Origin of the sequence: Tsukamurella tyrosinosolvens (assembly GCF_900104775.1) — a bacterium.
GTDB lineage: Bacteria > Actinomycetota > Actinomycetes > Mycobacteriales > Mycobacteriaceae > Tsukamurella > Tsukamurella tyrosinosolvens.
In genome coordinates this window covers 1-53,480 of record NZ_FNSA01000001.1, presented here as the reverse complement: position 1 = coordinate 53,480, position 53,480 = coordinate 1, and the positions used below count along the sequence as shown (strand labels likewise).

Sequence of the window (53,480 nt, the reverse complement as noted above, 5' to 3'; positions counted from 1 at the left end):
TCCAGGTAGTGGTACAGCGGGTTCAGCTTCACCAGCTGGGCGCGCTCGCTGTTGCCGCCGGGCACCGTGTCCAGGGTCCACACGACGGGGGTGATGTAGAAGAGCAGCTGCGTCAGGGCGGTGAGCAGCGGCGCGATGTCGCGGAACCGGGTGGCGAGGATGCCGAAGAACATCGAGACCCACACACCGGTGATCGCCAGCATGGCGAACGCGGGGATCACGCTGAGCTGCGTCCACGACCACTGCTTCGGCGGGAAGATCGCCAGCACGATCACCACGATGATCATGTTGTGGGCCAGGAAGAGCATGTGCCGCCACACCAGCCGGTAGACGTGCACCGAGAGCGGCGCGGGCAGCTGTTTGATCAGGCCCTCGTTGGCGATGAAGACCTCGGCGCCGTCGATGATCGAGCTCTGGATGAAGGCCCACAGCACGAAGCCGACGGTGAGCTGCGGCAGCAGCGTCTTCACGTCGGCGCCGAGCAGGACCGACCACAGCAGCGCGAGCGCGCTGGCGGTGACGCCGGTGGCGATCGTGATCCAGAACGGGCCGATCACCGACCGGCGGTAGCGCTGCTTGATGTCCTGCCAGCCCAGCTCGAGCCAGAGCTCGCGATGCACGGTGGCGCCGTCGACCAGGTCGCGGATCGCGCGCGAGAAGGTGCGCGAGTCCGAGACGAGGGGCGCCGGTTGGGCGGCGTGGGGGCTATCGACGGGCACGGTAGGCCAGGGTACCCGTCCCGACGGTCCGCCCGGCGCACGTCGAGCGGGGACGCCGCGGGCGCCTCTCGACGGTGCCCGCGTCCGCCGACCGCGCCGTCACAGGTACTGCCCGTGGCCCGTCTGCGACTCCGGGCCCGGGGTCATGGCCGGGGGAAGGGCGCCCTGTCGCATCTGCTCGAGCTGGGCCCGTGCCGCCATCTGCTGGGCGAAGAGGGCGGTCTGGATGCCGTGGAACAGGCCCTCCAGCCAGCCGACGAGCTGCGCCTGGGCGATCCGCAGCTCCGCGTCCGACGGGGTCGAGTCGTCGGTGAAGGGCAGCGCGAGGCGTTCGAGCTCGGCCTGCAGGTCGGGGGAGAGCCCGTCCTCCAGCTCCTTGATCGACGTCCGGTGGATGTCCTTGAGCCGGGCGCGGCTGGCCTCGTCGAGCGGCGCGGCGCGCACCTCCTCGAGGAGCTGCTTGATCATCGTGCCGATGCGCATCACCTTCGCGGGCTGCTCGACCATGCCGTGCAACTCCTCCGCGGCGTTGTCCGGTTCGTCCGCACCTCCGGCCGCGCCGGTGTCCGCTCCTGCAGGAATGATCTCCACCTCGTTGCGATCGCTCATACCACCATTCTGGCAGCTCCCCGCGGGCGGACCACCGTGTAGTCAGGGCGGCGGTGTAACCTGCGTCCCAGTGAACACGTTCTCAGAAGGCCAGGGTGCACCCGGCCGGGCATCGACTGCGGTTGCGGTATCCGCATTCGACGTTGCCCGCGTCCGGGGGCTTTACCCTGCCCTGGGAGATGGGTGGATCCACTTCGATCCCCAGGCCGGTGCGCAGATCCCGGGAGCGGTCTCCTCGGCGGTCGCGAACGCCTTCCGCGGATTCGTGAGCAATCCCTACGGCATCTACGCCGCGGCCGCCCACACCCGCTCGATCGTGCAGGCCGCCCGCGTCGCCGTGGCGGACCTGGTGGGCGGCAAGCCCGAGGGCGTGGTGCTCGGGCCCAGCCGGGAGCAGTTGCTCAACTCACTCGCGGAATCGCTGAGCGCGCGCCTCGGGCTCGGCTCGGAGATCGTGCTGTGCCGCCTGGACGACGACGCGAACCAGTCGCCCTGGCTCCGCGTCGCGGACCGTGGCGGCGGGCGGGTGCGCTGGGTCGAGGCCGACATCGAGACCGGCGAGGTCCCGGCATGGCAGTTCGAGGAGCTCGCCGGGCCCAGCACCTCGGTGATCGCGGTCCCGTACGCCTCGTCGACCATCGGCACCGTCATCGACGTGGCCGCGGCCGCGCAGGCGGCGCACCGGGTGGGCGCGCTGCTCGTGGTGGACGCGACGAGCGCCGCGCCGTACGAGCTGCTCGACATCGAACGGCTCGGCGCCGACGTGCTGCTCGTCAGCGCGAACCGCTGGGGCGGCCCGCAGGTGGCCGCGATGGCCTTCCGTGATCCGTCGCTGTTCGGCCGGCTGCGCGCCGTGAACCCCGACCGCACCCTCACCGGCCCGGAGCGGTTCGAGCTGGGCGAGCACCAGTACGCCATGCTCGCGGGGCTCATCGCCTCGATCGATCACCTCGCGGGCCTCGACGAGTCCTCCGTCGGTACCCGGCGCGATCGGCTGGAGCACTCGATGTTCGGCCTGCGCCAGTACCAGCAGCGGCTCCTGTTCTACTTGCTCAACTCCCTGGCCTCCGCGCCGCAGGTGGCGATCATCGGCCGCGCCGAGCGCCGGGTGCCCACCGTCTCCTTCACGATGCCGGGCGTGCCGGCGGCCAAGGCCGCCAAGCGCCTCGCGGACAACGGCGTGTGCGCCCTGTCGAACGTGCCCAGCCGGTACTTCGCCGGCCTGGGCGTGCCCGAGTACGGGGGTGCCGTCACCGTCGGCCTCGCGCCCTATTCGACCCCGTACGACGTGGATCAGCTGGTCCGCGCCCTCGCCTCCCTGGGTTAGCCGGTGGAACCGGCGGCGCTGGCCGCTGCCTTCGGCGCGGGGATCCTCGCGGGCCTCGGGGTGGTCCTCCCGCTCGGTGCCGTCGGTGTGATGCTGCTCCACGAGGGCGCGTCCCGAGGCTGGCGGCGCGCCGTCCCCGCCGCCGCGGGTGTCGGTACCGCCGACTTGATCTTCGCCGTGCTCGCGCTCGCCGCCGGCTCGGTCCTGGCGCCGCTGGTCGCGCAGTGGGGGCGGTGGCCCGCCGCCGTCGGCGGCGTCCTCCTGCTCGTGGTCGCTGCGCTCATGGTGCGCACGGCCTTCCGGCCCGTCGCCGAGGAGTCCGACGGTGCCGAACCCGCCGGCGCGGGTTCCGGGTGGGCGCGGTACGCGATGTTCTTCGGGCTGACGGCGGTCAATCCCTTCCCGCTCGTGTACTTCGGCGCCATCGCCGTCGGCCTGGGGGAGGGGCTGCACCGGCCGCCGGTGGCGACGGCGTTCGCGATCGGCGTCGGGATCGCTTCGCTCGGCTGGAATCTGGTGCTCATCGGCCTGGGCGCGGTGCTGCGGGCGCGGTCGACCGCGCGGATGCGGCGGATCGCCACGGCCGTGGGCGGGGCGATCGTCGCGGTGTGCGCGGTGGTGATCCTGGTGGCCGCGTTCGTGTAGATCCGGTCAGCCGCCGATCGCCGCGCGGTACTCCTCGGACTCGAAGAACGGAGTGAGGCGGCGGCGCAGCAGGTCCTCGATGACGCCGCGCTCGTCGAGCGTCGCGATGACGGGCGGGCCGAAGCGCAGCGCCTCCTCGATCATGTCCTCGCGGCCCACGCCCAGCTCGGCGAGCAGCTCGTACAGCGACGTGTCGCCGTACTTGTCGAAGACGTGGTCGATGCCCTCGTCGAGGAGCGCGCGGAAGTAGTCGGTGTCGCGGAAGGTGCGCCAGAACTCGAAGATCAGCACCACCACGTCCTCGACGTCGCCGTCCGTGAGCACCCCGCGGTACTCGGCGACGGCGCTCTCGCGGTGCTGGCGCCAGAAGTCGCGGACGGCCTCGGCGAGGGTCTCGTCGCCCTCGGCGGCGACCCGGCGCAGGGCGAAACGCACGCCGTGCCGGGCGGCGGCGTCGGCGCGCTGGCCGAGCGTCGGGAGCGCCGGCCGGAGGGCGCGGGCCGCGGCGCCGGCGACGGTGCGGGTCACCGCGTTCCGGGCGAGGACGCGGTTCGCGTCGTAGGCCGCGGAGGACGCCGCGGCGTGCAGGACCGAGGCCACCGCGTCCTCGGTGACGGGGCTCTCCGAGAGGGCCTGCAGGACCCGCCCGGTGAGGTCCATCTCCGTGACGGTGCTCAGCAGCTTCTCGAAGCTGCGGCTGTCGATGACCTCGTCGAGGCGGGTGGTGTCGTTGACGGTGTGCCGGTACAGGCGGCCGGCGATCTCCCCGACGAGCTCGGGAATCGCGCCCTCGACCGGTACCTGCACGGTGTACTTCGCGGCGACGGCCTTGATCATGTCGGGCGTCACCGCCTCCGCGAGGGTCAGCTCGGACGCGACGGCGAGCGCATGGTCCACCTCGTCGATGACCAGCGAGTGGTAGGCCGTGTCCCGGAGTTGCTTGCGCGCGAAGGCGATCTGTGCCTCGAGGAGGCGGGAGGCGAGGTCGTCGATCATGGGGTCAGGAGCACCTTTCCGACGGACTCGGGGGAGTTCAGGAGGTCGTGGGCGGCGGCCGCGTCGGCGAGCGGGAGGCGCGCGGAGACGACGGGGCGCACGGCACCGTCGGCGAGGAGGGGCCAGACCTGCGCGCGGACCGCGGCCACCACCTCGGCCTTGCTGTGCGGTCCGGTCGCGGGGCGGCCCCGCAGGTTCGTGGCGCTGACCCGGCCCCGCTTCGCCAGCAGCGCACCGATGTTCAGCGTTCCCTCGACGCCGCCCTGCATGCCGATGATCACGAGCCGGCCGTGCGGGGCGAGGGCATCGATGTTGCGGGGCAGGTACTTCGCGCCCATGATGTCGAGGATCACGTCGGCCCGGTCCCGCAGGATCTCCGCGAAATCCTCGTCGTGGTAGTCGATCACGATGTCGGCACCCAGCTCGCGGCAGCGCTGCGCCTTGTACTCCGAGCCGACGGTGACGGCCACGGTCGCGCCGAGGGCCTTGCCGAGCTGGATGGCGTGGGTGCCGATGCCGCTGCCGCCGCCGTGGATCAGGAGCGTCTCGCCGGCGCGCAGGCCGGCCTCGGTGACGACGTTGGAGTGGACGGTGCAGGCGACCTCGGGGAGCGCCGCCGCGTCGACGAGGGCGACCCCGACGGGGACGGGCAGGCACTGGGTGGCGGGCGCGATCGCGTACTCGGCGTAGCCGCCGCCGGACAGGAGCGCGCCCACCTCGTCGCCCACGGCGAGCCCCTCGACCTCCGGTCCGGCGGCGTCGACGGTGCCCGAGACCTCGAGGCCCAGGATCGGGCTCGCGCCGGGCGGCGGCGGATAGAGCCCGCGGCGCTGCATGAGGTCGGCGCGGTTGACCGCCGTCGCCGCGACCGCGATCCGTACCTCGCCCGGGCCGGGATCGGGAACCGGGAGGTCGATGAGCCGCAGGTCCTGCGTGGTTTCGTCGACGCCGATCGCCCTCATGGTTCATGGGTAGCACACCGGGCGCGGCCGTCGCGCGGGCTGTGGTGTGGGTCCCGGCTTCGCGAGAATGCGGTCGCGGGGGCTTCCGTGTGTTAGAAGTGAATGAACATTCTGTCACTTCGATGAGTGGCGCGACGGCGAGGAGACCGTGATGGACCTGAAGAACAAGACCGCGCTCGTCACGGGCGGCGCCTCCGGCCTGGGCCTGGCGACGGTGACCCGTCTCGTCGCCGGCGGCGCCCGGGTCGTCGCGCTCGACCTGCCGAGTGCCGATACCTCGGCCCTCGCCGCGCTCGGCGACGCTGTGCGCTTCGCCCCCGCGGACGTGACCGACGAGGCGGCGGTGCAGGCGGCCGTCGACCTCGCCAACGACGAGGGCACCCTCGCGATCGTGGTGAACTGCGCCGGCATCGGTAACGCGATCAAGACCACGGGCAAGAAGGGCGCGTTCCCGCTCGACGCCTTCTCGAAGGTGATTTCCGTGAACCTGATCGGCACGTTCAACGTGATCCGGTTGGCCGCCACCGCGATCGCCGAGAACGCGCTCGACGGCGAGGAGCGCGGCGTCATCGTCAACACCGCGTCCGTCGCGGCCTTCGACGGCCAGATCGGCCAGGCCGCGTACTCGGCGTCGAAGGGCGGCGTCGTGGGCATGACGTTGCCGATTGCCCGCGATCTCGCCTCGCTGGCGATCCGCGTCGTCACCATCGCTCCCGGCCTGTTCCTCACGCCGCTGCTCGGCACGCTGCCCGAGGAGGCCCGCGCCTCCCTCGGCGCGCAGGTGCCCCACCCGGCCAGGCTCGGCGATCCGTCGGAGTACGCCGACCTCGTCGTCGCCATCGTCGGCAACCCGATGCTCAACGGCGAGACCATCCGCCTCGACGGCGCCATCCGCATGGCCCCGCGCTGAACCCCCTAGTCATCTGAGATCGAAGGAAACACTGCCATGACCGACGCCGTCATCGTCGACATCGTCCGCACCCCGTCCGGCAAGGGCAAGCCCGGCGGCGCCCTGCACCCCGTGCACCCCGTCGATCTGTTCGCGGGCGTCATCTCCGCCCTCATCGAGCGCAACGACCTCGATCCCGCCCTCGTCGAGGATGTGATCGGCGGGTGCGTGCAGCAGGTGGGGGATCAGGCGCTCAACATCGCGCGGGTCGCCGCGCTCACCGCCGGGCTCCCGATCGAGGTGCCCGGCACCACGATCGACCGCCAGTGTGGATCCTCGCAGCAGGCAGCGCATTTCGCGGCGCAGGGCGTGATCGCCGGCGCGTACGACGTGGTGATCGCCGGCGGCGTCGAGTCCATGAGCCGCGTGCCCATGGGCACCAGCCCCACCGGGGGTGCGCCCTTCGCGCCGCTGGCCGCCCGCTTCCCGAGCCTGCCGCACCAGGGCATCGGCGCCGAGTTGCTCGCCGCGCGAGGCAAGTTCGACCGCGAGGCCCTCGACGCGTTCGCCGCCGAATCGCACCGTCGGGCCGCGGCGACACAGGCCGCCGGCGGCTTCGACCGGGAGATCGTGCCCGTCGCGCTGCCGGACGGTGGAGTGCATGCCGTCGACGAGACCGTGCGCGGCTCGACGACCGCGGAGGGGCTGGGCGGTCTCAAGCCCGCGTTCGCCGATCCCCGCTTCGCGGAGCGGTACCCCGAGATCGACTGGTCGATCACGCCGGGCAACTCGTCGCCGCTCACCGACGGTGCCTCCGCCGCGCTGATCATGAGCGCCGAGAAGGCCGAGGCCCTGGGCCTGACCCCGCGGGCGCGGTTCCACGCCTTCTCGGTGGTCGGCTCCGATCCCGAGGTGATGCTCAGCGGCCCGATCCCCGCGACGCACAAGGTGCTCGCCCGCGCCGGCCTGCGCGCCGACGACATCGACGCCTTCGAGGTCAACGAGGCCTTCGCCTCGGTGCCCATGGCCTGGGCCGCCGAGTTCGACGTCGACCCCGCCCGCCTGAACCCGCGCGGCGGCGCCATCGCGCTGGGCCACCCGCTCGGTGCGTCGGGCACCCGCCTGTTGGCGACGCTGGTCAACCACCTCGAGCAGACCGGCGGCCGCTACGGCCTGCAGACGATGTGCGAGGGCAACGGCATGGCGAACGGCACCGTCATCGAGCGTCTCTGAGCGGTGAGCCCCTGGTGGGTCCGGTATCGTACGGCGCTAGGGAAGCGTGGCAGAGCGGCCGAATGCACTCGCCTTGAAAGCGAGCGTGGGTGAAACCACCGGGGGTTCAAATCCCTCCGCTTCCGCACAGTTCAGGGAAGGTTTCTCGCTAACTGAGGAACCTTCCCTGACTCGTTGATCCCCACAAATCCCCACAGCAGGAGCGCTGGAGAGGGTCAGGGGTGTGCAAGAGCTGCGGCGGCGCGACCGAGGTCCTTCGGGTCGGTGTGCCCGTAGACGCGGAGAGCCAGCACCCCACCGTCGGCGTGGCCCAGCCAGGTTGCCACGTCCATCAGCGGGACTCCCGCGCTCAAGAGCCGGGATGCGCAGGTGTGCCTCATGTCGTGGAGCCGGTAGCCGTTGATCCCCGCTGCATCCATGGCGGCGTGCCACCAGTCGTCGAGGGTGCGCGGGGACACTGCGGCTCCGTTGTCGACCGTGAGGATCGCCAGGTCCTTGTCCCCTCGCCAGCGCGCCCCGGAGCGCTTCTTGTCCTCTATCTGGACGAGCTGATGTCGACGGAGCGCCTCCGCGGCGGACGGGGGCAGTAGGAGCGTGCGTCGCGCTGCCCCCGTCTTGCCCTTCCTCTTCTCCTCGATCAGGCCGCTGGCAGCGACCCTGGTGCGGACGATGCTGAGGGTCGCGGCCTTCCCGTGAAGCCCGCTGATCGCTGACCACCTAAGCCCCGCAAGTTCAGCACGACGGAGTCCCAGGAGGGCTAGCTCCACGAACACTCCTCGCCGGAGGCGTGACCGCTCGGAGCGCACCGCGTGTCCACTTAGTTCAGAGGTGGTCGTATAGGGCGCGTGAGCCTTGACGAGCGCCGTGATCTGCTCGTCGGTGAGCCGTCGTGACTCATCAATCGCGTCACCGCTGCCGGTAGTTTCGTCAGTCGGCTCCGTTTCCTTGAGTGGCTTCACGAGCGCGACGACATTGCGCGGGAGGACGCCCTGTGCCACAAGGTCTTCCCAGCACGACGACCATTTTGACCTTGTCACGTTTGTGTACCTGGCGGAGCGGTCCTGGACGCCGTCGATCCTGCCTCCGACCAAGGCGTCGAGGAGCTGCTCGACGTGGTGTTTGGTGATTGCCTGGGCGCGAAGCTTGCCGTACTGCTTGACCACCGGCGCGAGTGCAGCCTCCCTGGCGGCGCGCGTGTTTCGCTCACCCCGTTGGCCCTTGAGCCATTGTTCGATAGCTTCGGCGACGGTCAAGGGGCTCTTGCCGACGAAGGTTCCCTCCGCCACCTTGGTTTCGAGGGAGGCCTTCCATTTCTTGGCCTCGTCGAGCGTGGCGAAGGTCTGCTCGGGTTGCCCCGCGCCGGTGTGGCGGGCGTTCGCGCGGGCTCGGTACCCGAATCCACGTTTGAATCTAGGACTTTCAACTTTCTCGATCCCCGGGTAGTCAGTCGGTTCCCCACGCTTCCGTGCCATGCGTGAAACGTAGCGAAACCGAGCGAAACAGAGCGAACAGGTTCGGTTTCGCACTGGTGTGACGTACTTCACACTTACTGATTCTGGGGTCGTGGAGGATCAGATCCGGTGACGAACGCCCAGGTGGCGATGGTGCACATTTTCGGAGTTGTGGTGTAGTAATCGCAGGTCAGGACGGGTGCGATGGTTGCACGGCCACGTTGGTTGCGATCTGCTTGAGGTGTCAAGCACATCGAACTCGGAGGCATCATGACCGACCTCGCCGCCATCGTCGCCAAGGCCGTCGCGGACGCGCTCGACGGTGTCCGACACCCCGACGACATCCTCACCGAACAGGAGACGGCCGACGCCTTGCGCATCAACGTCCTGACCCTTCGGGAACTCCGAAAGCGGGGGGAAGCGCCGAGCCCGCGACAGGTGGGGCGCTCGTTCCTCTACCGCCGCGGCGATGTCGACGCCTGGTTCGATTCCCACGCCGTCGCCAGCTAGACCCCGGAAACACCGAAGGCTCCTGCCTAGGAACAGGAGCCTTCGGTCGAACGCAACTCGATCTGCCTACCGTCAAGAAGGGGACCGACAGTGTCCAGTGTAAACGACCGTCCGGACGCTGACCAGCGTCGACGTGAGGTTGCGGAGCGCCGACGGCGTGACGCCGCCGAAACCTTGGGGACGATGACCGAATCCGAGGCGTTGGACGTCAAGAGGCGTCGCGACGATGTGGAGAAGGCCCGCAAGCGAGCCGTGCTTGATCGCGGGCACTCCGTCGAAGCTGTGATCACGGCGAATGAGATCGCGCGGATCCGGACCGAGCTGGCGGCAGAGATGGACGAGGCTCGGGCGGATGACGCCGCCGAAGCCGAGGCCGCTCGGTACGTCGCCATGTTCGGTGAGGTCTTCGACGGACCGCCCGTGCCTTTCCGGCGCCCGAACCCCATTCCCGAGTTCCCGGTGGACGCGATGCCACAGGTGGTGGCGGAGATGGTCTCGGCGGTCGCCGAAGATACCCAGACCGATCCGGCCATGGCCGGATCGGTCGCGCTCGGTGTGCTCGCTGCCGTCGCCGCCGGGTTCGCGGACATCGAGATCCGCCGAGGTTGGCGGGAGCCGATGACGCTCTTCACGATCCCCGTCGCCGGTCCGGGCGAGCGGAAGAGTGCGGTGCTGTCGGCATTCAGCTCGCCGCTGCGCGCGGCCGAGCGGGACCTGAACCAGGCTCGGGACGGTGACCGCGTGCGGGCCGAGACGGAGAGGGGGATCGCGGAGGCGGCAGCATCGAAGGCCGCGACCATCGCGGCCCAGGACCGCACGAACACAGTCGCGCTGACCGAGGCCGAGGCCGAGGCTGCGGCGACGGCGGCAGCGGCTATCGAGGTTCCCGCGGCTCTCCGGCTCGTCGCGGATGACACGACGCCGGAAGCGGCCGCGTCGCTCATGGTTGAGCAGGGAGGCCGCCTCGCGATCCTCAGCGCGGAAGGGGGGTTCTTCGATACCCTCTCCGGTCGCTACTCGCGAGGCGTCCCGAACATCGACTTCGCCCTCAAAGGCCATGCCGGAGACTCGCTTCGGGTCGACCGCCGTGGAAGGTCCGAGTCCATCGAGCGCGCCTACCTCTCGATGCTGCTCATGGTCCAGCCGGATGTCATTGACTCGCTCTCGGCGAACCGCGCCTTCCGGGGGCGAGGGCTGATCGCGCGGATGCTGTTCGCGCTTCCCGTGTCCCGGGTCGGTCGGCGGGACATCGACTCCGCCCCTGTTCCGGAGTTTGTGCAGGCTCGATACGTCCGTCGTATCAAGGACCTCGTGTGCGCCTTTGTAACCCGCGATGGATCCGCGGGTCCGCTCGTGCTCACGCTCGACGATGCCGCGGCGGCGGCGTTCCGCGCGGTGCGAGTAGAGGTTGAATCCTCTCTCGGGCAGGGGGATCTCGATTCCATCCAGGACTGGGGCTCCAAGTACCCGGGTGCGGTCGCGCGGATCGCTGGCCTCCTTCACCTCGTGGAACACGGCCCGGCTGGTCAGCATCTGCCCGTCGGAGTCGAGGCGATGACCAGCGCGATCATGATCGGGGAGTATTTCCGGGCCTGCGCGGGAGAGGTCCTCGGGGGTATGGGGCAGGATCCGTCGCGCGCCGATGCGGAGTACTTGCTCGATGTCGCTGAGCGGCTGTACTCCGAAGGCTCGCACCCCTTCAAGCGTCGGGAGCTCCAGCGAGGGGCGAAGTCGCGGTTGAAGACCGCCGCGGAACTCGACGCCGCGATCACGCTTCTCGTGGATCACGGGTTCATTGCGGCGGTCGGTGGTGGTGAGCGGACCGCGGGGCGCTCGTCGTCCCCCGAGTATGCGCTGAACCCACGCCGTCCCCGGGGACAGAAGGGACAGAAGGGACAGAAGTCCGAGGTGGCCGCTTGACCTGCACTTATGTGCTGGCCGACCCCGGGGACACAAGCGGGACAGAAGTGGGACAGAAGTTCCCGACGGCCCAACCAAGGAGGTATTGCAGATGACCAGCTATTGGCAGACGCTCGGAAGGTTCTGCCCGAAGTGCTCGCCGCGGGGCAGGCGGGCGAGGGCACGCAAGGAGCTACCGGTCCGAGCGGAGGTGCTCGCCGACAACACTGAGGTTTTCGACTACCGATGCACTCGATGCGGCCACGCCTGGACGGACTGGGGTCGTTGCCCGTGACCGGTGGCACCCTTAGTCCGCCGCGCCGAGGACGGGTAGTCCTGGGGAGGTGACACTATCGGTCCTGCGAGACCAGGCTGGTGTCCATGGAGACGGTGTGGCCGAGCCTGTTGAGGCTCAGTCCGCCTGACAGGGGAGCTTGAGACAGCCCCTGACCTCGACTTGCGAGGCGTCGCGTGTTGCCTAGGCCAAGAAACAATGAAAAATGCTGACCGACAACGGATTTCGGTTGCACAAACTTCCCGTCGATGCTATCCTGAACCTTGAGTTCAGGTCGGGATCGCCTTAAGGAGCGTTGGAAATGAAACTGGATGACATGACGATCGGTTGTGATGTCGACGTGAACGTTGTCACCGTCGGGTTCGTGATGATGTCGATCGAATACGGGGCATCGCGGACCACGACGGGAGCGCCCGGGATGCCCAACGAAGCGGCGCAGGCGTTCGTCGACCGTCTCATGAACCGTGGCGATGGGATCACCGGTCCGGTGAGTCTGGGAATGGGTGAAGTCGTGATCGCGAGCGACCTCGACGCGATTCGTATCGCCGAAGCGCTGCAGGCGTCGAGCGAAATCGACGTGCCGGTTGCGTATTGGTGACACATCCATCGGAAGCCGCCGGTCGGTGACGGCCGTCTACCAGAACTGCCCCTGACCTACAGGTCAGGGGCTGCTCTTGTTCCTGTCGGTCCCCCGGCCGGCGTGTGCATTCCTGTTCCGCCGGTGTAGAGGACGCGAGCCCGCTCGGCCCAACATGTGAAGCATGACCGACGACGAGATCGACGCCGTACTCGCACCCGTCCGTGACCTGCTGGACAAAGTCAGCGCCGAGAGGGACCGACAGGCCGCGGTGTATCTGGCGTGGCAGCTGGAGGAGCTGGGTGCGACCGCGAACCAGGTGCGCGACGAGCCGCGGTGATCAACGGGCCCGCCAGACCAACTTCGTGTCCACTGCGGCGGTGTGTCCACAGTCGCGGCAGTACAGGGTCCGCATCCTCTGGAGGTTGTCGAAGCCGAGGAGCATATGGTTCGGCCGGTAGGGCGCGTCGCAGCCCTCGCAGCGCGGCGGGAGCTTCTCGACCCATGGCATGGGCAGACAGTACGGAGGGGGACCGACATGGAGGCGGGCATTCCGTGCGAGATCGGACAGCGCCCCATAAGGTCGCAGCATGGGCGAAGAGGACAAGTTGTCGGTGCAGATCGATCGGGTCAGGTACGCGGCGAAACAGTTGGACGCCGCGGCAGAGAAGCTTGATATCGACCGAAAGATCAAGTGGAACTGGCTGGTCTTCGTGGTCGGTGGGGGTGCCGTCGCGATTGCGATCACGGCGACGATCGCGCTCATCTGTATTGGTGAAGGGCGAGCAGGCGCTCAGATTTCACTCGCGACCATCGCGGTTGTGAGCATCATCAGTGCAGCATTTCTCACATGGAGAGTCGCTCCGGTTGCCGAACTTCTGCTAGGTCACAAGCTGAGTGACGGCAGGAGACGGCAGGACGCCCAATGTGAGCCCGGGGCAGAGTAGATGAGCCCATGGACACCAATCGCAGCCGCGGTTGCGACGATATTCGTTGGCCTGGTAGCGGCCTGGCTGAACTACTCGGTCCGGCTCGACGCGAACTTCAAGCGGGTCGACGAGATGCTGACGGCCTTCCGAACGGGTGACCTTGCCGAGAGTCGGGCAGAGTGCGGGAAGTACTTCTTCCGGGATAAGACCTTCGATGGAACGAAGAAGCAAGTCGAGTACCCAAGGGATCATGTATTCAAGGTGATCTGGCACTTCGCCTCGCTCCAGGCGCTCAGGAAGAGCCTGCTGACTCGACCGAGGTGGGCGCTGCGGCCGGTGCGGAAGTACCTGGACGATGCGAGCCGCCTTGATGTCGACATGTGGCACGAGTACTTCACGCAGCGTCTGCGCCCGGAACAGCGCGAGGAGATGCGTTGGGCTGCGGAGCCGTTCCTAGACCTGAAGGAGGCGCAGGATCGTGACCTCCCGGTGCATCGCGGGTTCTGAGCTGCGCTGGACTTGTGGATCAGGAGGTGTCGACGACCTTCCATCGGATGTCGACGTACGGAGCGGTGTACTGGCCGCCGTAGATGTTCTCGTGTTGAACCTTGATGATCTCGACGGTGGCTAGCCGCCCGTGCTCGTTCATGAGCACCACGGTGTTGCCTTCGCGCGCGATGACGTTGCGTCCGGGTACCAGTTGTCCAGCCAGGTCGTGATCGTCGACGCCATCGGCGCGGAGGATCCCGACCGCCTTGATCTGGTCCTTGTACACGAAGATCGAGTCAGGTCCGTGGGAGGTTGCTTCGAATGCGAACTCGGAGTCTCCAAGACCCCATCGGTACGCGTTGCGTGGCGCGTCGGCGAATGTGAAGCGCACCTCGCCCTCCACTGACGGATTCCGCCACTGGGACGGCGCTGTCTTCAGTGCTTGGCGTTCGAGCCTTGCAGCCCGCTCGCGCAACGTGGACACAGGGGTGGCGCTGTCACGGTTCGCAGGCAGCCCCTCGATCCACCGCCAGAGGTCCTCGATCTGTTCGGAGCCGGGAAAGTTCGCAGGCGCTGCCGGGTCGTAGTTGAAGGAAATCCCCTTCGGCCGGGTGTCAGCGAGCCATGCAGGGAGTCGGTAGTGGAGATTGTCCTTGAATAGCACCGCAACCCAGGTGCCTGGTCGCTCGGCGTAGACCTCTGAGATTGAGTGGTTCTCCTTCCCTACGCCCGAGTCCGGAAGAGTGTCAGCTCGATCAACGTAGTTGTCATCTGCGATGAGCAGCACATGCCGGCACTCGACGACCCGACGCATGAATCCTGTGAGCTGATCACCGTAGTCAAGGTCGGCGTCGATCAGCACGTCGAACCCGAGTGCCTTGAGCTGGCTCGCGAGTAGCCGAACCCACTGACGGTGCTGCTCTGAGGTCCACGCATACGAAATGAACAGATCTGCGCTCATGGCTCTCCTATCGGTTGGTCGGTCCCCGCCGGCGTTCCTATTTCCATTCTGATGGTGTAGTAACCGATATGCTCCGGACATGGGGAGACTGAGGGGAATCACCAGCACGGTAGGGGTCGCGCTACTGCTGACCGGATGCTCGACGACGGTGGCCGGTACGCCTATCGGTCCATCGAGCACTGCTGCCAGGCTGGACACCGGGAACTATCCGACCAAGCCGCGCACGGTCGTGGCCAAGACAGATGCGGACGCGTGGCAGCAGGAGGGGTGGAAAGTCGCGGATGCCGTGGTGAACCCGCGGGAGATCGACCCTGAGATCTCCACGACCGCCACTGGCTCGCTGCCCGTCTTCGACACCGGGTACTTCACCACGAAGAACGGCCAGTGCATCCTGACCAGGCAGAACATCACGGACCTAGGTCCAGGCCAGGTCCTGACGGGCTTCATGGCACGAGCGACTAGCGCCGACAAGCAGAAGGGGCTGACCATCGGCTTGCTGCGCTTCCGGGACGACGCAGCGGCTCGCCGTGCGGTCCAAGTGCTTGAACCGGTGGCAACCGGCAACTGCGGAACCAAGGCTGTTCGCGTCGAGGTCTCGTTTGCAGGGGCGGGCATGGTTGCCGTCGCCGCGGCGTTCACCGAGGGCACCACGAAGCCGGACACAGCGACGCAGACGCGATTAACTGCTGCGGCGATAGAGGCTCAGGTCAAGAACCGAGTTGTGTACGCCCCAGGGCAGCTCGTGCCTGGCGCGTCGCGCCCGAGGGTCGACATGGACATCGACGGGATCGTCTCGCGCACCATCAAGACAGCGGATCCCAGCTACTTCGGCCTGTCTGACGAGACAGGGATGTTCGGCGGCTGGATGACGCCGCATACCTTCGAGCTGAGCATGGGGGCCACCGGAAGGCTCGGCGGTCTACAGCTCGTTGGGCGCACGATCTTAACGAGCGTCCTGCGCTTCAAGGACGAGGCAGCAGCCACGGCGGCGGCCAATTCGGTACTGCTCGGAGGCACCCCTCAATCGGTTCCCGGCGTACCTGACGACAACGCCAGATGTGTTCCGCGAGACGGGTTCATGGCTTGTGTTGCGCAGGTCGGCAGGCACCTCACCCTCGTCAATCAGGCCACAGACGTGCAAGCGCGGCAGGCGATCTCCGCGGCGTATCTGATCCTCAAGGCCGCGGGGGACAAGTAGCCAGGAGGGGACCGACCTGTTCCTGTTCTGATTCGCATGGGGTAGTCAAAGTTATTGGGCAACAACGTAATGTGCTTGTCGCGGTTGGGTCGGGCTGGTACTGTGGGCCCCGAGCGAGGTTAGGGTGGCTATGTCAAGTTGATCTGGCCCCGGTAGGGCGGTTTCATTCGGCCCCACCTGAGTGGGGCCCTGAGCCGCTAGAGTCCGGGGTGTGGATGGGCGGCCGCGGGTGCGCAGTGTGGTTGCGCCGACTGGTTGGGATCGCGAGTCGGTGCGTGCGTATGCCGAGTTCGTGATCGCGCGTGATGATCAGCTCGGTGATCAGGTATCGGTCCGGGTGAAGATTAAAGACGGGGAGCCACTGCCGAACCTGACGACCCGGTGGACCGTGGTTTATGTCACTCACCAGAACCGGGCCTTGCGCCGGCATCTGTCGGTAGTCAAGGACGAACGCCGCGCTTAGCCCGCGGTAGCTGCTGCTTCGGTGTGAGCCAGGCGGTAGCTGTGAGTGCCGGTTTCGATGATGGTGCCGCGGTAGGTGAGCCGGTCGACGATCGCGGCGCAGAGTCGTGGGTCGGTGAAGGTGTCTGTCCAGCCGGAGAAGGACTGGTTGGAAGCGATCGCGACGCTGTTCTTCTCTTCGCGTTCGGTGAGGACTTGGAAGAGCAGTTCGGCGCCGCGGCGATCGAGTTCCATGTAGCCGAGCTCGTCGATGATGAGCAGGTCAACGCGGCCGTAGCGGTTGATGGTCTTCGCGAGCTGCTTCTCGTCAGCGGCCTCGACCAGCTCGTTCACTAGTTTGGTGGCGAGGGTGTAGCGGACTCTAAAGCCTTGCTCGGCGGCAGCGGTTCCCAATCCGATCAGCAGATGGGATTTGCCGGTTCCGGAGTCGCCGATGAGGCAGAGCGGCAGTCCGTGGCGGATCCAGTCGCCGGTGGCGAGCTGGTGGATGGTGGCGGGTTCGATGTCGGGGTTGGCGTCGAAGTCGAAGTCCGCCAGCCACTTCTCCCGCGGGAACCCCGCGGCTTTGACGCGGCGAACAGTGGAGCGGCGGTCCCGGTCGTCGACTTCGGCGAGCAGGAGTTCGGCGAGGAACCCCTGGTAGGACAATTGCTGCTTGGCGGCGGCGGTGAGGTGCTGGTCGATCATCGACCGCACTGTCGGCAGGCGTAGGCGCCGGCAGGCCTGGTCAACGGCGGCGAGGGCGGCTTCTTCGGTGAGGCCGCCCCGGCGGCGCAACGACGGGGCCAGCGCATTCGTCTGGTTCTTATTGGCGGTTGCGGTCATAGCCGGGTGGGCCTTTCAATCGGTGGTGGGTCCAGCGACTCAATCGGTGGTGGGTCCAGCGACGCAGGTAGCGCGTCGGAGGCAGTGCGTCGCCGGTGCTGCGGGAGCAGGCGGTCGTAGGCCGTAACGCTGGGCAGCGGTCGCCGGTCGGGTGGCAGGCCGGCGATCACCGCCGCGGGGTCTGCGAGCCGTCGTTGGGTGAGGCTGACAACTCGTTGCTCGCGTCGTTCGGCATGGCGATCGAGATGACGGCCAGCGTTGGCCCCACCTGTCTGGTCGGCAGCGACCGAGGCGTGCGCGAGCAGGCGGGCTTCGGCGCGGCGAGCCTCAACGGCGACGACCTCGGCGCTCACCGCCCCGACCCGCAATGCAGCATCGATGCCGGCGATCACCGCCGCGGCGGGCAGGCTGCGGTGCAGCAGCAGGACGTCGATCAGCTCGCTGGTGCCGTCGGTGTCGCCGTTGACTCGTCGGGCGGCGGCCCAGAACGCATCATGGCTGGCGGTGAACACCCCGGCAGCGCGGGCCTGCGCCAACGCCGTTGATCCCGGCAGGGCACCGGGTTTGAACTTGAGCACCTCGAGGTAGTGGTCGAGGTCGATCTTCGCGGTGCCGCGGCCGGCGACCCGTGGATGCCGCGCGACCAGGGTCCGGCCGTCGTAGACCAGCAGCTGGGAGGCTTGTAGTGAGACGCGGACTCGGCGGCCGATCAGGTGCGCCGGCACCGAATACTTCACCATCCGAACGGTGATCATCGCCGACCGATCGACCCGTGGTGTGAGGATCAGGCCCGGGTCGAAATCCTCCACCGGCAGCGGCGCGAGCGCTGCTCGGTCGTGCTCGTAGTCCTGGCCGATGGTGCGCAGTCGTCCGTCGATCCGGCGGCCCTCGTCGCGGTCCTCCCAGGCTTTGATCTGCTCGTTGAGCTCATCGAGGGACTCGACCTGCGGCATTGGGGTCAGCCGGTTGCGGCGGAACCATCCGACCTCGCCTTCAACGCCGCCCTTCTCGTGCGCCCCGGCGATGCCGGGCTGGCAGTAGAACGGATCGAATCCGTAGTGCGAGTGAAACAACGTCCACCGCGGGTTCTCCTGTCGCCGCCGGTCTCCGCCCTGCAGGACCGCGACCACCGCCGAGGTGAGATTGTCGTAGCGGATATGCCGGGTCGGGACCCCGCCGAGCTCGCGGAACGCCTCGACGTGCCCTTCGAGGAACGCTTCCTGCCCGCCGGTCGGATAGACCCGGTGAATGGCCTTGCCCGAGTGCGAGAGCCGGTAGACGAACATGTGGCACTTGGTCTTCACCCCGCCCAGGATCACCCAGACCTCGCCGAAGTCGACCTCCGCCTCCGCGCCCGGGGCGTGGTCCTGGGCGATGAACACCTCCGTCCGGCGGCCGGCCTCCACCTCGATCTGCGCCCGCCGGACCCGCACGTAGTCCCGCACCGTCGAATACGACAACTCGACCGCATCGTGCTCGATCGCCAGGCGTTCCCGGATCCGCGTCGCGGTGTGCCGCTGCTTACGCGGAGCATCCAGATCCGACCGCAACATCTCATCAATCGCCGCCTTGAACCGGTCCAACCGCGGCGACGACCGCTCCGGCGTCTTCCGCGGCGGCGGCTCCGCCGATGACAACGCCTGCCGCACCGTCCTCCGGTGCACGCCATGCTTGCGAGCCAACGCCCGGATACTCATGCCCTCGACCCGGGCGTCCCGCCGGATCTGCGCGAACAGCTCCACCTTCGATCCCATCATTGGCCACCACCTGCTTCGGCTCGGAAACGATGTTCACGAGCAACCATCAGGTGGGGCCAGATCAAACCGTCGCAACACCACCGGCGAGTCGCAAACGGGGCCAGGTCTAGCCGTCGAGCCGGGGCCTCTTCAAGCTGTCATAGCCAGTTAGGGACCCACTCATTTCAGTATCAGTGTGCGCGTTGCATCAGCCCGGGGGTGTGTGCCCCGGGCTGATGCGTTTCCGCCCCAGGGGCGGTGGGTATGGAAAGAGGCCGTCAGCATCAACGCTGACGGCCTCTTTCGTGTGCTTGGGGACCCCGGTTCTAGATCGGGATGTCGCCGGGCTCCACCAGGGCCGCGGGCGTGATGGGCTCCGCCGGGGGACCGACCTCGATCACTCGCTCACCTTCGAGCGGGTGCACGACGGGGCAGATGGCATTCAGGTGTTGCAGCTCAGTGCCGTCGGGCTCGACGTGGATCGAATGCCTGCATCCGTCGGCGGCGGGCTCGCTGAGCCGGTCGGTCCCTGCAGAGGCGGGGACCGGCACGCCGGACTCGTGAGCCAGGCATCCAGCGGGTGCGCTGAGGCTACCCGAAGGCGGGCACACGACCACGCGGATCGTTTCGTGGGGCGTATCGAGGCCCACGCCCGCAGCGTGGGCCTGGCACAGGTCCGACGGGTTCCCCTCGCCGGGAGAGGGGCAGTAGATCGTTCGAGTGCTTGTGCTGCTGGTCGGTACCCCTACTGCGGCGGGGCGCTCGGGCGGCAGCGAGCAACTGGTGACCGCGACGACGCTGAACAGGGCCGCGCCGCAGGCCAGGCGGGTGAGATGCTTCATGGGGATCCTCCGAGATCCAAAGATCGACTGCCGTCAACTGTAGTTGACGCGGCACGGATTATCCAGTGCTACACCATATCTCAAGAAATGGGAACCTCATGATGAGCGACCATGACGCCCAAGGTGAGTACGACGAGAACCCTGAGCTGCGCGAGACCCTCCGCCGCGCCGCGGAATCCCCGACGGTTCGCCATACGTACCTGCGGCACAGTGATCTGCCGCCGGAACTTCAAGAGGTCATCGAGCGTGGCCTGTCGGTCCCCCGCGAGGGCCTGCAACCGAGGCCACCGCGCCGTCACCGGTGACCTCCTCGGTGCGGCGCTGATCATGGTGTTCTGCAGGACGTTGAGGCCAGTGCGCGATGCTACCGAGTTCTGCCCTTCGCCCTGTGCCTGGAGCGGCCGCCGGTAGCTGGGTCGACACGTTGACAGTGCCGGGTTACAGCCCCCACTTTGCGAGCATATCGCCTTCCTCGTCACGCACCCGCCGCACATCGACCGCATGCGCATCGAGACCAGACCGCAGTACCGGATCGTCGCCGTAGCGCTCGTAAGCCCAGTTTAGCCAGTGCTCCAAATCTGACGCCGACTGCTGATTTGCATAGTCAACGTCTCCTTCGGTGTGCGTCTTCCATGGAAGGCCGCGTCCGCGTAAGAAGTGGTCAACTGCCACGAGCTCGCGCAGGTCCTGCTCAACGTCAGATACGTGCACAGAATAGATTTCATCAAGCACAGGGTCTGCGAGCTCGGCTAGCAACGTCGCAGCCGGGATCGACGAGACCCCGTCGACGTCTGCAGCAACTATCGCGTCCCAGATGTCTCGTGCGATCAGAGCGTGCACCAACGGCACACCATCAAGTGAAGCCATCGACCCACTGTCGTCACTATCGCCATTCTCGGCTCGCCACGCGAGCCAGAGGGCGGTGTTCTCCGCGATCGGGGCGCAGACCTCCGCAATCGTATCTTGCCGATACCGGTAAAACTGATCCTCCAGGGACAGCCGCTCGTTATCGAGCCCATTGAAAAACGCCACTAGCGGAGCCGTGTTCGCCGAGTCCACCATGCTGTTGATGCCGCCGTACCCGTCGTAGCGGCCCTTCATTGCAAGCCCCAGCGGTCGACAGCCTTGCGGTCCCAACCACCGTAGCGGTACCCACACCGCCTCCGAATACCCGAGGCACACACTGGTGATCGCGCAATTGACGTCGAACGTCCCCATAGCGGCGATCCTACGCCGCCTGCCGGGAGCGGCGGGGTGCCGCAGTCGAACGCGGCCTGCTCGGCGCGATGATGACCAGGCCGGTGTTGTTGCCGATGGAACGCGCGGCGTCGCAGCCAGGTTGATCCATCTGGCGTCGGTCCCTGGCGGCGACATGAGCTTGTAGTGCTTGCGGCCCTTCACCAGGGTCCATCCGGCGCGCTCAGCAGCAGCGATCATCCTGTCCCGGTCCACGTCAGCGCCCCTGATCCATAGGGGACCGACTCGCCGGCCTCTGCCTGGTTCGCGTGCCGCCGAGGACCAGGCGGAGCCGCGGCCAGCGGGGAGCGAGCCAGATCAGTAGGAGCATGAAGTTGTTCCAGACCAAGAAGGGCCAGTCGATGGTCATGCTGCGCCCCGGACCGTTGGGCGCTCGGGCACAGTGACCCCGGCGCGGCGCAGCTTCGAGGCGAACCGCTTCACCGACGCGAGATTGCCAGGATCGATGGCCGCGAGCTTGATCCACGGACTGTCGGTCCCCTCCGGTGGGTCAAAGAGGAGACCGCCCCTCCGCCGAATGGTCCAGCCTGCCGCGAACGCCTCATCGAGCATGTCGAGGAACCAGATCCGGGTGGCGGGTGCACCCGAGACTCCGATGGCGCGCATCGTTTCCAGCCGCAGCGAGTGGATCGGTGGCCACCCGCTCCAGGCCCACTCCCACGGATCCGGTTCATCCGCGGAGGGCTGGGAGGCGAGGTCGGCCACGTACACCGAGCACGCGAGGAACTCACAGATCACGTCGACGATCTCCTGCGGCAGGAGGACCTCACCGGCCACCCTTAGACCGAGGAAGGCGTCCTCGTTGTTGGCGAACGTTGAGCCGACCTGTGGTCCGAACTCCTGCTCGCAGGTCCAGGCGAACGGGCTGCTCAGGTAGCTGAGCTGCAAGAGTCTGCCGACCGTGCATCGTCGGTCCCCGGACTGGTAGTCCGTGAACACGGCCATGTACCCGCTGATCACCTCCTCCACGTCACCGCGTTGGATCCGCTGGGCCAGAGGAGTGTGGAACTTGAGGGGCGGGAGGCCCATCCGCTCCGCCGCGGCCTGAAGCTCGTCGGTGAGGTCGCCGGGCATCAAAGGAACCCGTCGGCGTCCGGGGAGAGATCCTTCGGGTCGAAGGTCTTCGCCGCGAACTGGTCCTCATTGGGCGAGCGGTCCTTCGGGTCAAACTGCCCCGCCTGGGCGCTGTCGGTCCCCGGTGCCGTGGGCGCGGTCGGAGGCGTGGGTGCAGCGGGCGGCGTGGTTGGCTGACCGAAGTCGCTGTACGGGCGCGGCGGCGGAGGCGGAGGGCCGGGGGTGTCCTGGCGCTTGGAGTCCCACGAGACCGCCAGATACAGCAACACGACGAGCACGACGAAGACCAGCGGCACCCACTTCAACAAGTCGACGATGTTCATGCGGCGCTCCTTCCAGCGGCGATGGCCAGGGCCAGGACCTCGGGCGGCGGCGGGGGAGCCAGGGGTGCGGGTGCTGTGGCCTCATCCCGCCGCCCTGCGTCCCACAGCCAGTGCCTGTAAGTGACGGTCTCGTCCAGTAGCGGCATGTAGAACTGCTCTATCAGGCTGTCTGTGATGGCCGTCCGCTGCGCGTCGCTCATGCTCGCCACATCCGGGCGCGCGTGGATCTCCTCGATCCTGGGCCACACCGCGGGCATGAAGACCTCGTAGGTGATTGCGCGCGCCCGCTCGACGATCCGATCTGTCATCGTCGGGACTGGAGGCTTGAGGGCCGCGCGGCGCTTCGAGTCCCGGTCTCCCCACCAGCCACCGAAGATGAACAGGGCTACGAGCAGCGCGACGCCGATGATGATGCCGATGTCTTCCATCAGACCAGCGCACCCTGCGCCGCAGCCTGATCCCGCATCACGCCTACCGTGGCCCGGTAGTGCCGCCCGACCTCGAACATCCCCAACCGCAGGATCTGCTCGGTGACGAACGCGGAATCGTTGGCGAACCAGAGCCCCCGGACGTACTCCCTTACGTTGTCACGGGGGATCCGGTGGGCAGCGGCGGCGGCGTCCACCAGGGGGCCGTGCTCGCTCCGCACGATCCGCTCGGCGGCGGTGTGCGCCTCAACTGACTCGGTGAGGTCCAGGTGGACTCCGCAGATCTCCGAGGCCCGCTCGCTCGCAGCCTCACCGAGCCAGAACGCAGTGAGGTTGATGATGGTCGACCAGATAGAGGCGGGCTCCCAGCCGTCTTCGGTACGGAGCGCGATCCGTTCGATCCGGTCGCGCCGGGCATCCCGGTCGGGTGCTCCGGGATCCGCGATGCGCCGCAGTTCCACGTCGAGCCAGCGTGTGAGATCGGTGTCGTTCATGTATTTATCCATTTCATTTCGACAGTTTGCGTATTAGTTGTGCCAGCCGTGTTCGGCGGCGTGCGCCCTCTGGGCCGTGCGGTTCTGTCGGTCTCGCCGGGCGCGGTACCAGAATCCGAATGCAGTGACGGCGAGCAATCCGAGGATTCCGAAGACCATCGCGTTCACGGTATCGCCGAACCCTGACATGTTTTCGGTCGCAGGAGCCGCCTCGGTGGCATTGCCTGCGCCGTTCTCGGTGTCGGTCCCCTGCGTCGAACTGGGTGCCGTGGACGCGGTGCTCGCGGTGATCCGGACTGCCACCGAAGGGCAGTACCGCGCGAGTTCCGACAGGCTGCTGATCGGGCTCGACGGCTTCTGTGGGACGCACGACTCCAGCTCGCTGGTGCTGGATTTGAGCACGTCGCTGCAATTGGCTCCCGAGCCGCCCGAGGTATACACCTTCATGCAGATGACATCGGTGAATACGCGCTCGGTGAGTGGTGTGGTATTCCCGCCGCACCCGACCACCGATGAAACGAGTACACCAACGGTGGCAATGGTTGAGGCGACCTTCTTCTGGTTCACAGTTCTCCTTTCCTGGTTCCCTCTGATTTTAGTGATCGCGGAGGGCCTGGGCCGACGAGTTTTCGAGCGGTGAGGCCCTGGCCGGCGCCTATCGGTTCCTAATAGCTGAATGGGATTCTGCGGGCATCCGGAGGTCATAATTCGTACTCCACAGCCATTTCTCAAACCAGACCGAGGGGTGCAGCCCAGGACCGCTCGACACAGGGCTTCTGTGTGGTCGGGCCGGGTGCCGCGGCGGGCCCGAACAGGGCCAGATTCGGTTCCGGCTGAGCGGTTGTTTCGCGCCGAAACCAACCGCTCAGCGGGTGAGTGGCCAGCCAGATTCATGCTCCTGAACCCCCGCGGTGCCCACATGCAACCGGACCGGCCCCCGGATCGGCCTGCCCCAAGAATCATCCCGAGGATCATTGATCCACGCGACACGCGGCGCGTCCCCGCAGACGTGTGCGCACGTGCCCCCGCAGGCGCACACGCACCCACACAGGTGCACGTGCACACGCACATCAGGCGGTATCCATATCAGAATCGTTCGGGAACCAGAGTTCCCAGGAAACAGAATTTGAAAAATTTGAATTTTGGAAATTTTCAAAATTTGAATTTTCAGAATCTCCACCCCCCGTATGTGCCCTATGGGGGTCCACCCTGACGAAGTTCTCGCCCCTGGCCCGACTGATCGGGTAGGCATCCAGGCGAGGCTTCACATTCGTGTGATGCAAATGGGCGGCGCGCGCAATCGCATCAATCGTGGCACCTGCGGGGCGAGTCGCGGCGAGGAGTTCCCACTTCGCGTCCTCGGCGGCAACCAGACCCTGGTGGAGCTTATCGATCACACCGAGAACATCGTTGATCGTGGGTGCATACCCCTCACGGCACTTCTGCGTGAGGTCATAGAGGGGGCCGATTGCGGCATCAACCGTCTCGCCGAACTCGGGTACCAAATGGGTCATGAAATCGCGGGCGGCGCGATTCGCGACCGGATCCTTACGAGGCAATGTTCTGTTCCTTACTACTCGATCGATGCGTGGTTGCCGCTGGCCTTGCTGATCCCGCCCGCGTAGGCGTCGCCAGCGCTGGGGTCGTAGATTGCCCGTTCCGGAATGGGAACCCAATTTCCGTTCTCGTCCTGACGGTCCAGGTTGATCGGGCGGATCATTTCGAGGTCACCCCAGTCCATCTCCTGCCAGGGATTCTCTGCACCGGCGACACCAGTCTCGAAGGCCCACCCGATCCGCGACTGGGTCCGGGGCGTGGACTCCAGCGCGGTCTTCCATCGCTGCCAGTTGGCGAGCATCTCGGGGGTTGCCGTGTCGTACTCAACCGGCTTCGCGCCGGGACTGTAGATGTAGGGCATCTGGATCAGCTCGACCTCGCCGGTGTCCGTATCGAGGACGACTCCGCGGCCCTTCATCGACTTGGTGATCGATGCCATCGCCTCGGCTGCGGCCTCGGATCCGTCGAACAGCTTCGACAGCGCCATGTCTTCCTTCTCGCCGAGCGCGATACGGCTGCTGACCTGTGCCAACAGGGCGTTGGAGAAGCTCTTGTCCTCGACTCGCTGCGATGCGCCGATGAAATGGACGCCGAGTGATCGGCCGACCAGCGTGATCTTCTCCAGCGCGCGGAGGTAGTCCTTGAGCGCCGGGTCGTTGGCCATCGCCTTAGTGAAGAACGCCTGCTCCTCGAACAGGAGAATGAGCGGCGGAAACGTGCTCGGATCCACGCCCTGTTCGACCAGGTTGTTCCTGCGCTGAGTCTCATGGAGCACGTACGCAACTGCGCGCAGCATGCCGCCGCGGGAGGTGGCGACATGCAGGACGCCGGGCGACCGCCCCGGCTTCATCAGCTCCAGCCAGGTGTCAGCCTTCGCCGCGCAGATGACGACCTGCGCCCCCTGGACGCACAGGGCGGTGACGCCGCTCATCATGGTCCTCGTCTTGCCGCAGCCGGTGGTGCCACAGACCAACGTGTGAGGCACCGTCGCGAGGTGGTTCTCCAGTCGACGCCCTTCCGCGGTCACACCCAGCGGCCAGGCGAGATCCCGGTATGCCTTCACCACGCTCGCCTCGGTGTTTCCTCTGATGGGGCGGGTGAAGTCTTCCGGTTCCATGCTCACGAACGAGGGGAACTGGAGCGGCTTGGTGTTGAGGTTGAGGCGTGCGAAGAGACCGTCGCCCGAGGGCACGACCTTGAGGTTGGGTGTTCGCAGAACGGAAGCCAACTGCTTGATCTGGCGCTTGATGTCGTCCACTGTCTGTCCTCGCTGATGGATGGGTTCGATGTCGATCCACGGTCCGCGCAGACCGATACCGGCTCCGACGAACCGCGGGGCCGCGTGAGAGTCGTAGGTCACGGCCTTGCCGCCGATGACCTTCTGGCGACTCTCTGTCCTGCTGATTCCTGCCACCAATGCCGTGTGCCGCCACCGGTTGGGGCCCGGCGACTCGCGGTCCGCGATGGCCGCGGCGAGCACCGGCACCTCTGCTGCGATCACGTCCAACGGATCCGGCGGCTCCGGAGGCGGTGGGCGGAAGTCGAGGTTCCACGACTTCATCGCGGCAGCGAGGCGAACCTTCACGTTCCACGTCTCACCTGCGCCGTCGCGGGGATCGGGCGTCTCGACGGTCGACGGGCTTGTCGTCATGTCGGTCCCCCAGGGGTTCTGTACGGACTGAACGGATCCGGGGAAGGTGCACCGGAGAATCACCGTGTCCCAAGTGGGGACGAGCAGCACGTCGACCAGGTTCGGAAGTGCATCGCGCATGGTCCGCGACTTGCCTCCCATCGCGACTCGGGCATGCAAGCCCAGCGCGGCGGTGTGTTCGCGCCACAGCGCCGGGTTGCCGACGTAGGTCTGCCGCAGGAATTGCCGCGTGAGCTGCGCGTTCTGCTCCGGCGGCAGGTCGCGGCGGAGACTCTCACCCGCGCGGACACGCTTGTGCACCTTGGCCTTCGGCAGGTCTCGGAGGATCTGAGTAGACCGTGCGCGCATCTTCTTGAGCAGCTCGGCGTCGCTCGCGGCGTCGGGTTCGGGGGTGACCTTCTTGCTCTTACCGCGCCCCTTCGCCTTCGGCGGAGCTTCGTCGGCGTCGAACCCGTCCGGCTTGATCACCTTGCCGTGCCCGCCACTGACCTGTTCGCCCTGTTCAGAGGCGACCTTGTCGAAGGTCGGCGTCTTCTGGGGCTGCCCGGGTTCCGCGGGGACCGACTCGCCGGCCCTATCGGCTTCTGGCAGGTCCGGTTCAGGGGTTCGGGTGGGCTCGGTGGTCTTGCGCGTGATGAACGGGTTGTCCCGCTGAGGCTGAGGATCGTTGAGGCGACGCATGTTACATCCACTCGTCCAGGTCGGTCTTCAGCAGCGGTGCGTCGTCGAGCGGACGGTGCGTGTTGGTCACATGGATCGAATAGCGTTGCCCCACAGTGTGATGCCGATGAACCTCGCCCTCGATGCGCATGGTCCCGAACTCTGCGAGGCCGATGGGGACGAAGCCCTGCAACGGTGCTTCGTGCAACCCGTCGTGCGTGGGCTCCATGACGAGCACCGTGTCGCCGTCCTCGCGGAACTGCCCGCCCACGATGCAGAAGTGCGGAACAAACACGGTCCTACCTGGGGAAATCTGCCACTCCCGGTGCTTCTTAGCCGCGCTGAACCTCACCCCGCCGATGGTGATGCGGTCGAACACGCCAGGCCGCGCGTGCCAGTTTCCCCAGTTCGCGCCCGCCGCGGCCCTATTCCACGCGGCCTGCGCGGGGCCGAGGCCACCGCGCCGGTCGGTGAGGGGCGCGGCCGCGCCGTCGGGAACCACGCCGGAGGTGTCCGGCTCGCTGGTGAAATACCACAAGATGCTCGCCGCGAGCGGAATGAAGAACCCCCAGATTCCGGCAACACTCGCGCCGAATGCGCCCGCCGCGATCCCGACTGCGATCCTCCACATGGCACCCATTAGTACACCGCTGAGCGGTTATTAGCTAGCAAGGGTTGCCATTGTTTCTATTTCTATTCTTGTGGTGTAGCGATGCAGTTCAGACAAGGTGTGGTTCTGGGGTCCGCCCCATTGAAACAATGACGAAATCTGTCAGTCTGTTGCTCTAGAGTCGTGCTTGAATAGAGCAACACTTGGGCCGTGAACTCTAAGATCTCAACGCAAAATAAAGGGGTGAGAATGGCCGGACCGGGCCAACGAGTTGGCTACATCCGAGTCTCGACCGTCGATCAGCACACCGACCGGCAACTCGACGGCATCGAGTTGGACCGCACCTTCATCGACAAGGCGAGCGGCGCGACCCTGGAGCGCCCGCAGCTCACCGAGGCGCTCAAGTACGTCCGTGACGGCGACACCCTCGTCGTCCACTCCATGGACCGGCTCGCCCGCAACGTCGAGGACCTTCGTCGTATCGTCCGGCAGCTCACAGGCAAGGGCGTCCGGGTCGAGTTCCGGAAGGAGGGGCAGACCTTCACCGGCGACGACTCCCCGATGAGCAACCTGCTCCTGTCGATGCTGGGCGCGGTCGCGGAGTTCGAGCGTGCCCTGATCCGCGAGCGCCAGCGGGAGGGCATCGCGCTGGCCAAGAAGAAGGGCGTCTACAAGGGCCGCAAGCCCTGCCTCACGCGAGAGCAGGAGTCCGAGGTGAAGCGACGGTACGAGGACGGTGAGTCTGCCTCGGATCTCGCACGCGAGTACGGGTGCTCGCGCTACACGATCTACCGGGCGGCGAAGGAGACGGCAGCATGAGCTGGACTCGTTGGAAGGGCCTGCTGGCCCTCGCGGTGCTCACCTCAATCACCGGCAACGTGATGCACGCGGTGCTCGTCGCGCCGACGGTGTACGGGTGGGGCGCGGCGGTCGCGGCGAGCATCGCGCCGGTGTTCCTGTTCTGGCACACGCACAACCTGATCACTGCGCCGGTGGGCTCGCGCCGTGGTGATTGGGTGGGTGCGGCGGTGATCTCGATGATCGCGCTCGGCGCGTTCGCGGTCTCGTTCATGGGGCTGCGCGAGTTGCTGATCACCTTCGGGTTCGCTCCCGCTATCGCGGTGATCTTGCCGCTCGTGGTTGACGTGACCATCGCTGGCGCGGGCTGGGAGCTGGTCCGGGAGGACCGCGGGACTGGGGTCGCTGATCACTCTGTTGATCGGCCGGTGATCCCCACCGATCAACAGGTGATCACCGCGCCTGATCACCCGATCATCGAGCCGATCACCCTTGATCAGACCATCGATCTGCCGCTGATCGGTGCAGGTCAGGTGGGTGATCAGCAGTCGGCCGGCGAACTGCACCCGGTGATCAGTGAGACTTCGGCGGAGGTGCCGATGCACCTCGTCGAGCCCGCCGGTGATCAGCCGGATGATCACGCTGATCCCCTCGATGATCACCGGGAGCTGGCTGAGCTGATCGCAGCGACCGGGCGCACCATCCAGCCGATCAACGTGATCACCGCGGTGCTCGCTGCGCGCGCGGCGGGGAAGGGCCAGAAGGCCGCGGGGGTCGCCGCCGGGGTATCTCAGGGGACCGCGAAGAAGATCGAGGACCTGGCGACGGAGGTGGCGGCGTGAGCGAGCTGGGACCGCGAACTCCCTACCCGACCGGAGACGCGTACGAAGCCGAGCACACGCTGATGATGAAGCTCGGGGAGGCAGTGAACGCGGCGCACCACCTTGCCGCCGTCGCGCCCGAGGAGGCTCGCGCCGTCGGGCTGGACGACATCGTGGACCAGTGGGAGCAGCAGCTCGCCGTCTTCTGCTGGCGGACCGTCGGTCCCCGCGGCGAGAAGAGCCACCGATGAGCGACGACGACCTGGAACAGCTGGACGAAGGGGCCCCCTGGCTGTTTCTTCGAGCGGACCTGGTGCCGAGGTTCCTGGCCGGGCTACGCGCAGAGGTGGAGCGCGGGAACCACGAAGGCGTCTACGTGCTCATCGAGCGTTGGCGAGCGCGGGCCAACTCACGGCGGCAACAATTGCCGACCCGCAACGAGATCTTGGAAAACGCCGAGGATCTGGCGACGCGATTCGAGGACGGTGACTTCGAGGTAGTGCCGGGCAGCGCGATGATCAGCGTCGCCTACCTGCGCGCGAATCCGGATGTCCTCGTGAAGTGGTTGCGTGACATTGCGCCAGAGCGGTTGGCTCGGGACGCGATTCCGCGTCAGGATCCCAGGCTGTACGTGCGTCCGGATCGAGAGCCGTACCGGGACCAGACGGGGACCGACACTGACATCCATCGGACGGTGCCCACGGACGCGGCGGTCGACTTCGAGCGCTCCGACAACTTCTACGTTGGCACCTCGACCGTGTACCTCGTGGCTCTCCCGGTCCACCTGAACCCCGACTACGACGTGCGGATCGAGCGGGAGATCGGCTACTTTCTCGACCCGCACGAAGCGGCAACCGAGGCCCGAAAGCGCCTCCAGTTCCAGGTGGAGCACGCGCCCGTCGAGCACCAACACAACTTCGCGGTGTCGGGCGCGGCGGTGATCCCGGTGAGTCCCAACGGGTACGAGCCGGGGCTTCCGTCGAAGCCATGGTCGGTCAGGCTGGCTCGGAAGGGGGACCGACAGTGAACCAGGACATCTGGATCATCGAAGGACTCGCCATCGACTCACGCGGGGAGTGGGAAATCGCACGTGGCGCTGGATACTTCACCAACCCCGACGAGGCTGCGGCAGCGGCAGAGGAGGCCCTCGTGCAGGAGATCAGGCTCTGCGTGCGTCTCGGCCAGGAAATCATCATCCTCGGAGATGACACCGGAATCTCCGGCATCGATCAGGCTCACAAGATCGCGCGCATGGGCGCGGCGGTGGTCCACCTGCGTCCCGCTGGATCACCGCCGCCGGAACCGCCGCGACACATCGGAGTGCCCGGTGGCCCTGAGGCAGCTGTGGCCGCGGCGGTGGAGTACATGTCTGACCATGCCGGGCCAGCTGAACCTATCGTGCGCACCAGGGTCGCGGAGGTTCCGGCGGCGGTGATCGATCCGTTGGAGCTGGATGCCGCGGTGGCGGTCCTCGGTGCGGCAGTCGAGGAGGCTCACCGCAAGGCCCGGATCGTCCTCCATCACCTCGGCGGCGACGGGGGCACGCTCACCACCGCTTCGTCGATGTCGGTCCCCGAGCTGCTGACGGAGGCACGTCGCAACGTGGAGCGCGTGGCGCAGGGGCTGGCCGACGCCCACAGCTCGGTGTTCGGCGCGGCCAGGTACGTCAAGAAGCTCGAGAGTGGGGACCGACATTGAACAAGAACGTTCTCATCGGCGCGGTCGTCGTGGTCCTCCTGGTCGGCGGAATCGCGCTGTTCAGAGACGATTCCGAGCCCGCACCCCGGGCGGCAGTGTCGGTCCCCACGACGACGCCGGCCTGGACCACGAGCGCCATGCCGACGACCACGACCACGACCAGCACCATCACGCCCACGTCGACCAGCTCAGCGGCATCGAGCACCGCAGCCGAGGGCAAGGCCGAGACCAAGGAACTCTGCAACGAGATCGGTACCGCGGACGACCGTCGGATCCCGGTAACCGACCAGCTCTACGACCATCTGCACGGCACTGACGGGTGGACATGGACTTCGGTGAAGCCGCACGCCTCCGCTGCGGCTACGGCGCTCGATTCGGAGTCGTCCGCACTGCTCGACACCGTCCGGCGCAGCAATGCACCGAGCGTCATCACTAGCGTGGCTCGGGATTACGCCGATGGGCTGGGGGACTGGGCGACGTCGATCCGGAGCGACCTTGCGGCGCGAAATAGTGAGGGCTTCACCAGGACCAACGCGCTCAAACCGCACCTACGGGATCTGGCTGCGGCAGTAGTGGACCAGTGCAAGATGGACGGCAAGTGAAACGGCGCCCGACGTGCGCGAGACGAGGCCGGTCCGCGTGTTCAACATGGGCCGCGCGGCGGGCGGGGCCCAAAACCGCCCGTTCGTGGGGCGACGCCCACTGAGCCCGCCACGGGCCCGCCGGCTACTTTGGCGAGAGCGTGTAGCCGTCGGGTGTCTTCGTCACCCGAAACCACGTGGCGCCGACATCCAAATCCCTGACATCCAATTCTGCCGATGCCACCAGTTCCGCCGGAGCGACGAAGTAGGCCATCCCGGCAGGGTCCCCGTCGTAGAAGATGTTCCACCGCTCTGGCTGCCCCTGTGCGGCGGCGATCTGGTCCAAGTGGCCGAACAGTTCTGGGATGGCTTCGTCAGCAGCGGCGCTTTCGACGTCTCGGATCATCACCTCATCGCCATTCAAGACCGCGTATACCTTGCCGCCCCAAACCTTGGTCCCAGCGAATGTTAAACACGTACCCGCGTTCGTCATCGCTGCTACAGCTCCGACGACGAGCGCTTCTACCCAGTCGTTAGCCTCGTCATCAGGTGCGAAGTCCGCATCGAAGAACACGCCACGTTTGTAGTGAGCCTCGCTCCACTGGACGAACAAGGTGTGGGCTTCGATCTCGTCCATGGCGGTACCCTTCAGGACATCGGGTTCGACGAACAGGGCGCGTGTCGGCTCGACAGTTCAGCGTTCCACACAGCCGCGTTCAGCTCGATCGTGCCACCCTCGTCGATTCCGCCGCCGCGCCTGCGCCCCTGCGTGGATGATCTTGCTCTGGTGTGCGATATCCCCGAGCTTCAGTTCAGTGTCGCGTTGAGCGCCTATATGTGCACGTAGATGAAGCCGTCGTCTTGCTCATCGTCGTCTTCGGCTCCGTCGCTCACGAGGACCATGAAGTCGACGACGAGCTGGGCGGCGTTGCCGTGTGCGTCGATACCCCAGTAGACGGGATAGGTTCCGTCGCCCCAGCCGGTCGCAGCGGCTACGCCGACGCTGGTTCCGCCAGCGGGGAAGGTGTATCCCGTCGGTTGCGTGTCGTCGTCGGGACCGTTGAGCGCGGCGGCTTTCTGGCGTCCGGTCATGGCGCCGTAGTCGGCGTAGTCGACGATGCACACGAGGCCGCCGTCGATGCCGATGACATGGCCCTCGTTGTCGGGAAGTCCTGCCGGGTGCCAGGACACGGGTAGCTCGCCCGTGAAGCGGACGCGGATTGCGGCGTTACGGCCGAATGCAGTTACGCGGTCAACGGGGTAGGTGCCGGGTGGGACCAGGCGTGCGAGGGGCCGCGCCATAGTGTTCTCGTAGCCGAAGTCCGCGACCGTGATGGCGCCCGTGGTGGTGACGAGGTTGCCGATGGTCGACACTTCGGCGAGAGAGTTCGTGTCCTCCTTGACCACGGTGCGGGGCGTGAAGTTGAAGTTCTCGTCGAGTTGCGCCTCTCCGGGCGGCATGTCCAGCAGCGGTGCGTCTGCGGTGCATCCGAGCAGCTGCTCGTCGACCTTCTCGCGCGGCACCGTGCGCTCTGTCGGGTCGTCGAAGTGGGTGTTGATGGTTGCGATTCGCCACTCGGTGCGCTGCGGTCGTAGCTCGTATTCGTGGAACCTGGGATATGACCCTGTTCCGCGCGTCAGGACGTAGGCGACTCTGTTATGAATCTCGGACCGCTCGATCTCCTCAACCTCTGGCCCGTGGCTCGCTGGTGTGCTGAAAGAGCCAGCAAGTCCGGGGCGGGCTGTGTCGAGGAAATGGTTCGCGGTGGTGGGCGCCATGAGTTCGCGCCAGATTTGGAACCCGTCGTCGCGTTTCTCGCGGCGGTCCCTGTCGAAGTGCGGAGCCGCGATCTGCCATTGAGCGGCGTAGTCAGTGATGAAGTCATGTACTCGCTGTTCAGCGGCATTGCTCGGAACCGGACTCTCTGGCATGACGCAAATCTACAGGGGTTGGGTTAGCCCACATCGACGGTGGATCGGTACGTCAGCGGTGCCCACAGATACCACGCCCCCATGTCCACTGAGAGCGACATCGAGGGCCAACGTCGCGCCGAGTTCCAGCAGCTCATTGAGCGTCTGTCTGAGCCGATGCCGGAGTACACCGACGAGCAGGCCGTGTTCGACGCTGCTGGCCCACGGTTCCCGGAGGCTGAGGTGGGAGAGAAGGTCACGATGCGCCAGTTCACGCCCGCTGAGCAGGCGGCGCACGCGGTTTGGCGAGAAAGGGAGGCGGCGTGGGAGGCGCGGATCGACGAGGCGCGCCGGGACTTCGTCGGGGTCATGCGGTACCTCTGGTCCTGAGCGCCGGAATGCCGGAACGTTTCTCGTTTCCGAGTGGTGGTGTAGTGCCGGCGAATGTCGGTCCCCTCAGTTCTTCGGCGTGTCGCCCCACGGGGCTCGCCGCGCCCATAGCGTCGTGAACCATGACAAACCCCCAGTTCACACGCCCGACCGTCGCCCAGCTCCAGGCCGCATACGACGCAGTACCAGCAGGTCCGCTCGCTCGTCCCGAGGTCCGCGAGGCCCGTCGGGAGCTGGCACGGAACATCCGGTGCATCCGCACCGTGTTCCCAGCTAGCACCGTGGCCTCCCTGCTCGGCGTCACTGACGCGGAGGCAGCTCGCCTCAGCCGCGACGTGCTGTCCGAGGAGGCCGTCGAGGCTCTGGCCAGCCTCAACGAGACCGACGATCTCAAGGCGCTGGGCTCCGCGGTCGCCGCCTGCCAGGCCGCCGGGTGGTCCTTGCGGGACATCGGGGATGCTGCCGGGATCCAGCGGCGGCGGGTCATGTACGCCCACTCGAAGCGCGCCGACCAGCAGGTACACGTACCGGGCCTCACGCGCCGGAAGCAGCCACCGCCCAAGCCGGGAATCCAGTCGACTGTCGGTCCCCGCGACGCAGCCTGACCCCGCGCGAATCTCCCGCCGTGTCGCCCCAAGCAGGTACGCGACGCGCAAGGATTGATCACGGAGCGGGCTGGTGGGTCACGCTCCTGGGCGAGGAGTTAGGGACTTCCTCGCGGCGGTACCCCGCCAAGGATCGGGAAGTGTGTGCCCGGCCAACTGGCCCCCTCTGCCGTGGTGGCAGAGGGGCCCTCATACGTCTTGATCTGGCACAATCGGAATCATGAGCGAGAAGGCGCCCCAGCGCATCGAGGCGGCGCTCACGGCCCGCCCGGACCTCCTGCGGCAGATCGAATCCAACAGGACCGGAGGTCCCTCGCGGGTGGGACGCCCCGCCCGCACGCCGCACATGGACGCAGCACGGGCACGGGACGACGACGCGAGCGCAAGGCCGCGGTACGGCGTCGTCGACTGAGTTACCCGATGACCCCGGCGCGGGCTGCCTCCAGCGCCGCAAGCACCTCCTCGGGCCCACGGAGACGGAGTACGTCGATGGGCCTCGCGCCGCCGAGGTAGCTGTTGGAGCCGGTGAGCCAGTCCTGGATCACTGCTGGTGCCCAGATCTCCGCTGCGCGGGCGAGAACGAGGTCGAGGTCGGCTTGTTGCTGGTCGCTCATGGGGGCTTCGTGACTACTCGCGACTTCGGATCCAGGCGGTCGGCTTGTCAGAAACAGGAGAGGGGCGAACCTGGGTCGACAAGACCATCATCTGGCTCGAATTCGGAAGGCTTACTACAGGAGTCGCGATGGCGGGATACACTGTGTATCTGGCCTTTTATGGCACGCAGCTGCCAGGATGGGCGGTTGCGCTGAGCGCGGCGGCCAGCGGCGTGATCGTGGCGAGTTCGTTACGAGGTTTGCGCAGGACTAGACAACAGTCTCGACGCCATGTGCTCCGCGGGTTCAACCAGCGCCTCCAGCTCAAGCTGGCTCCCGACGTATCGAGCTTGCACGAGCGGATTCAAGGACTCGGTTCGGGGCGTGTGGGTGCGGAGCCAAGTGATAGTGAGTAGTCACTGCGCATGCCAGTCGATTGCGCGAAGCCCTTCTGTCCTCCTTCTGTCCCACTTCTGTCCTCGGCCAACCTCGATCGACAACTGCAGGTAGATGCAGCGATCTCGACCTTCTGTCCCTTCTGTCCCTTGTGTCCTGCGCCCTCGCCCGCTCGGACCGATGTGGAAGTCGCTGTCCCCACCGAATCCCCACACCGGAACAGCCGATCCTCGCGAAAAGACCAGGTGAACGCGATGTGGGGAGCTGAGATTTCAGCCCTGAACAGGAATAATCCGATCCACGCCCGCCTTGAAAGCGAGCGTGGTTAAAACCACCGGGGGTTCAAATCCCTCCGCTTCCGCAGGTCAGGGGCGGTTTCCGGGAACGCGGCAGGGGCCCCGGAAACCGCCCGACGACCCGGATTTGACCGATTCGTCGGGGTGATGACCCATCGGCCTGGCGGCCCGAGCGGTTTGGCTCTCCCTTCTTCGTGAGGTGAAGTGTCGAGCCACGGCGAGACGACCTGACTACCGCCGGCGAAATCGCCACCGCGTCCGCGCTGCGCAGGTTGGTAGGCGGCACCACTCACCTGGAGTTGTACCGCCTTTCGGCTAGCCGAAACTAATGAGAAGCCAAGCCGCCGCTGCGACGGCTCCAGAGGAGGCTAGAAAGCCCAGTGCCGCCGCGATCGTGCATCGGCCGCGGAACTGGGCGCCGTAGATCACCTTGCCCGCTACGTATCCGACGATGAGCACGACACCGACGCCTAGCGGGCCGTAGAGGATCGGCCCGTACAAAGCCCCGAACCCGAGCCAAGGCGCCGCGACAATGGTCACCACGGGGTACAGCACAAAGATGGAGACAGCACCGAAGATGAACCAGGTTCGTTCCGCGTTACTCGGAAGCTGACGCATTTTCCGTTCCCTCCCACCGCGCATCGTGTCACGCCCCCGCGGCGGCTGCGGCCGCCTGGTCGACGAACTGCTGCCACGTGTCACGGGCGATTAGGTAGGTAGAGGCATACCCTCCCGGGTTCGTGTTCACCGCTCCTCCGACGCCGCCCTTCACGTGCGCGTCCACGCGGAGCATCAACCGTCCGGAATCGCCAGCTTCCTTGAACATGTTGAACCGGATGGTGCTGCCGGCGCCGTCGACGTGTCCTGGCATGGCCTCGTACAGGATGTTGATGTTGCTGCCCGTGAATTCGATCTGCTTCACCTTGACCGGGAACGGTGCGCCCGCACGCGTCAGATTCAGGACGTCTCCTACGGCCGGCATCTTCTTCGGCGCTCCGCCGATTGGGAACACCGAGTTGAAATTGTTCTGCATAGCGTCCCATACCTTCGCCAGGCTTGCTGCCCTAGCCTTATCCTCTGGATCAGCGACGAGCGTGAACCCGTAGCTGCTGTCGGGAATGATGTCGCTTGGACTCCACGTCTTCGCAGGACCACTCCTGAGTACGACGCGTTCTGCCCGGTTGACCGCAGTCGCCGTCTCGGTGAGCTTCTTCCGTCGGTACGTTCCGGCGAGCGCGGCGATCTCGGCAGCCTGGTATGGGATGCCGGAGTTCTTCTCGCGGTCCTCGTCGCTGCTGCGCTGCTGCTCGTCGTCGCGGTCGCGTGCCTTGCTCGAGGTCGTCGACGTAGTCGTCTCCGGCGTCGGGGTGCGCAACCGCGGCGTGGTGGTCGGTGCCTGCGGGGTGGTCGCGGGCGTGTTCGGCGCGGTGGTCGCTGGGTTCTGGCCGGTCTGCGGCGGGGTGGCCTGCCCGGTCTGCGGTGCCTGCGGCGCCTGGGTGGGTCCGCAGTTGAAGATGCAGCCGTTCGACGGGCTGTCGCCGGTGGGCATGGTCGGGACCTGCCCCTGCACGGTCGGGGTGCTGCCGTTGCCCTGCTGCGGCGGGGTGTCCGGCGGGGTATAGCCGGGCACGGTGGTGTTCGGTGCTTGCGGGGCGGTGGTGTTGCCGCCGTTGCCCTGGGTGGGCTGCGGGCCCATGGTCGGCTGCGGCCCGCAGGTGTTGCTCCCGTCCGGGCACGGCGCCGCGTTCGCGGGCGCATCGGACAGACCTGCCGGGAGAAGCACGAGTGCGGAGGCGACACCGACCGCACCGATCGCAGCGGCGACTCGGGCGCCAGGCGTGGCGGGCCCGTCACCGGAGTGCAAGGTCGGGTTCGAGTCCCGGAGTTCGCGGACGCCCTTCCAGAACACCAGGCCGATGACGCCGGAGAGGAGGAAGTAGCCGAGGAAGACCACCGGCACGGGAGTCCAGTAGCGGGCCGGGCCGAAGGTCAGCAAGAACCCGAGAACCAACAAGACCGCGGCCGCGATCGTGATGGCCCACCACCCGGCGCGGCTGATCCCCGGAGTGCCTGCAGTGACGGCGTGCGCGGGCCCGCCGGTCGACGGCACGTCGTCGGTATCGGTCGCCGCGGCGGTACTGACGCGCGTGACAGGGAACTGCGCCGTGTCGCCGGCGCGGTCGGTGGGTGGGTCGGAGGGGGATGCCACGTGTGCCTCGATTCGTGAGGAGAAGGGGTGGGGCCGCGCGGCCGGTGTATTCACGATCGGCGGTTGATGAATTCACCGGAGCACGGCCTCGTCTGCCGGTTCAACGATCCGGCCATGTCCGGCGGGATCGCGCAGCGAATCGGAGCTGGTCAGAGGAATTCTCGTTACTGAATCGTGATGTTCATCGGGTGTGCCGAAAGGCTGCCGGATCGCACCGGACCGGCGGTCCGGCGCACCTATCGGTACGCCCAGCTGGCGAGGAAGGCCGCTACCGCGAGGGCTGCGACGAGGAAAACGAGCAGGCCGACGACGACGATCGCGACGGGCTGCCGATCCACCTTCTCGGTCGGCACCACCGCTTGCGGCAACGCGCGGGACGCAGTGGAAGACGCGACCGAAGTCGAGCGCTTCCACGCCTGCCGCCAGTTCTCGTCGGTCCATCCGGTGACTCGGTCGCCGTTCACTGCGACGGATCCGCTCGCGTCGGCGACGAGTCGGATGTAGGCGATGACGGGTTCGACGTCATCGAACCGGCTCGGTACGTGCTTGCCGGAGCGCCAGTCGGAGAGCCGCTGGCGTGAGACGCCCGACCCGGCTGCGACCGAGCTGATGCTCGGCTCGCCGGCCTCGATGAACGCTCGCTGCAAGGCCTGGGCGAGGTTCAGTTCGCCGGGGCCGGTCATCGCTTCAGGTGGTCGTAGAGGTTCTGAATGTTCGACCAGAACAGCCAGCCCGCCACCATCGTGAGGACGAAGAACCCGCCCCACACGGGCCAGGGGCCGATCGCCTCGGCGGCCTTCGGGAGCTGCGGCAGCGTCACCGCGCAGCACACGATCAACACGGCGCCGGCGGCAAAACCCAGCGCATCCTTGAGCACGCTCCCGCGTCCCTGTTCAGCCATGCGCCCGCTCTCCTGCTCGACGGCGCGCGGTCACCGGACCTGCACCAGTCGCTCAGACCCGACCGCCTTCACCGGGGCGGGCTTCGCCGGCGGTGCGGCGGCCGACGACGGCGCCGGTGCGGGCTTCGACGGGGACACGGCGACCGGCTTCGGCACCACACCCGCGGGCTTCGCGGCCGGGGCAGCCGGCTTCGTGGCGGGCTCGACCGGCTCGGCCTTCCTCGCGGCTGCGATCGTGGTTCCCGCGACGGCGGGCACCGGTGCCGGCTTCGGGTCCTCGGTGATCTTCGGCGGGTTCTTCGCCGGACCGGGGTTGTCGCGCTCGATGAACAGCGGCTTGCCGTACGTGGTGATCGCGGAGTCGCCCTGATCGGTCGACAGCGTCGCGGTGGCGTACGCGCGGATCTGCGCTCCGCCGAGGCACGAGTCCATCGCGATCCGCGTCTCCTTGGTCACCACGTACCCGGACTGCCCGGCGAGGCTCTTCTTGGCGATCGGGAAGTCCTTCGACGTTCCCGGAGCGATGGTGCCGGTCATGGTGCCCGACGTGGTGATCGTGTCGCCGAGTGTTCCCGAGATGCCGGGCGTGATGGACCCGTTCACCGAGCCGCTGCCCTGCCCGCCGCTCGAACCGCCCTGGCCCCCCGCGGTGGCACCGACAGTGCCGGACAGTGACGGCGTCACCGAGGCGTTCACCGCGTTCGACAGGGTGCCGCCGATCTGCAGGTTCTGCGGGGTGGCCGCGCACGCCAAGGTCAGGCCCACCGTGATCGACGCGCTGCGGATCGGCACCTTCGGCTTGTTCTTCGGATCTTTGTACTCGATCAGTCCCTCACCGGCGATCGAGACGATCGCCTCGTACGTGTTGAGTGCCCGTCCGAGCGGGATGATCGACCGCAGCTCCTCGCCGTACTTCCACGCCCGGATCACGTAGCCCTCGCGCGTCTCCAGCGCACGGGAGGTGTCGGCGAACAAGCCCGTCCGGATGGCACCGGGCCGCGGCGCCTTGTCCGCAGCCGGCGGTGCCGCCGCGACGACGCCACCCGCGAGCACCGTCGCCCCGACGACGCCGACCGCGCCCGTCCGCCACAACTGCTTCCGGATCGCGCGATCCCGGCGCCGCTGCTCGAGGCTCCCCCGCCGCCCGGCACTCTTCATGCCAGCACTCCTCATGTTTCCCCATCTCTACAAGATTTACGATAGTCACATACGTAACACTCGTAACACTCAAGCAGAGGTGGAGACTTTTGGGAAGTCCGGCTAACGGTTGTTATCTAATCGACACATGCGTTCATCGATATCGTGAACTTCGAGCGCGGGGGCCGGGCGGCGGAACTCCGCAAGCTCACTCGGCGTCGCGACCGTGGTCGGTCGGGATGGGCGGCTCGGGGAGTACGGGGTATCGGCCGGTGTAGCCCACGCGCTCGGCCGCTACGGCCATCACCTTGCCGCGCACCGCGTACCAGCCACCGATGAGCATCGGCACCAGGGCGATGATCGCGTACAGGTTCCAGATGTTCTCGTAACACATGAGGACGATGACAGCCGCGAGGAAGACGAGGGATGCGTAGCTGCTCCACGGAGACAGGAGCTGTCGGAACGCCGGCCGAGTGACGATGCCCTTGTCGGCCCATCGGTGCAGCTGGATCTGGCACAGCAGGATCATCGCCCACGTCGAGATGATGCCCAGCGCGGAGAGGTCGAGCGCGATGTTGAAGGCCTCCTCCGGGACGAACATGTTCAGCACCACGCCGAGCAGGGTGAGCGCACCGGTGAGGGCGATGCCGCCGAAGGGAACGCCGTTGCGGTTCATCTTGCCGGTGAACGCCGGGCCGCTGCCGTTGAGTGCCATCGATCGCAGGATTCGACCCGTGGAGTACAGGCCTGCGTTGAGGCTGGACAGAGCTGCGGTGAGAACGACGAGGTTCATGACGTCGCCGGCGTACGGTACGCCGATCTTGGAGAAGAAGGTGACGAACGGGCTGGTGCCCTTGGCGAATTCGGTGTACGGCACGAGCAGTGCGAGCAGGATGAGCGAGCCCACGTAGAAGACGGCGATGCGCACGATCACGGAGTTGATGGCGCGCGGCATCACCTTGGCGGGCTCGGCGGTCTCGCCCGCCGCGATGCCGACGAGCTCGACTGCGGCGTAGGCGAAGACGACGCCCGAGACGACGATGATCAGCGGCAGGGCGCCGACCGGGAGCAGGCCTCCGTTGTCGGCGATGAGCGAGGGGCCGGTCGTGTGTCCGTCGACCTTCATGCGCGAGGCGAGGATGACGATGCCGACGACGAGGAATCCGACCAGTGCGACGACCTTGATGATCGCCGCCCAGAACTCCATCTCGCCGAAGAGCTTGACGGAGATGATGTTCATGGCCATGACGATCGCCAACGCGATCAGGGCGATCGTCCACTGGGGTATCGCCTCGAACGCGCCCCAGTAGTGGACGTACAGGGCGATCGCGGTCACGTCCACGATCGCCGTCGCCGCCCAGTTGAAGAAGTACAGCCACCCGGTGACGAACGCCGTCTTCTCCCCGAAGAATTCACGCGCGTACGAGACGAACGATCCCGAGGACGGACGATGCAGCACCAGCTCGCCGAGGGCGCGGAGGATGAAGAAGACCACGAGGCCGCACACCGCGTAGACGAGGAACAGGCCGGGGCCGGCATCGTGCAGTCGGCTGCCGGCGCCCATGAACAGCCCCGTTCCGATCGCGCCGCCGATCGCGATCATCTGGATCTGCCGCGGTTTCAGGGTCTTGTGATACCCCTCCTCCTCGTGTGCGAGGACGGAGTTGTCGTAATCCGTTTGTGACGTCATGCCCGGGAACGGTAGGTGCGGCTCGTGACGAGAGCGGTGCCGTTTCTGTTACGGCCGCGCTACTTACCGCCGCGCGGCGGTGGCGGCTGCACATCACGGAGTGCGCGGCGAAGGATCTCCGCGAGTCGCGAGCAGGAGTCGTAGCGGTCCTCGGGTTGCTTGGCCAGCGCCTTGCGGAACACGGCCGTGAGGCCGGAGGGGAGCCACCGTCGGACGGAGTCCGGCGGCGGCACTGGGTCGTGGAGCTGCGCGTACCTGATGGCGAGGTCGGTGCTGCGCCGGAACGGCGGCTGGCCGGTGAGAAGCTGGAACGCGGTGGCCGCGAAGGCATATCCGTCGGTCTGCGGGCACAGATCCTGCGCTCGCAGCAGCTCAGGCGCGGCGTACGGGACCGAGAGGAGCAGGTCACCGTCGTAGAGGACCGTCGCCGGCGGCACGAGCGGTTGTGCCGTTCCGAAGTCCGACAGGTATCCGCGGGCGCTGTGCTGGTCCCAGTCCCCGACGAGGATGTTGCCGGGCTTGACATCCCGGTGCAGGACCCCGACTCGGTGACAGGCGTCGAGGGCGCGGCCGGTATCGACCAGTACGGGAAGAATGACCGTGAGGTCCGGCTCGACGGTGCCGTGCGGAACGAGGGCGGATGCCGGGCGTCCGTCCACGTACTGCAGGGCGATCCACGGGCGAGCGACGTCAACCGCGCGGCCCGCACGCACGACGGGCGCCTCGCCGTGGTCGATGGCCGCGACGGCGTGCGGACTGTGGACTCGTCCGGCGGTATCGAACTCCCGCTGGAAGCGCTGGTTGATCCTCGTGTCTTCGGCGGCCCGACGAGCCAGTTTCAGCGCGACGGCCTGCTCGCCGGGCCGCTGCGCGAGGAACACGTCCGCAGTGCCACCGTGTCCGAGCCGCCGGAGGAGCGCGTACCCGGCGACGGCATCTCCGATCTCGGGCATGGGCTCAGTTCTCCCGCAACGTCGCTGGGGATGTCACGTCATCGGCCCCTCGGTGGAGCAGGCACAGGTGGCTGGCACATCGGTAACGGTAGCGGTTTTCACGGGAAGCGCTGGACGATCGTCAGCCGAGGTCGTTCTCGTACCAGAACACCACGAGCTGTGTGCGGTCGCGGAGCTGCAGCTTGTGCAGGATCCGCCCGATGTGGGTCTTGACGGTCTCCTCGGCGATGACGAGGTCGGCGGCGATCTCCCTGTTGGACAGCCCTGTTGCTATCGCTTTGAGCACCTCGCGTTCTCGCCCGGTGAGGCGGGCGAGGAGCTGTGTGTCGACGTGCCGGTACGCGCGCGAGTACTTCTTCACCAGCCGTACCGTGACGGACGGGGAGAGCAGTACGTTCCCGTTGACGGCCTCGAGGATCGCCGACGTGATCATGTCGGGTGTCGAGGACTTGACCAGGAAGCCGCTCACGCCGAGACGAAGGGCCTCATAGACGTATTCGTCGAGGTCGAACGTCGTGAGGAGCACGACTTTCGTGGCCCTCGTCCGGTCACCGAGCACCTCGCGGGCGACCTCGAGGCCGGTGAGGAGCGGCATCCGAATGTCGAGAAGCATGACGTCGACGTCGAGGCCGCGCGACTGGATCAACGCGTCACCCCCGTTGACGGCTTCGCCGGCGACGGTGATCGAAGAGTGGCCGTCGAGGATTTTCCGAATCGCCGCACGGACGGTCGGATCGTCGTCGGCCAGGAGTACGGACACCACCGCTCAAGTCTCCTTGACGAGGGTGACATCGAGCTCGAAGACACCATCCCCGGTGCGGATCGCGAGGTCGTGGCCGTGCTTCGCCAAGCGGGTCCGCATGCTCGTCAACCCCCGGCCGAGGACGACGTCCCCCTGGTCCGCGTCGTTGGCGATCGTGAGTCGGAGAACCGCGCCTTCGTCGGCGACGATGAGGCGGACCGACTTCGTCCGGCCGTGCTGGACGGCGTTCGTGATCGCCTGTCGGGTCACCAGGTACGCCTCGTGGCGCAGGGCCGGGTCCGCCGCGTCGATGATGCTCACGCCACTGTGGTTGATATGCACTCCGACGTCCTCCCACCCCGCGAGGAACTGGGCGAGCGAGGCGGGGTCGGCCTCGGTCGCGGGGCCGGGATGTAGCGATGTTTCGTCGAGAACGGAGCGGATCTCGGACAGGGCGAGGGCGGCGGAGGTCGCGATATCGGACAGCGCGTGGTTCTTCTCGGCGCCGGAGCTCGCGCGCCCGGCTTCGGACGACGCGGTCAGCGAGATGGCGGCGAGGTGATGACCCACGATGTCGTGGACCTGAGCGGACAGGGCGGAGCGCTGCGCTGCGGCCTCCTTTCGGACCTCGTCGACGGCGCGTAAACGTCGCTCCGCCTGCAGGCGCGCCGATGTCTCGCGCAGATGCACGATCAGCCGGATCACGAGTACGAACACAGCGCCGGCCAGAGCGCCTGCGGTGAAGTAGCCCAGTGGCATGTGGTGCCGGATCGGGGCGACCGCAGCCGTCGCGACGATCGCCGCGAGGCAGACGGCGACAGTTCGATCCGAGCCCCTGGCCGCGACGATCCCGATCACGACGATCCCGACGAGAATCGTCGTGGCAGACCAGGGGAAAGCGACACCGGCCGCGAGCACCGATGCCGTGACGATTGCGGCGCACTGGACCGCCATCGCCGCGATCGGCCACCGCCGGACGACGACGAGCGGAAGCGCCTGGATCACCGAGACCGCCACGCCGGTGGCGTAGGTGGCGAAGAGCGTGGCGTTCGGCACCAGAGCGAGCAGCGTCATTGCGCCGGCGGCGATCCACGCTGTGATGTCCAGCGCCAGCGATCGGCGCCGGGTACCAGGTGTTCGGCGTCTGTCGTGCGTGCTGTTCATGGCATCCATCGTGGTGCCACCGTAGCCCGGGCAGCCGGCCCCGAGCAGCTCTCGCCGAGAAAGTTGGCTCTTTCGAGTGACGCCGTTCTCGCAGGTGGAGGTCAGGGTGAAGAGCATGAATGACATCGACGGGGACATCAAGTCGCGCAGAATGATTCCGTGCCTGCGCGAAGGTCATCGAGTCCGTGCCATCGCCACGCTGAGTGCCGTGGGCCTCGCTGTCTATGCGTTCGTCCTAGGGACCTCCACCCGCATGGAACCCCACGCGGTCTGGGCCATGTTCGCCTTCGTCGGCTACTGCGGGTGCGCCGGCATGCTTCTCCGGCGACGGTGGTCCATCGGTGCGATCGCCGCGGTGTCGGCCGGCTTCTGCGCGGTGCTTCCGGGCGTGGCGCTGATCGTCCGCGGCCTCTCCCAGCATGAGGTCGGCATCGTTCGCGACGGCGCGATCAGAGCCCTCGCGTCCGCGAGCCCGTACGTGACCGACCCCGCTGTTGTCGACGACGTCTTTCCGTACTTCCCGCTCATGAGCGTGTTCGGGATTCCTGGCGCCGCGTTCGGAGAGAACCCACTCGGGGATCCGCGAATCTCCTTCACGCTCTTCTTCGCCGTCGTCACGTGGGTGAGCCTGCGCCGGTTGGTGGACACGAAGATCGCTGTACGCGCAGAGATGCTGATGATCGCTTGCCCGTTGGTGGCGATCCCGATCGCGACCGGCGGAGTGGACCTGCCCGTCGCAGCGCTGGCGGGGCTCGCGGTGATAACCCTCTGGACGGGCGAGTACCGCCTGAACGCGATCGTGGTCGGTGTGGGGTGTGCGATCAAGTTCACGTTCTGGCCGCTCGCAGCGATGATGATCGTCGTCCAGGTCCGACGGGGCCGTCGTGCGGAGATTCGTCGGTGGGCGGCGGTGGTCGCCGCCATCGTCGGGGCAGCCGTCCTCCCCGCCGTGCTGGTCGATCCGCGAGGTTTCGCGCGGAGCGCTATCGAGTTCCCGCTGGGTCTCTCTGCGATCGAGTCGCCCGCCGGCGCAAGCGCACTCGGTGGCGCTCTCGCCGAGAAGGGATTCCTCGGGTACGCCGGCATCGTGACGTCCCTGCTGGCTTCCGCGGTGGCGATCACCTGGATCGCGCTGGCGAAGAGGCACCTGGGCCTGACGGACATACTGCTGCTCGCGGCCGCCGGTTACACGATCCTCTTTCTGGTCTCTCCGGTTTCTCGTGCAGGCTACTTCGTCCTGCCGTTCGTGCTCGGCGTCCTCGGCGTGGTCGCGCAGGTAGCCGGCTCCCGCGCCGCGGAGGTCGTGCACCCGGATGGGGCATCGCTCGCGGAGAAGGGCACCCGGTCGTGACGGGGGATCGCGCATCCGCCGGGCCGACACCCGCCCGCGCAGCTGCCGGCCATCGCTTCGCGGCCGCGTGCCTCGGAATGGCCGCGAAGACCCTCTGGTGCGTCGAGCCGGAATCGGCCGCGGTCGCCGCACTACTCCCGGTGGATGCCGTCTGCCTGGACATCGGCGGTGAATATGGTCTCTACGCAACACAGTTCAGCGCGGCAGCTCCGCTCGGCCGCACCCTCGTCATCGAAGCCAACCCGGTGCTGTGCAGCTGGCTCCGATGGGTGCGTCGATTGCTGCGGGCGACGCAACTCGACGTGGTCGGGCGCGCTGTTGGTTCTCAGGCGGGACGCGTCACCTTCGAGGTACCTCGCCGGCGAGGCCGTGCCGTCGTCGGTCGCGGCTCGGTCGCAACGAGGCGAGGCCCGAACCACGAGGAGTTCTCCCGATTCGACCACTTCGACGTCGAGGTGGTCACACTGGACGCCATCGTCGCTGCGGCCGGGCTGGATCGCGTCGACGTCGTCAAGGCCGACATCGAGGGGATGGAGGCGGCCATGCTCGATGGTGCGGGTGAGACTCTTCGCCGATTCTCGCCGACCTGGTTGTTGGAGATCGAGTACAGGCACCTGTCCAAGTTCGGACGCTCCCCAGCGGAGGTGTTCGAGACCCTTCTTCGCCGCGGGTACACGTGCTCGGTGTACTCCCGCGGCCGATGGGAACCCACGGTCGGCCCGGTCCCGGGCGTGCGGAACTACCTCTTCACACCGGACCGTACGGGCACGGCGGTCGCGGATCACTGCCTCACACGGGATCGATCGGAGGAAGGACCGCGGACACGGGCGTGTTCTGGGCCGCGGCCACCCACCACCGGTCGGCCCGGCGGACGAGGACGTACATCGCGACCTCGCTGAAACCGCCGTTGAGCGCTGTGCGGCAGACCTGCGCGACAACGACATCGGGAGCGGGATGCGTTGATCCGATGACCTCGAACCGCGACGCGGGTTCGACGGGGGTGTCGCCCATCATGCGGTGATGGGCGGAGTTGAGTGCGGGGAACCCCGCAAGCCACTGGCCCTTCGGTGTTCCCCACAGAATGTCATCAGCGAACGTCGAGTCGTACTGGTCGGCGTCGCCGCTGTCGAATCCGGCTTGGAGCACGGAGACGAGCCGCTCCACGGCGGCGTCGGCGTCGGGATCACGGTGATCGAGGGCGGGGCGGTGGAGTTCGGTGGACATGACCCGACGGTAGGAGCTCAACTCCGCTTGGGGTCAAGGTCGCTGCTGCGCGGCCAGGAGGTGGTCGCGTTGCGGGCGCATCGGTGATGTCTCGTTCCCGCCAGCGTGGGAGCCGTACGCTTCGTAGTTTCGAAGGCGTGACCAGAACCAGGGAAGCAACCGCAATGACCAGCGCGACCGTCCTTTTCATGTCCGTCGCGGCCGCGCTGGGGACCGCGACGATCTACCCGCTTCAGCCGGCGATCGCCGATGTCGCGGCGTCATTCGGCACCGGCATCGGCGCCGTCGGCGTCGCACTCTCGTGCGGACCGGTCGGCTACATGCTCGGGTTGGCGCTCCTGGTGCCGCTCGTGGACCGGTTCCCGCCCCGCTCCGTCCTCGCGCTGCAATTCGCGGCGTTGGCGGTCGCGCTCGCCGCGACGGTCGTCGCCCCCTCTGCCGCGGTGCTCGGAGTGGTCCTCCTGGTCACGGGCGCATGCTCGTCGGTCGGCGCGGGTCTGAGTTCCCTCGTCGGCCGCCTCGCGCCGGTCGGCAGGCGCTCGACGGATCTCGGGATCGTCACCGCCGGAATCTCGGCGGGAATCCTCATCGGTCGCATCGCCGGCGGATGGCTCAGTGATGAGATCGGCTGGAGGGCGATGCTGCTCACCGCCGCGGCCGCGTGCGCGATCGTCGCGGTGGTCTCGGCGGCGATTCTCCCCGCGGAGCGCGGCCTGGTCACCCAGTCCTACATCTCCGGGCTGTGGTCCATGCCGGGCCTGCTCCGTCGCTCCGCCACGCTGCGCGGCGCCGCCTTCCGGGGCGCGCTGTGGTTCTTCGCCTTCTGCGCCGTGTGGTCCGGACTCGCCGTGGCGTTGTCGCAGCCGCCGCGCTCCCTGAGCGCTGAAAGGATCGGGCTCTACGCGCTGGCTGGACTGGCCGGCATCGTCGCGACCCGCATCGCCGGTCGTTGGACCGACCGCGTCGGTGCCCGTCCCGTGATCCTCGCCGGCCTGGTGCTCGCTGCGGCTGCTTGCGTGGCCCTGGCCGTCGGCCTGAACGACGCCGTGGTCACTCTGATCGCGCTCGCCGCCTTCGACGCCGGGCTCTTCGCCGCACAGGTGGCGAACCAATCCACCGTCCTGGACATCGATCCGGCGGCGCCGGCCCGCTACAACGGTGTGTACATGCTCGTCTATTTCGTCGGGGGCAGCGCCGGCGCGGCCTTCGGCGCGAGTGCAGCCGCCGCCGTCGGCTGGGGATGGGTCACAGGAGCGTGCATAGTCGCGATCGGTCTGGCTGCGGTCCTCACCGGGCCGGACGCGGGCAGCCGCCCCACGAGGGATTCGGGCGCTATCTGACGGGCGCGAGGCTGTCGCGGAGCTCGGCGAGCCACGCGCGGTAGTCGTCGTACAACGACGTCAGCTGGGCGGCGGGCCAGTCCACGGGCAGGAACTCCGCCGGGAGGAGCGGGTCGGTCTGCAGGTGGTGCACCGCCGCGACCATGGTCCGGAACCTGGCGGGCTCGTCGTCGACGGCCGCGATCAGCGCCAGGTACTCGTTGCCGCGCGCGGACCAGGCGGGGAGGTCCCACAGCTGCGCGGCGAGTGCCGCCGGGTCGGAGGTGGGTCGGGACTCGAAGCAGACCGAGACGTCGAGGAGGGCCTGCGGCCAGCGGCGGCGGAGGTTCGCGGGGCGGGTCCAGACACCCTCCCGGAGCTCGGCGACGCGCTGCCGGCGCATCTCCTCGCGCAGTGCGACCCGGTCCGCGGCGCTGCGGCCGGTCGCGGTGACGACCGCCATCTCCCAGGTCCCGGTCCAGTCCCGTTGCTCCGGCGGCTGCGCGTAGCGCTGGCGCTGCGCCAGCCGCTCGGAGAGCGTGTACACGCCGCGATCGCGAGTGAGGTCGCCGTTCGCCACCATCCGGGTGAGGGCGACCCGCGTCGTCGATTCCGTGATACCGAAAAGGTCCATCGCGCCGATGATCTCGCGCCCGCTGAGCGTAGGCGGATTCGCGCCGAGGAGCAGGCTCAAGACAGCGGATCGCGCTGTCACCGGGGGTACGAGAGCGCTGTCCATCAGGGGAACAGGTTACACCGGCGCGATCATTACAACATTGCGTCGGATGATTGAAATATGTAATGCTTCGGGCATGGTGAATCTGACACGCGACGGCGCAGTGCTGATCTGCGACCTCGGAGACGGCGAGAATCGCCTCGACGGGACGCTGGTCACGGCTCTGCACGCCGTCCTGGACGACGTGGACGCGGTCTCGGGGCCCGCTGCGCTCGTCACCACCGGGAGCGGACGCTTCTACTCGAACGGCCTCGAACCGGGGGCCTTCGCCGAGGACGGCTACCTGGACGCGGTGCAGGGGCTGCTCGGCAGGCTGCTCGGCTCCGGCACGCCCACCGTCGCCGCGCTCCAGGGACACACCTACGCGGGCGGGCTGCTCCTCGCCCTGGCGCACGACCAGCGGGTCATGCGCGCCGACCGCGGATACCTGTGCCTGCCGGAGGCGCGCCTCGGGTTCCCCTTCCTCCCGGGGATGAGCGCGCTGGTCGGCGCGCGGGTCGCGCCCGCCGTCGCACATGCGGCGATGGTGACGGCCCAGCGGTACGACGCCGAAGCCGCCCTGCACGCCGGGCTCGTCGATGAGATCGTCGAGCAGGACGGTGTTCTCGCGTCGGCGATCGTGCGCGCGGCCGCTCTCGCCCCGATGCGGGGCGAGAACCTCGCCGTGATCAAGCGGACCCGGTACGAGCACGTCCTCCACCGACTCGCGGAACCCGCGATGCCGCCCACCTCTGCGGCCCGATGACGCGCCGCCGACGTCGCTCGGCGCGGCCCGAACCAGCCCTCATCCCCTCCCAGGAGAACCCGTCATGACCGATCCCCAGACGCCCGTGGACGGCACCGTCGTCTCTCTCGCCCCGCCCCTCGCCGACGACGGTCGGGTCGGCGGAACGAACGCCGCGGATCCGTTGGCGCCCGGCGGCTTCGGTCGCTGGATCGCGGGCCATCCGCTGGTCCTGCTGTACGCCAACGTCCCCGCGCTGATCATGCCGACCCTGCACCCCAAGATCGCCCACGTGCTGAGCGAGAAGGACCGCGCCCTCAACGGCAGCGAGGGCCTGCCCGACCTGCAGGCCACCGCGCGCCGCCTGATCAGCACGTACGAGATGGTCATGGGGATCGTCTTCGCCGGGCCGGAGGCCGACGACGTCGCGCACGGGCTCTACGAGCTGCACCGCCCGATCGCCGGCTCCATGCCCGACGGGACGCCGTACCACGCCTGGAACAAGGACGTCTGGAACTGGACCTGGGGATCGATCCTCAAGGGCGGCATCGACATCGCCGAGGAGTTCGGTCTCTTCCGCACGGACGGCGAGCGCGAGGAGGCGTACCGCGCACTCACCGAGATCGGGCGACGGTACGGAGTCCGCGGGCTCCCCGACACCTACGCCGATTTCGTCGAGTACTGGCAACCGATCGTCGACGACGTCCTCGCCGTGAGCCCGGAGGTGCGGTTCATCGTCGACCACGCACTCACCCTGCCCAGGCCGCGCGGCTGGGACGCGGTGCCCCTGCCGGTGTGGCAGCTGCTGTCGTTGCCGCTGGTGCGGACCATCCGGGTGGGGATCCTCGCCGGTGTCCCGGAGCGCTTCCACGACGAATTGGGCCTGCGCGCCACCGCGATCGACCGCATCGAGCGCGAGCTCCACGGGCTGTTCTGGCGCACCCTCCCGCGCCCCGTCGCGGGGCTCTTCGGGCCCGCCTACTTCGGCCTGCGCCGGCGCTTCGGCACCCCCGGGTGGCGCACCTTCTACTCGCGAGCCGAGCTCGCGGCGCAGAAGGACGCGGCGGACGAGATCCGTCGCACGGCAACGGGCCCCGCGCACTGACCCACCACCTGACCGCCACCGAGGAGAACGTCGATGACCGACCCCGCAGACCGGCCCGCCGCGTGGCGGGACCCGCAGACCGAGTCCCCGCAGTACGCGGGACGAGACCGCGAGGACCGGGAGGTGAGCTACCGGACGCTGACCTACGAGGTGACCGGGCGCGTCGCGCGGATCACCTTCGACCGCCCCGAGCGCGGCAACGCGATCACCGCGGACACGCCCATCGAACTCGCGGACGCCGTCGAGCGCGCGGATCTCGATCCGAGGGTGCACGTCATCCTCGTCGCGGGGCGCGGCAAGGGCTTCTGCGGCGGCTACGACCTCTCGATCTTCGCCGAGAACGGCGAGCATCCGGAGGAGCGCGCGGCGGTGACCGGATCCGTCCTCGATCCCGTGGTGCAGGCGCGCAACCACGACCCGTCGGGCACGTGGGACCCGATGATCGACTACCAGATGATGAGCCGTTTCAACCGTGGCTTCGCGAGCCTCCTGCACGCGAACAAGCCGACCGTGGCGAAGCTGCACGGCTTCGCGGTCGCCGGTGGCACCGACATCGCCCTGTACGCCGACCAGATCATCTGCGCCGCCGACACCCGTATCGGCTACCCACCCACCCGGGTGTGGGGCGTCCCCGCCGCCGGCATGTGGGCGCACCGCATCGGCGACCAGCGGGCGAAGCGCCTCCTCCTCACCGGCGACACCATCACCGGTGCTCAGGCTGCCGAATGGGGCCTCGCCGTCGAGGCGCCAGCCCCCGAGCTGCTCGACGAGCGCACCGAAGACCTCGTGGCGCGCATCGCGCGGCTGCCCATCAACCAGCTCATCATGACCAAGCTCGCGCTGAACAGCGCGCTCCTCGCGCAGGGCGTGGGCAATTCCGCGATGATCAGCACCGTGTTCGACGGTGTCTCCCGGCACACGCGCGAGGGTACGCGTTCCAGCAGCGTGCCGCTGCGGCCGGATTCCGGACCGCGGTTGCCGAGCGGGACGGCCCCTTCGGCGACGGCAAGCGGTGACCGAAGAATGCTAAGTTATCGAATGTTCTCATTTCGAGGACACGCTCGAGATTGCGGTTGCATGATAGGGATATGGCCGTCATCGATCAGGCTCTGATCCGCTCCCGCCGTGCGCGGCGGCCCGAGACGCTCGCCGACCTCATGACCATGGTCGGCCTGACGAGCGGCGTCGCGAACATCATCATGCAGCTCTCGCTGCCCGCGGTCGGGCACGGAGTCCACGAGAGTCGCGTCGTGTCCGGCAGCCCGCGCCGACGGCCGTTCAAGCGCCTCCGGACCACGTCGCAGCACCTGGTGGTCTCCGTGCTCGGGAACGAGTCCGACCGGGACGCCTTCCGCGAGGAGATGCGCGCGGTGCACGCCCACGTGCACTCCACCGAGAGCAGTCCCGTCAGGTACAGCGGCAACGCCCGCGACCTGCAGCTCTGGGTGGCGGCGTGCCTCTTCCGCTTCTACATCGACCAGTACGAGCTGCTCTACGGTCCGCTCGACCGTGCCGCCCTCGACGTGCTCACGCCCGCCGCCGCCCCGCTCGCCACCGGGGTCAACGTCCCGGAGTCCGCGTGGCCGCAGAGCTGGCACGAGTTCGAGGACTACTGGGATTCGATGCTGCCTCGCTGTCGATCGCTCCCGAAGTCCGCGACGACCTGAAGTCCCTCTCGGACTTCATGTTCCTCCACGAGGCGCTCGGTGCCCCGGGCTGGGTCCTCGCCAGGGTCTTCGGCCCGCTCAACCACTTCCTCACGCGCGGCAACCTCCCGTCGGAATTCCGGACATGCTCGGATGGAAGTGGTCCGAGCGGAGCAGCTGTGGTTCGAGCGGTTCCTGCGTCTGGTTCGCGTGGCGGACGTCGTGAACCCGCAGGCGATCAGGCTGTACGCCCAGCTCATGCTCCTCGATCTCCGGTTGCGGCTGCGCGTGCGCGGCTCGATCCTCGGGCCGAGAAGGTCGTCGACGCGCCGCTGGGCGAGCAGGGGCGCACCCCCGCCGAGCGCCGCCGGAACCGCCGCTAGCCCGACGGTCCGCCGACGGGCGCCGTCAGGTGGCGGAGAGCTCTGTGGCCGCGGGCCGGTCGGCGAGGCCCATGCGCAGGTGTTCGCTGTGGTACACGGCCTCGTCGAGGAGCTGGGCCACGTGGTTGTCGTAGAGGCTGTAGACGATGCTGCGCCCTCACGGACGCCGGTGACAGGCCGAGGTTGCGTAGGAGCGAGCTGGTGGGAGACCGCCGACGTTCCATCGCCACTGCGGCAGCGAGTCGCCCACGCCATCGCTGCCCGCCAGCTGCGAGAGATCAGGACGCTCGGCGTGGCGAGCGCTGCAGTGTGGTGGCGACCCGCTCGGCGGTCGCGGCGTCGAGCGGGCGGCGCCGTCGCCGGTGATCCGGTGTCCCATGACCTGGCAGTCTACCGGGCGAGTGTTATATGAAGAGCTGTTCAGATATGCTGATGTCCGACGGTGCGCGGGCCGTGCAGCCGGGATGCGAGGGAGCGGAGTATGGACGTCACCACCGAC

60 protein-coding genes, 2 tRNA genes and 1 pseudogene (1 of these 63 running past the window's edge) are annotated in these 53,480 nt (G+C 67.4%); 32 read left to right on the top strand and 31 right to left on the bottom strand.

The window, feature by feature from the left end; all coding sequences use genetic code 11:
- Both wzm and BLW32_RS00295 read right to left on the bottom strand, forming a co-directional pair.
- A protein-coding gene (gene wzm / locus BLW32_RS00300) for a galactan export ABC transporter permease subunit Wzm/RfbD (RefSeq protein ID WP_068526090.1) crosses the window boundary here: on the bottom strand, positions 1-719 show its 5' portion. 139 nt of this gene lie to the left of the window's left edge; the window shows 719 of its 858 coding nt (coding positions 1-719); its start codon is at positions 717-719; the stop codon falls past the left edge of the window.
- A gap of 99 nt (positions 720-818) precedes the next feature.
- Entirely contained in the window at positions 819-1,328 is a 510-nt protein-coding gene (locus BLW32_RS00295) for a bacterial proteasome activator family protein (protein WP_068526089.1), read from the bottom strand.
- 70 nt (positions 1,329-1,398) lie between these two features.
- Between BLW32_RS00295 and BLW32_RS00290 the strand changes: the two genes are divergently transcribed.
- Both BLW32_RS00290 and BLW32_RS00285 read left to right on the top strand, forming a co-directional pair.
- Positions 1,399-2,655, top strand: coding sequence for a cysteine desulfurase-like protein (locus BLW32_RS00290; RefSeq protein WP_074850274.1), 1,257 nt, complete (start codon positions 1,399-1,401; stop codon positions 2,653-2,655).
- Positions 2,656-2,658: 3 nt separating this feature from the next.
- Positions 2,659-3,300, top strand: a complete 642-nt coding sequence (locus BLW32_RS00285; protein WP_068740073.1) for a LysE family translocator — start codon at positions 2,659-2,661, stop codon at positions 3,298-3,300.
- Between the two features lie 6 nt (positions 3,301-3,306).
- Here BLW32_RS00285 and BLW32_RS00280 read toward each other — a convergent pair whose 3' ends face one another.
- Positions 3,307-4,296: a hypothetical protein gene (locus BLW32_RS00280; protein ID WP_068740071.1), complete on the bottom strand. Its 990-nt coding sequence runs from the start codon at positions 4,294-4,296 to the stop codon at positions 3,307-3,309.
- Positions 4,293-5,258: an NAD(P)H-quinone oxidoreductase gene (locus BLW32_RS00275; RefSeq protein WP_068740069.1), complete on the bottom strand. Its 966-nt coding sequence runs from the start codon at positions 5,256-5,258 to the stop codon at positions 4,293-4,295. Before BLW32_RS00275 ends, BLW32_RS00280 begins: the two co-directional genes overlap by 4 nt.
- A 151-nt stretch (positions 5,259-5,409) precedes the next feature.
- On the opposite strand from BLW32_RS00275, the gene BLW32_RS00270 reads away from it, so the two are divergent.
- From BLW32_RS00270 to BLW32_RS00260, 3 genes are all read left to right on the top strand, one after another.
- Positions 5,410-6,168 (top strand): 3-hydroxyacyl-CoA dehydrogenase, encoded by a 759-nt coding sequence (locus tag BLW32_RS00270; protein ID WP_068740067.1) that lies wholly within the window; start codon positions 5,410-5,412, stop codon positions 6,166-6,168.
- A 36-nt stretch (positions 6,169-6,204) separates the two neighbouring features.
- Positions 6,205-7,380: a thiolase family protein gene (locus BLW32_RS00265; RefSeq protein WP_068740065.1), complete on the top strand. Its 1,176-nt coding sequence runs from the start codon at positions 6,205-6,207 to the stop codon at positions 7,378-7,380.
- Between the two features lie 40 nt (positions 7,381-7,420).
- Positions 7,421-7,505, top strand: a tRNA-Ser gene (locus BLW32_RS00260).
- 90 nt (positions 7,506-7,595) lie between these two features.
- Here BLW32_RS00260 and BLW32_RS00255 read toward each other — a convergent pair.
- Positions 7,596-8,852 carry a tyrosine-type recombinase/integrase gene (locus BLW32_RS00255; protein WP_082791211.1) on the bottom strand — a complete coding sequence of 419 codons (1,257 nt, stop codon included), beginning with the start codon at positions 8,850-8,852 and terminating at the stop codon, positions 7,596-7,598.
- A gap of 249 nt (positions 8,853-9,101) precedes the next feature.
- Between BLW32_RS00255 and BLW32_RS00250 the strand changes: the two genes are divergently transcribed.
- The 6 genes from BLW32_RS00250 to BLW32_RS00230 all read left to right on the top strand — a co-directional run bounded on the left by BLW32_RS00250 (position 9,102) and on the right by BLW32_RS00230 (position 13,548).
- Positions 9,102-9,341: a helix-turn-helix transcriptional regulator gene (locus BLW32_RS00250; RefSeq protein ID WP_068740062.1), complete on the top strand. Its 240-nt coding sequence runs from the start codon at positions 9,102-9,104 to the stop codon at positions 9,339-9,341.
- Between the two features lie 183 nt (positions 9,342-9,524).
- Positions 9,525-11,261, top strand: coding sequence for a YfjI family protein (locus tag BLW32_RS00245; protein WP_068740058.1), 1,737 nt, complete (start codon positions 9,525-9,527; stop codon positions 11,259-11,261).
- A gap of 575 nt (positions 11,262-11,836) precedes the next feature.
- Positions 11,837-12,133, top strand: coding sequence for a hypothetical protein (locus BLW32_RS00240; protein WP_068740057.1), 297 nt, complete (start codon positions 11,837-11,839; stop codon positions 12,131-12,133).
- A gap of 163 nt (positions 12,134-12,296) precedes the next feature.
- A complete protein-coding gene (locus BLW32_RS27325) occupies positions 12,297-12,452 on the top strand; it encodes a hypothetical protein (RefSeq protein WP_156486371.1) in 156 nt (51 codons plus the stop codon).
- 250 nt (positions 12,453-12,702) lie between these two features.
- Positions 12,703-13,059, top strand: coding sequence for a hypothetical protein (locus BLW32_RS00235; protein ID WP_068740055.1), 357 nt, complete (start codon positions 12,703-12,705; stop codon positions 13,057-13,059).
- On the top strand, positions 13,060-13,548 hold the full coding sequence (locus BLW32_RS00230) for a hypothetical protein (protein ID WP_068740053.1): 489 nt from the start codon (positions 13,060-13,062) through the stop codon (positions 13,546-13,548).
- A gap of 19 nt (positions 13,549-13,567) precedes the next feature.
- Here the strand turns inward: BLW32_RS00230 and BLW32_RS00225 are convergent, their stop codons facing one another.
- Positions 13,568-14,491 (bottom strand): toll/interleukin-1 receptor domain-containing protein, encoded by a 924-nt coding sequence (locus BLW32_RS00225; protein WP_074850272.1) that lies wholly within the window; start codon positions 14,489-14,491, stop codon positions 13,568-13,570.
- Positions 14,492-14,570: 79 nt separating this feature from the next.
- Between BLW32_RS00225 and BLW32_RS00220 the strand changes: the two genes are divergently transcribed.
- On the top strand, positions 14,571-15,689 hold the full coding sequence (locus BLW32_RS00220; RefSeq protein WP_068740047.1) for a DUF7373 family lipoprotein: 1,119 nt from the start codon (positions 14,571-14,573) through the stop codon (positions 15,687-15,689).
- Positions 15,690-15,900: 211 nt separating this feature from the next.
- Positions 15,901-16,152: a hypothetical protein gene (locus BLW32_RS26875; protein ID WP_133298647.1), complete on the top strand. Its 252-nt coding sequence runs from the start codon at positions 15,901-15,903 to the stop codon at positions 16,150-16,152.
- Here the strand turns inward: BLW32_RS26875 and istB are convergent.
- The 8 genes from istB to BLW32_RS00175 form a co-directional block, all read right to left on the bottom strand.
- Positions 16,149-16,976, bottom strand: a complete 828-nt coding sequence (gene istB / locus BLW32_RS00215) for an IS21-like element helper ATPase IstB (RefSeq protein ID WP_068526535.1) — start codon at positions 16,974-16,976, stop codon at positions 16,149-16,151. The two genes, BLW32_RS26875 and istB, sit on opposite strands and share 4 nt — an antisense overlap.
- Complete coding sequence (istA, locus tag BLW32_RS00210) at positions 16,973-18,730, bottom strand: IS21 family transposase (RefSeq protein WP_231703188.1); 1,758 nt, start codon at positions 18,728-18,730, stop codon at positions 16,973-16,975. The genes istB and istA overlap by 4 nt, the downstream gene beginning before the upstream one ends.
- Positions 18,731-19,038: 308 nt before the next feature.
- Complete coding sequence (locus BLW32_RS26870; RefSeq protein WP_068742496.1) at positions 19,039-19,554, bottom strand: hypothetical protein; 516 nt, start codon at positions 19,552-19,554, stop codon at positions 19,039-19,041.
- 438 nt (positions 19,555-19,992) lie between these two features.
- Positions 19,993-20,772 carry a hypothetical protein gene (locus BLW32_RS00195; RefSeq protein WP_139285997.1) on the bottom strand — a complete coding sequence of 260 codons (780 nt, stop codon included), beginning with the start codon at positions 20,770-20,772 and terminating at the stop codon, positions 19,993-19,995.
- Between the two features lie 384 nt (positions 20,773-21,156).
- On the bottom strand, positions 21,157-21,885 hold the full coding sequence (locus BLW32_RS00190) for a hypothetical protein (RefSeq protein ID WP_068742493.1): 729 nt from the start codon (positions 21,883-21,885) through the stop codon (positions 21,157-21,159).
- Positions 21,885-22,208 (bottom strand): hypothetical protein, encoded by a 324-nt coding sequence (locus BLW32_RS00185; RefSeq protein WP_068742492.1) that lies wholly within the window; start codon positions 22,206-22,208, stop codon positions 21,885-21,887. The genes BLW32_RS00190 and BLW32_RS00185 overlap by 1 nt, the downstream gene beginning before the upstream one ends.
- Positions 22,205-22,636 carry a hypothetical protein gene (locus tag BLW32_RS00180; RefSeq protein WP_068742491.1) on the bottom strand — a complete coding sequence of 144 codons (432 nt, stop codon included), beginning with the start codon at positions 22,634-22,636 and terminating at the stop codon, positions 22,205-22,207. The genes BLW32_RS00185 and BLW32_RS00180 overlap by 4 nt, the downstream gene beginning before the upstream one ends.
- Positions 22,636-23,130 carry a hypothetical protein gene (locus tag BLW32_RS00175; protein ID WP_139285996.1) on the bottom strand — a complete coding sequence of 165 codons (495 nt, stop codon included), beginning with the start codon at positions 23,128-23,130 and terminating at the stop codon, positions 22,636-22,638. The genes BLW32_RS00180 and BLW32_RS00175 overlap by 1 nt, the downstream gene beginning before the upstream one ends.
- Positions 23,131-23,254: 124 nt before the next feature.
- On the opposite strand from BLW32_RS00175, the gene BLW32_RS00170 reads away from it, so the two are divergent.
- Positions 23,255-23,770, top strand: a complete 516-nt coding sequence (locus BLW32_RS00170) for a hypothetical protein (RefSeq protein ID WP_139285995.1) — start codon at positions 23,255-23,257, stop codon at positions 23,768-23,770.
- A 430-nt stretch (positions 23,771-24,200) separates the two neighbouring features.
- Here BLW32_RS00170 and BLW32_RS26865 read toward each other — a convergent pair whose 3' ends face one another.
- The 3 genes from BLW32_RS26865 to BLW32_RS00160 are packed head-to-tail and all read right to left on the bottom strand — an operon-like array spanning position 24,201 to position 27,629.
- Positions 24,201-24,689 (bottom strand): hypothetical protein, encoded by a 489-nt coding sequence (locus BLW32_RS26865; RefSeq protein WP_139285994.1) that lies wholly within the window; start codon positions 24,687-24,689, stop codon positions 24,201-24,203.
- A gap of 14 nt (positions 24,690-24,703) precedes the next feature.
- Complete coding sequence (locus tag BLW32_RS00165) at positions 24,704-27,019, bottom strand: type IV secretory system conjugative DNA transfer family protein (protein ID WP_068742488.1); 2,316 nt, start codon at positions 27,017-27,019, stop codon at positions 24,704-24,706.
- Between the two features lies 1 nt (position 27,020).
- Positions 27,021-27,629: a hypothetical protein gene (locus BLW32_RS00160; protein ID WP_139285993.1), complete on the bottom strand. Its 609-nt coding sequence runs from the start codon at positions 27,627-27,629 to the stop codon at positions 27,021-27,023.
- Positions 27,630-27,857: 228 nt separating this feature from the next.
- On the opposite strand from BLW32_RS00160, the gene BLW32_RS00155 reads away from it, so the two are divergent.
- From BLW32_RS00155 to BLW32_RS00130, 6 genes are read left to right on the top strand one after another with little or no spacing between them, the layout of a single operon-like run.
- Positions 27,858-28,427: a recombinase family protein gene (locus BLW32_RS00155; protein WP_068742486.1), complete on the top strand. Its 570-nt coding sequence runs from the start codon at positions 27,858-27,860 to the stop codon at positions 28,425-28,427.
- A complete protein-coding gene (locus tag BLW32_RS00150; protein WP_139285992.1) occupies positions 28,379-29,248 on the top strand; it encodes a DUF2637 domain-containing protein in 870 nt (289 codons plus the stop codon). Before BLW32_RS00155 ends, BLW32_RS00150 begins: the two co-directional genes overlap by 49 nt.
- Positions 29,245-29,478: a hypothetical protein gene (locus BLW32_RS00145; protein WP_068742484.1), complete on the top strand. Its 234-nt coding sequence runs from the start codon at positions 29,245-29,247 to the stop codon at positions 29,476-29,478. The genes BLW32_RS00150 and BLW32_RS00145 overlap by 4 nt, the downstream gene beginning before the upstream one ends.
- The gene (locus BLW32_RS00140; RefSeq protein ID WP_068742483.1) at positions 29,475-30,254 is read left to right on the top strand and encodes a hypothetical protein; all 780 of its coding nucleotides are present in this window, start codon (positions 29,475-29,477) and stop codon (positions 30,252-30,254) included. The genes BLW32_RS00145 and BLW32_RS00140 overlap by 4 nt, the downstream gene beginning before the upstream one ends.
- On the top strand, positions 30,251-30,925 hold the full coding sequence (locus BLW32_RS00135) for a hypothetical protein (RefSeq protein ID WP_068742482.1): 675 nt from the start codon (positions 30,251-30,253) through the stop codon (positions 30,923-30,925). The genes BLW32_RS00140 and BLW32_RS00135 overlap by 4 nt, the downstream gene beginning before the upstream one ends.
- On the top strand, positions 30,922-31,527 hold the full coding sequence (locus tag BLW32_RS00130) for a hypothetical protein (RefSeq protein ID WP_068742481.1): 606 nt from the start codon (positions 30,922-30,924) through the stop codon (positions 31,525-31,527). The genes BLW32_RS00135 and BLW32_RS00130 overlap by 4 nt, the downstream gene beginning before the upstream one ends.
- A 124-nt stretch (positions 31,528-31,651) precedes the next feature.
- On the opposite strand, the gene BLW32_RS00125 is transcribed toward BLW32_RS00130, so the two are convergent.
- Positions 31,652-32,143 (bottom strand): hypothetical protein, encoded by a 492-nt coding sequence (locus tag BLW32_RS00125; protein ID WP_068742480.1) that lies wholly within the window; start codon positions 32,141-32,143, stop codon positions 31,652-31,654.
- On the opposite strand from BLW32_RS00125, the gene BLW32_RS26860 reads away from it, so the two are divergent.
- Complete coding sequence (locus BLW32_RS26860) at positions 32,123-32,353, top strand: hypothetical protein (RefSeq protein ID WP_139285991.1); 231 nt, start codon at positions 32,123-32,125, stop codon at positions 32,351-32,353. The two genes, BLW32_RS00125 and BLW32_RS26860, sit on opposite strands and share 21 nt — an antisense overlap.
- On the opposite strand, the gene BLW32_RS26595 is transcribed toward BLW32_RS26860, so the two are convergent.
- Positions 32,338-33,438: a DUF4241 domain-containing protein gene (locus BLW32_RS26595; RefSeq protein ID WP_082791508.1), complete on the bottom strand. Its 1,101-nt coding sequence runs from the start codon at positions 33,436-33,438 to the stop codon at positions 32,338-32,340. The two genes, BLW32_RS26860 and BLW32_RS26595, sit on opposite strands and share 16 nt — an antisense overlap.
- 81 nt (positions 33,439-33,519) lie before the next feature.
- Between BLW32_RS26595 and BLW32_RS00115 the strand changes: the two genes are divergently transcribed.
- The 3 genes from BLW32_RS00115 to BLW32_RS00105 all read left to right on the top strand — a co-directional run bounded on the left by BLW32_RS00115 (position 33,520) and on the right by BLW32_RS00105 (position 34,824).
- Positions 33,520-33,807 carry a hypothetical protein gene (locus BLW32_RS00115; protein ID WP_139285990.1) on the top strand — a complete coding sequence of 96 codons (288 nt, stop codon included), beginning with the start codon at positions 33,520-33,522 and terminating at the stop codon, positions 33,805-33,807.
- A 122-nt stretch (positions 33,808-33,929) separates the two neighbouring features.
- Positions 33,930-34,412: a hypothetical protein gene (locus tag BLW32_RS00110; protein ID WP_139285989.1), complete on the top strand. Its 483-nt coding sequence runs from the start codon at positions 33,930-33,932 to the stop codon at positions 34,410-34,412.
- A 220-nt stretch (positions 34,413-34,632) separates the two neighbouring features.
- Entirely contained in the window at positions 34,633-34,824 is a 192-nt protein-coding gene (locus BLW32_RS00105) for a hypothetical protein (protein ID WP_068742476.1), read from the top strand.
- Position 34,825: 1 nt separating this feature from the next.
- On the opposite strand, the gene BLW32_RS00100 is transcribed toward BLW32_RS00105, so the two are convergent.
- On the bottom strand, positions 34,826-35,026 hold the full coding sequence (locus BLW32_RS00100; RefSeq protein WP_068742475.1) for an antitoxin Xre/MbcA/ParS toxin-binding domain-containing protein: 201 nt from the start codon (positions 35,024-35,026) through the stop codon (positions 34,826-34,828).
- Positions 35,027-35,660: 634 nt separating this feature from the next.
- Between BLW32_RS00100 and BLW32_RS27320 the strand changes: the two genes are divergently transcribed.
- Positions 35,661-35,762: transfer RNA gene (locus tag BLW32_RS27320), tRNA-Ser, on the top strand.
- A 250-nt stretch (positions 35,763-36,012) separates the two neighbouring features.
- Here BLW32_RS27320 and BLW32_RS00095 read toward each other — a convergent pair.
- The 9 genes from BLW32_RS00095 to BLW32_RS00055 all read right to left on the bottom strand — a co-directional run bounded on the left by BLW32_RS00095 (position 36,013) and on the right by BLW32_RS00055 (position 44,493).
- Positions 36,013-36,315 (bottom strand): hypothetical protein, encoded by a 303-nt coding sequence (locus BLW32_RS00095; RefSeq protein WP_068742474.1) that lies wholly within the window; start codon positions 36,313-36,315, stop codon positions 36,013-36,015.
- Between the two features lie 28 nt (positions 36,316-36,343).
- The gene (locus BLW32_RS27315; protein ID WP_175546281.1) at positions 36,344-37,960 is read right to left on the bottom strand and encodes a phage holin family protein; all 1,617 of its coding nucleotides are present in this window, start codon (positions 37,958-37,960) and stop codon (positions 36,344-36,346) included.
- A 182-nt stretch (positions 37,961-38,142) separates the two neighbouring features.
- A complete protein-coding gene (locus BLW32_RS00085) occupies positions 38,143-38,589 on the bottom strand; it encodes a transcriptional regulator (protein WP_068742472.1) in 447 nt (148 codons plus the stop codon).
- A complete protein-coding gene (locus tag BLW32_RS00080; protein WP_139285986.1) occupies positions 38,586-38,807 on the bottom strand; it encodes a hypothetical protein in 222 nt (73 codons plus the stop codon). Before BLW32_RS00080 ends, BLW32_RS00085 begins: the two co-directional genes overlap by 4 nt.
- Positions 38,808-38,837: 30 nt before the next feature.
- Positions 38,838-39,965, bottom strand: coding sequence for an MspA family porin (locus BLW32_RS26850; protein WP_068742470.1), 1,128 nt, complete (start codon positions 39,963-39,965; stop codon positions 38,838-38,840).
- Between the two features lie 187 nt (positions 39,966-40,152).
- A complete protein-coding gene (locus BLW32_RS00070) occupies positions 40,153-41,634 on the bottom strand; it encodes an amino acid permease (RefSeq protein ID WP_068526080.1) in 1,482 nt (493 codons plus the stop codon).
- 59 nt (positions 41,635-41,693) lie between these two features.
- On the bottom strand, positions 41,694-42,587 hold the full coding sequence (locus tag BLW32_RS00065; protein ID WP_068742469.1) for a serine/threonine-protein kinase: 894 nt from the start codon (positions 42,585-42,587) through the stop codon (positions 41,694-41,696).
- A 121-nt stretch (positions 42,588-42,708) separates the two neighbouring features.
- Positions 42,709-43,350 carry a response regulator gene (locus BLW32_RS00060; RefSeq protein WP_068526078.1) on the bottom strand — a complete coding sequence of 214 codons (642 nt, stop codon included), beginning with the start codon at positions 43,348-43,350 and terminating at the stop codon, positions 42,709-42,711.
- 3 nt (positions 43,351-43,353) lie between these two features.
- Positions 43,354-44,493 carry a sensor histidine kinase gene (locus BLW32_RS00055; protein WP_139285984.1) on the bottom strand — a complete coding sequence of 380 codons (1,140 nt, stop codon included), beginning with the start codon at positions 44,491-44,493 and terminating at the stop codon, positions 43,354-43,356.
- A gap of 253 nt (positions 44,494-44,746) precedes the next feature.
- Between BLW32_RS00055 and BLW32_RS00050 the strand changes: the two genes are divergently transcribed.
- Together BLW32_RS00050 and BLW32_RS28395 are read left to right on the top strand one after the other, a co-directional pair.
- A complete protein-coding gene (locus BLW32_RS00050) occupies positions 44,747-45,844 on the top strand; it encodes a glycosyltransferase 87 family protein (protein ID WP_175546280.1) in 1,098 nt (365 codons plus the stop codon).
- A 77-nt stretch (positions 45,845-45,921) separates the two neighbouring features.
- On the top strand, positions 45,922-46,743 hold the full coding sequence (locus BLW32_RS28395) for an FkbM family methyltransferase (RefSeq protein WP_074850265.1): 822 nt from the start codon (positions 45,922-45,924) through the stop codon (positions 46,741-46,743).
- Here the strand turns inward: BLW32_RS28395 and BLW32_RS00040 are convergent.
- Positions 46,634-47,068, bottom strand: coding sequence for a DUF4440 domain-containing protein (locus tag BLW32_RS00040; protein WP_068526074.1), 435 nt, complete (start codon positions 47,066-47,068; stop codon positions 46,634-46,636). The genes BLW32_RS28395 and BLW32_RS00040 overlap by 110 nt on opposite strands.
- A gap of 164 nt (positions 47,069-47,232) precedes the next feature.
- On the opposite strand from BLW32_RS00040, the gene BLW32_RS00035 reads away from it, so the two are divergent.
- A complete protein-coding gene (locus tag BLW32_RS00035) occupies positions 47,233-48,408 on the top strand; it encodes an MFS transporter (protein WP_068742465.1) in 1,176 nt (391 codons plus the stop codon).
- Here BLW32_RS00035 and BLW32_RS00030 read toward each other — a convergent pair.
- On the bottom strand, positions 48,401-49,126 hold the full coding sequence (locus BLW32_RS00030; protein WP_068742464.1) for a PaaX family transcriptional regulator C-terminal domain-containing protein: 726 nt from the start codon (positions 49,124-49,126) through the stop codon (positions 48,401-48,403). The genes BLW32_RS00035 and BLW32_RS00030 overlap by 8 nt on opposite strands.
- A 73-nt stretch (positions 49,127-49,199) precedes the next feature.
- On the opposite strand from BLW32_RS00030, the gene BLW32_RS00025 reads away from it, so the two are divergent.
- The 4 genes and pseudogenes from BLW32_RS00025 to BLW32_RS27965 all read left to right on the top strand — a co-directional run bounded on the left by BLW32_RS00025 (position 49,200) and on the right by BLW32_RS27965 (position 52,619).
- On the top strand, positions 49,200-49,868 hold the full coding sequence (locus BLW32_RS00025; RefSeq protein WP_068742463.1) for an enoyl-CoA hydratase/isomerase family protein: 669 nt from the start codon (positions 49,200-49,202) through the stop codon (positions 49,866-49,868).
- Between the two features lie 64 nt (positions 49,869-49,932).
- Positions 49,933-50,952, top strand: a complete 1,020-nt coding sequence (locus tag BLW32_RS00020; protein ID WP_068742462.1) for an oxygenase MpaB family protein — start codon at positions 49,933-49,935, stop codon at positions 50,950-50,952.
- Between the two features lie 33 nt (positions 50,953-50,985).
- Positions 50,986-51,968 (top strand): annotated as a pseudogene (locus BLW32_RS00015) (crotonase/enoyl-CoA hydratase family protein).
- Between the two features lie 72 nt (positions 51,969-52,040).
- Positions 52,041-52,619: an oxygenase MpaB family protein gene (locus BLW32_RS27965; protein WP_254779337.1), complete on the top strand. Its 579-nt coding sequence runs from the start codon at positions 52,041-52,043 to the stop codon at positions 52,617-52,619.
- Positions 52,620-53,480 lie beyond the last annotated feature (861 nt).

What these genes read in the sequence shown, in the direction of transcription:
- BLW32_RS00065 (WP_068742469.1), bottom strand. Translation starts at nt 42,587, where the DNA reads ATGCCCGAGATCGGAGATGCCGTCGCCGGGTACGCGCTCCTCCGGCGG.
- BLW32_RS00245 (WP_068740058.1), top strand. Translation starts at nt 9,525, where the DNA reads ATGACCGAATCCGAGGCGTTGGACGTCAAGAGGCGTCGCGACGATGTG.
- BLW32_RS27325 (WP_156486371.1), top strand. Translation starts at nt 12,297, where the DNA reads ATGACCGACGACGAGATCGACGCCGTACTCGCACCCGTCCGTGACCTG.
- BLW32_RS00270 (WP_068740067.1), top strand. Translation starts at nt 5,410, where the DNA reads ATGGACCTGAAGAACAAGACCGCGCTCGTCACGGGCGGCGCCTCCGGC.
- BLW32_RS00035 (WP_068742465.1), top strand. Translation starts at nt 47,233, where the DNA reads ATGACCAGCGCGACCGTCCTTTTCATGTCCGTCGCGGCCGCGCTGGGG.
- BLW32_RS00055 (WP_139285984.1), bottom strand. Translation starts at nt 44,493, where the DNA reads ATGAACAGCACGCACGACAGACGCCGAACACCTGGTACCCGGCGCCGA.
- BLW32_RS00280 (WP_068740071.1), bottom strand. Translation starts at nt 4,296, where the DNA reads ATGATCGACGACCTCGCCTCCCGCCTCCTCGAGGCACAGATCGCCTTC.
- BLW32_RS00050 (WP_175546280.1), top strand. Translation starts at nt 44,747, where the DNA reads ATGGAACCCCACGCGGTCTGGGCCATGTTCGCCTTCGTCGGCTACTGC.
- BLW32_RS00030 (WP_068742464.1), bottom strand. Translation starts at nt 49,126, where the DNA reads ATGGACAGCGCTCTCGTACCCCCGGTGACAGCGCGATCCGCTGTCTTG.
- BLW32_RS00125 (WP_068742480.1), bottom strand. Translation starts at nt 32,143, where the DNA reads ATGGACGAGATCGAAGCCCACACCTTGTTCGTCCAGTGGAGCGAGGCT.
- BLW32_RS00240 (WP_068740057.1), top strand. Translation starts at nt 11,837, where the DNA reads ATGAAACTGGATGACATGACGATCGGTTGTGATGTCGACGTGAACGTT.
- BLW32_RS00225 (WP_074850272.1), bottom strand. Translation starts at nt 14,491, where the DNA reads ATGAGCGCAGATCTGTTCATTTCGTATGCGTGGACCTCAGAGCAGCAC.
- BLW32_RS00095 (WP_068742474.1), bottom strand. Translation starts at nt 36,315, where the DNA reads ATGCGTCAGCTTCCGAGTAACGCGGAACGAACCTGGTTCATCTTCGGT.
- BLW32_RS00180 (WP_068742491.1), bottom strand. Translation starts at nt 22,636, where the DNA reads ATGGAAGACATCGGCATCATCATCGGCGTCGCGCTGCTCGTAGCCCTG.
- BLW32_RS00185 (WP_068742492.1), bottom strand. Translation starts at nt 22,208, where the DNA reads ATGAACATCGTCGACTTGTTGAAGTGGGTGCCGCTGGTCTTCGTCGTG.
- BLW32_RS00025 (WP_068742463.1), top strand. Translation starts at nt 49,200, where the DNA reads ATGGTGAATCTGACACGCGACGGCGCAGTGCTGATCTGCGACCTCGGA.
- BLW32_RS00140 (WP_068742483.1), top strand. Translation starts at nt 29,475, where the DNA reads ATGAGCGACGACGACCTGGAACAGCTGGACGAAGGGGCCCCCTGGCTG.
- BLW32_RS00160 (WP_139285993.1), bottom strand. Translation starts at nt 27,629, where the DNA reads ATGTGGAGGATCGCAGTCGGGATCGCGGCGGGCGCATTCGGCGCGAGT.
- BLW32_RS00100 (WP_068742475.1), bottom strand. Translation starts at nt 35,026, where the DNA reads ATGAGCGACCAGCAACAAGCCGACCTCGACCTCGTTCTCGCCCGCGCA.
- BLW32_RS00190 (WP_068742493.1), bottom strand. Translation starts at nt 21,885, where the DNA reads ATGCCCGGCGACCTCACCGACGAGCTTCAGGCCGCGGCGGAGCGGATG.
- BLW32_RS00085 (WP_068742472.1), bottom strand. Translation starts at nt 38,589, where the DNA reads ATGACCGGCCCCGGCGAACTGAACCTCGCCCAGGCCTTGCAGCGAGCG.
- BLW32_RS00110 (WP_139285989.1), top strand. Translation starts at nt 33,930, where the DNA reads ATGACAAACCCCCAGTTCACACGCCCGACCGTCGCCCAGCTCCAGGCC.
- BLW32_RS26850 (WP_068742470.1), bottom strand. Translation starts at nt 39,965, where the DNA reads ATGAAGAGTGCCGGGCGGCGGGGGAGCCTCGAGCAGCGGCGCCGGGAT.
- BLW32_RS00105 (WP_068742476.1), top strand. Translation starts at nt 34,633, where the DNA reads ATGAGCGAGAAGGCGCCCCAGCGCATCGAGGCGGCGCTCACGGCCCGC.
- BLW32_RS00265 (WP_068740065.1), top strand. Translation starts at nt 6,205, where the DNA reads ATGACCGACGCCGTCATCGTCGACATCGTCCGCACCCCGTCCGGCAAG.
- BLW32_RS00230 (WP_068740053.1), top strand. Translation starts at nt 13,060, where the DNA reads ATGAGCCCATGGACACCAATCGCAGCCGCGGTTGCGACGATATTCGTT.
- BLW32_RS00250 (WP_068740062.1), top strand. Translation starts at nt 9,102, where the DNA reads ATGACCGACCTCGCCGCCATCGTCGCCAAGGCCGTCGCGGACGCGCTC.
- BLW32_RS00220 (WP_068740047.1), top strand. Translation starts at nt 14,571, where the DNA reads ATGGGGAGACTGAGGGGAATCACCAGCACGGTAGGGGTCGCGCTACTG.
- BLW32_RS00295 (WP_068526089.1), bottom strand. Translation starts at nt 1,328, where the DNA reads ATGAGCGATCGCAACGAGGTGGAGATCATTCCTGCAGGAGCGGACACC.
- BLW32_RS00080 (WP_139285986.1), bottom strand. Translation starts at nt 38,807, where the DNA reads ATGGCTGAACAGGGACGCGGGAGCGTGCTCAAGGATGCGCTGGGTTTT.
- istA (WP_231703188.1), bottom strand. Translation starts at nt 18,730, where the DNA reads ATGGGATCGAAGGTGGAGCTGTTCGCGCAGATCCGGCGGGACGCCCGG.
- BLW32_RS00175 (WP_139285996.1), bottom strand. Translation starts at nt 23,130, where the DNA reads ATGAACGACACCGATCTCACACGCTGGCTCGACGTGGAACTGCGGCGC.
- BLW32_RS26595 (WP_082791508.1), bottom strand. Translation starts at nt 33,438, where the DNA reads ATGCCAGAGAGTCCGGTTCCGAGCAATGCCGCTGAACAGCGAGTACAT.
- istB (WP_068526535.1), bottom strand. Translation starts at nt 16,976, where the DNA reads ATGACCGCAACCGCCAATAAGAACCAGACGAATGCGCTGGCCCCGTCG.
- BLW32_RS00275 (WP_068740069.1), bottom strand. Translation starts at nt 5,258, where the DNA reads ATGAGGGCGATCGGCGTCGACGAAACCACGCAGGACCTGCGGCTCATC.
- BLW32_RS00155 (WP_068742486.1), top strand. Translation starts at nt 27,858, where the DNA reads ATGGCCGGACCGGGCCAACGAGTTGGCTACATCCGAGTCTCGACCGTC.
- BLW32_RS00070 (WP_068526080.1), bottom strand. Translation starts at nt 41,634, where the DNA reads ATGACGTCACAAACGGATTACGACAACTCCGTCCTCGCACACGAGGAG.
- BLW32_RS00040 (WP_068526074.1), bottom strand. Translation starts at nt 47,068, where the DNA reads ATGTCCACCGAACTCCACCGCCCCGCCCTCGATCACCGTGATCCCGAC.
- BLW32_RS28395 (WP_074850265.1), top strand. Translation starts at nt 45,922, where the DNA reads ATGGCCGCGAAGACCCTCTGGTGCGTCGAGCCGGAATCGGCCGCGGTC.
- BLW32_RS27965 (WP_254779337.1), top strand. Translation starts at nt 52,041, where the DNA reads ATGGCCGTCATCGATCAGGCTCTGATCCGCTCCCGCCGTGCGCGGCGG.
- BLW32_RS00195 (WP_139285997.1), bottom strand. Translation starts at nt 20,772, where the DNA reads ATGGGGACGTTCGACGTCAATTGCGCGATCACCAGTGTGTGCCTCGGG.
- BLW32_RS00165 (WP_068742488.1), bottom strand. Translation starts at nt 27,019, where the DNA reads ATGCGTCGCCTCAACGATCCTCAGCCTCAGCGGGACAACCCGTTCATC.
- BLW32_RS00115 (WP_139285990.1), top strand. Translation starts at nt 33,520, where the DNA reads ATGTCCACTGAGAGCGACATCGAGGGCCAACGTCGCGCCGAGTTCCAG.
- BLW32_RS26870 (WP_068742496.1), bottom strand. Translation starts at nt 19,554, where the DNA reads ATGAAGCATCTCACCCGCCTGGCCTGCGGCGCGGCCCTGTTCAGCGTC.
- BLW32_RS00255 (WP_082791211.1), bottom strand. Translation starts at nt 8,852, where the DNA reads ATGGCACGGAAGCGTGGGGAACCGACTGACTACCCGGGGATCGAGAAA.
- BLW32_RS00020 (WP_068742462.1), top strand. Translation starts at nt 49,933, where the DNA reads ATGACCGATCCCCAGACGCCCGTGGACGGCACCGTCGTCTCTCTCGCC.
- BLW32_RS00235 (WP_068740055.1), top strand. Translation starts at nt 12,703, where the DNA reads ATGGGCGAAGAGGACAAGTTGTCGGTGCAGATCGATCGGGTCAGGTAC.